The sequence below is a fragment of the Nonomuraea sp. PA05 genome (assembly GCF_008086045.1).
Classification (GTDB): domain Bacteria; phylum Actinomycetota; class Actinomycetes; order Streptosporangiales; family Streptosporangiaceae; genus Nonomuraea; species Nonomuraea monospora.
This window is the reverse complement of record NZ_VSEY01000021.1, coordinates 168,588-223,215: the sequence shown is the minus strand read 5'-3', so window position 1 is coordinate 223,215 and position 54,628 is coordinate 168,588. Positions and strand designations below refer to the sequence as shown.

60 protein-coding genes, 1 tRNA gene and 1 pseudogene (2 of these 62 only partly in view) are annotated in these 54,628 nt (G+C 69.9%); 32 read left to right on the top strand and 30 right to left on the bottom strand.

Annotated elements, in window-relative coordinates; translation table 11 throughout:
- The 6 genes from FXF51_RS31415 to FXF51_RS31390 all read left to right on the top strand — a co-directional run.
- Positions 1-15, top strand: the end of a protein-coding gene (locus tag FXF51_RS31415) for a sensor histidine kinase (RefSeq protein ID WP_148438295.1). 1,206 nt of this gene lie to the left of the window's left edge; only the last 15 of its 1,221 coding nucleotides appear in the window; the start codon falls outside the window, past its left edge; it ends in the stop codon at positions 13-15.
- 75 nt (positions 16-90) lie between these two features.
- Positions 91-732 carry a response regulator gene (locus tag FXF51_RS31410; protein WP_148438294.1) on the top strand — a complete coding sequence of 214 codons (642 nt, stop codon included), beginning with the start codon at positions 91-93 and terminating at the stop codon, positions 730-732.
- 974 nt (positions 733-1,706) lie between these two features.
- On the top strand, positions 1,707-1,985 hold the full coding sequence (locus FXF51_RS31405; RefSeq protein ID WP_222871543.1) for a hypothetical protein: 279 nt from the start codon (positions 1,707-1,709) through the stop codon (positions 1,983-1,985).
- A 5-nt stretch (positions 1,986-1,990) separates the two neighbouring features.
- On the top strand, positions 1,991-2,716 hold the full coding sequence (locus FXF51_RS31400) for a prolipoprotein diacylglyceryl transferase (RefSeq protein WP_148438293.1): 726 nt from the start codon (positions 1,991-1,993) through the stop codon (positions 2,714-2,716).
- Between the two features lies 1 nt (position 2,717).
- Positions 2,718-4,235, top strand: coding sequence for a radical SAM protein (locus FXF51_RS31395; RefSeq protein ID WP_148438292.1), 1,518 nt, complete (start codon positions 2,718-2,720; stop codon positions 4,233-4,235).
- 103 nt (positions 4,236-4,338) lie between these two features.
- Complete coding sequence (locus tag FXF51_RS31390; protein ID WP_148438291.1) at positions 4,339-4,581, top strand: hypothetical protein; 243 nt, start codon at positions 4,339-4,341, stop codon at positions 4,579-4,581.
- Between the two features lie 28 nt (positions 4,582-4,609).
- Here the strand turns inward: FXF51_RS31390 and FXF51_RS63855 are convergent, their stop codons facing one another.
- From FXF51_RS63855 to FXF51_RS31370, 4 genes are all read right to left on the bottom strand, one after another.
- Complete coding sequence (locus tag FXF51_RS63855; protein ID WP_262379961.1) at positions 4,610-4,846, bottom strand: hypothetical protein; 237 nt, start codon at positions 4,844-4,846, stop codon at positions 4,610-4,612.
- 78 nt (positions 4,847-4,924) lie between these two features.
- Positions 4,925-5,383 (bottom strand): MaoC family dehydratase, encoded by a 459-nt coding sequence (locus FXF51_RS31380; protein ID WP_148438290.1) that lies wholly within the window; start codon positions 5,381-5,383, stop codon positions 4,925-4,927.
- Positions 5,384-5,394: 11 nt separating this feature from the next.
- A complete protein-coding gene (locus tag FXF51_RS31375) occupies positions 5,395-6,555 on the bottom strand; it encodes a TolB family protein (protein ID WP_148438289.1) in 1,161 nt (386 codons plus the stop codon).
- The gene (locus FXF51_RS31370; RefSeq protein ID WP_316247651.1) at positions 6,552-7,034 is read right to left on the bottom strand and encodes a SigE family RNA polymerase sigma factor; all 483 of its coding nucleotides are present in this window, start codon (positions 7,032-7,034) and stop codon (positions 6,552-6,554) included. Before FXF51_RS31370 ends, FXF51_RS31375 begins: the two co-directional genes overlap by 4 nt.
- A 235-nt stretch (positions 7,035-7,269) precedes the next feature.
- Here FXF51_RS31370 and FXF51_RS31365 point away from each other — a divergent pair, with 235 nt between their 5' ends.
- Positions 7,270-8,451 (top strand): ATP-binding protein, encoded by a 1,182-nt coding sequence (locus FXF51_RS31365; RefSeq protein ID WP_148438287.1) that lies wholly within the window; start codon positions 7,270-7,272, stop codon positions 8,449-8,451.
- 103 nt (positions 8,452-8,554) lie between these two features.
- Here the strand turns inward: FXF51_RS31365 and FXF51_RS31360 are convergent, their stop codons facing one another.
- On the bottom strand, positions 8,555-9,349 hold the full coding sequence (locus tag FXF51_RS31360; RefSeq protein WP_262379959.1) for a MauE/DoxX family redox-associated membrane protein: 795 nt from the start codon (positions 9,347-9,349) through the stop codon (positions 8,555-8,557).
- A gap of 5 nt (positions 9,350-9,354) precedes the next feature.
- On the bottom strand, positions 9,355-10,296 hold the full coding sequence (locus tag FXF51_RS31355) for a hypothetical protein (RefSeq protein WP_148438286.1): 942 nt from the start codon (positions 10,294-10,296) through the stop codon (positions 9,355-9,357).
- Between the two features lie 218 nt (positions 10,297-10,514).
- Between FXF51_RS31355 and FXF51_RS31350 the strand changes: the two genes are divergently transcribed.
- A complete protein-coding gene (locus FXF51_RS31350; protein ID WP_148438285.1) occupies positions 10,515-11,012 on the top strand; it encodes a SigE family RNA polymerase sigma factor in 498 nt (165 codons plus the stop codon).
- Here FXF51_RS31350 and FXF51_RS31345 read toward each other — a convergent pair.
- Positions 10,981-11,484: a MarR family winged helix-turn-helix transcriptional regulator gene (locus tag FXF51_RS31345; RefSeq protein ID WP_262379964.1), complete on the bottom strand. Its 504-nt coding sequence runs from the start codon at positions 11,482-11,484 to the stop codon at positions 10,981-10,983. The genes FXF51_RS31350 and FXF51_RS31345 overlap by 32 nt on opposite strands.
- A gap of 108 nt (positions 11,485-11,592) precedes the next feature.
- Here FXF51_RS31345 and FXF51_RS31340 point away from each other — a divergent pair, with 108 nt between their 5' ends.
- Both FXF51_RS31340 and FXF51_RS31335 read left to right on the top strand, forming a co-directional pair.
- On the top strand, positions 11,593-12,156 hold the full coding sequence (locus FXF51_RS31340) for a YceI family protein (protein WP_148438283.1): 564 nt from the start codon (positions 11,593-11,595) through the stop codon (positions 12,154-12,156).
- Between the two features lie 178 nt (positions 12,157-12,334).
- Positions 12,335-12,424: transfer RNA gene (locus FXF51_RS31335), tRNA-Ser, on the top strand.
- Positions 12,425-12,652: 228 nt separating this feature from the next.
- On the opposite strand, the pseudogene FXF51_RS31330 reads toward FXF51_RS31335, so the two are convergent.
- The 3 genes and pseudogenes from FXF51_RS31330 to FXF51_RS31325 all read right to left on the bottom strand — a co-directional run.
- Positions 12,653-13,132, bottom strand: a pseudogene (locus FXF51_RS31330) (dihydrofolate reductase family protein); the annotation flags it as partial.
- 143 nt (positions 13,133-13,275) lie between these two features.
- Positions 13,276-13,407, bottom strand: a complete 132-nt coding sequence (locus tag FXF51_RS62850) for a hypothetical protein (protein WP_262379957.1) — start codon at positions 13,405-13,407, stop codon at positions 13,276-13,278.
- Between the two features lie 196 nt (positions 13,408-13,603).
- Positions 13,604-14,014, bottom strand: coding sequence for a hypothetical protein (locus FXF51_RS31325; protein ID WP_148438282.1), 411 nt, complete (start codon positions 14,012-14,014; stop codon positions 13,604-13,606).
- Positions 14,015-14,141: 127 nt separating this feature from the next.
- On the opposite strand from FXF51_RS31325, the gene FXF51_RS31320 reads away from it, so the two are divergent.
- Positions 14,142-14,603 carry a DUF6650 family protein gene (locus tag FXF51_RS31320; protein WP_148438281.1) on the top strand — a complete coding sequence of 154 codons (462 nt, stop codon included), beginning with the start codon at positions 14,142-14,144 and terminating at the stop codon, positions 14,601-14,603.
- Positions 14,604-14,722: 119 nt separating this feature from the next.
- On the opposite strand, the gene FXF51_RS31315 is transcribed toward FXF51_RS31320, so the two are convergent.
- Positions 14,723-15,232 (bottom strand): hypothetical protein, encoded by a 510-nt coding sequence (locus tag FXF51_RS31315; RefSeq protein ID WP_148438280.1) that lies wholly within the window; start codon positions 15,230-15,232, stop codon positions 14,723-14,725.
- A 158-nt stretch (positions 15,233-15,390) separates the two neighbouring features.
- On the opposite strand from FXF51_RS31315, the gene FXF51_RS31310 reads away from it, so the two are divergent.
- The 3 genes from FXF51_RS31310 to FXF51_RS31300 all read left to right on the top strand — a co-directional run bounded on the left by FXF51_RS31310 (position 15,391) and on the right by FXF51_RS31300 (position 18,488).
- Complete coding sequence (locus FXF51_RS31310; RefSeq protein WP_148438279.1) at positions 15,391-16,398, top strand: aldo/keto reductase; 1,008 nt, start codon at positions 15,391-15,393, stop codon at positions 16,396-16,398.
- Positions 16,399-16,467: 69 nt separating this feature from the next.
- The gene (locus FXF51_RS31305; protein WP_148438278.1) at positions 16,468-17,115 is read left to right on the top strand and encodes a DUF1275 family protein; all 648 of its coding nucleotides are present in this window, start codon (positions 16,468-16,470) and stop codon (positions 17,113-17,115) included.
- 218 nt (positions 17,116-17,333) lie between these two features.
- Complete coding sequence (locus FXF51_RS31300; RefSeq protein ID WP_148438277.1) at positions 17,334-18,488, top strand: hypothetical protein; 1,155 nt, start codon at positions 17,334-17,336, stop codon at positions 18,486-18,488.
- Positions 18,489-18,563: 75 nt separating this feature from the next.
- Here the strand turns inward: FXF51_RS31300 and FXF51_RS31295 are convergent, their stop codons facing one another.
- Positions 18,564-18,938 (bottom strand): VOC family protein, encoded by a 375-nt coding sequence (locus tag FXF51_RS31295; RefSeq protein ID WP_148438276.1) that lies wholly within the window; start codon positions 18,936-18,938, stop codon positions 18,564-18,566.
- A 2-nt stretch (positions 18,939-18,940) separates the two neighbouring features.
- Positions 18,941-19,318: a VOC family protein gene (locus FXF51_RS31290; RefSeq protein ID WP_148438275.1), complete on the bottom strand. Its 378-nt coding sequence runs from the start codon at positions 19,316-19,318 to the stop codon at positions 18,941-18,943.
- 92 nt (positions 19,319-19,410) lie between these two features.
- Here FXF51_RS31290 and FXF51_RS31285 point away from each other — a divergent pair, with 92 nt between their 5' ends.
- Complete coding sequence (locus FXF51_RS31285) at positions 19,411-20,199, top strand: neutral zinc metallopeptidase (protein ID WP_187414667.1); 789 nt, start codon at positions 19,411-19,413, stop codon at positions 20,197-20,199.
- Between the two features lie 47 nt (positions 20,200-20,246).
- On the opposite strand, the gene FXF51_RS31280 is transcribed toward FXF51_RS31285, so the two are convergent.
- The gene (locus FXF51_RS31280) at positions 20,247-21,377 is read right to left on the bottom strand and encodes a S1 family peptidase (RefSeq protein ID WP_148438273.1); all 1,131 of its coding nucleotides are present in this window, start codon (positions 21,375-21,377) and stop codon (positions 20,247-20,249) included.
- Between the two features lie 150 nt (positions 21,378-21,527).
- On the opposite strand from FXF51_RS31280, the gene FXF51_RS31275 reads away from it, so the two are divergent.
- Positions 21,528-22,019 (top strand): hypothetical protein, encoded by a 492-nt coding sequence (locus tag FXF51_RS31275; RefSeq protein ID WP_148438272.1) that lies wholly within the window; start codon positions 21,528-21,530, stop codon positions 22,017-22,019.
- On the opposite strand, the gene FXF51_RS62845 is transcribed toward FXF51_RS31275, so the two are convergent.
- The 3 genes from FXF51_RS62845 to FXF51_RS31260 form a co-directional block, all read right to left on the bottom strand.
- Positions 22,013-23,332 carry an MFS transporter gene (locus FXF51_RS62845; protein ID WP_262379956.1) on the bottom strand — a complete coding sequence of 440 codons (1,320 nt, stop codon included), beginning with the start codon at positions 23,330-23,332 and terminating at the stop codon, positions 22,013-22,015. The genes FXF51_RS31275 and FXF51_RS62845 overlap by 7 nt on opposite strands.
- A 118-nt stretch (positions 23,333-23,450) precedes the next feature.
- Complete coding sequence (locus FXF51_RS31265; protein ID WP_222871542.1) at positions 23,451-23,903, bottom strand: MarR family winged helix-turn-helix transcriptional regulator; 453 nt, start codon at positions 23,901-23,903, stop codon at positions 23,451-23,453.
- Positions 23,900-24,256 carry a winged helix-turn-helix transcriptional regulator gene (locus FXF51_RS31260; protein ID WP_148438271.1) on the bottom strand — a complete coding sequence of 119 codons (357 nt, stop codon included), beginning with the start codon at positions 24,254-24,256 and terminating at the stop codon, positions 23,900-23,902. The genes FXF51_RS31265 and FXF51_RS31260 overlap by 4 nt, the downstream gene beginning before the upstream one ends.
- 92 nt (positions 24,257-24,348) lie before the next feature.
- Between FXF51_RS31260 and FXF51_RS31255 the strand changes: the two genes are divergently transcribed.
- Both FXF51_RS31255 and FXF51_RS31250 read left to right on the top strand, forming a co-directional pair.
- Positions 24,349-24,927, top strand: coding sequence for an NADPH-dependent FMN reductase (locus FXF51_RS31255; protein ID WP_148438270.1), 579 nt, complete (start codon positions 24,349-24,351; stop codon positions 24,925-24,927).
- A gap of 96 nt (positions 24,928-25,023) precedes the next feature.
- Positions 25,024-26,307 carry a TIGR04013 family B12-binding domain/radical SAM domain-containing protein gene (locus FXF51_RS31250; RefSeq protein ID WP_262379955.1) on the top strand — a complete coding sequence of 428 codons (1,284 nt, stop codon included), beginning with the start codon at positions 25,024-25,026 and terminating at the stop codon, positions 26,305-26,307.
- A gap of 16 nt (positions 26,308-26,323) precedes the next feature.
- On the opposite strand, the gene FXF51_RS31245 is transcribed toward FXF51_RS31250, so the two are convergent.
- Both FXF51_RS31245 and FXF51_RS31240 read right to left on the bottom strand, forming a co-directional pair.
- Positions 26,324-26,572: a hypothetical protein gene (locus tag FXF51_RS31245; protein WP_148438269.1), complete on the bottom strand. Its 249-nt coding sequence runs from the start codon at positions 26,570-26,572 to the stop codon at positions 26,324-26,326.
- 40 nt (positions 26,573-26,612) lie between these two features.
- Entirely contained in the window at positions 26,613-27,122 is a 510-nt protein-coding gene (locus tag FXF51_RS31240; RefSeq protein WP_148438268.1) for a VOC family protein, read from the bottom strand.
- Between the two features lie 158 nt (positions 27,123-27,280).
- Here FXF51_RS31240 and FXF51_RS31235 point away from each other — a divergent pair, with 158 nt between their 5' ends.
- The 6 genes from FXF51_RS31235 to FXF51_RS31210 all read left to right on the top strand — a co-directional run bounded on the left by FXF51_RS31235 (position 27,281) and on the right by FXF51_RS31210 (position 33,742).
- Positions 27,281-27,469: a hypothetical protein gene (locus FXF51_RS31235; RefSeq protein ID WP_148438267.1), complete on the top strand. Its 189-nt coding sequence runs from the start codon at positions 27,281-27,283 to the stop codon at positions 27,467-27,469.
- 43 nt (positions 27,470-27,512) lie between these two features.
- On the top strand, positions 27,513-28,658 hold the full coding sequence (xylA, locus tag FXF51_RS31230; protein WP_148438266.1) for a xylose isomerase: 1,146 nt from the start codon (positions 27,513-27,515) through the stop codon (positions 28,656-28,658).
- Entirely contained in the window at positions 28,655-30,088 is a 1,434-nt protein-coding gene (locus tag FXF51_RS31225; protein WP_148438265.1) for a xylulokinase, read from the top strand. The genes xylA and FXF51_RS31225 overlap by 4 nt, the downstream gene beginning before the upstream one ends.
- 140 nt (positions 30,089-30,228) lie before the next feature.
- Positions 30,229-30,912: a DUF998 domain-containing protein gene (locus tag FXF51_RS31220; RefSeq protein ID WP_148438264.1), complete on the top strand. Its 684-nt coding sequence runs from the start codon at positions 30,229-30,231 to the stop codon at positions 30,910-30,912.
- Between the two features lie 56 nt (positions 30,913-30,968).
- Positions 30,969-33,371: a nitrate- and nitrite sensing domain-containing protein gene (locus FXF51_RS31215; protein ID WP_148438263.1), complete on the top strand. Its 2,403-nt coding sequence runs from the start codon at positions 30,969-30,971 to the stop codon at positions 33,369-33,371.
- Positions 33,368-33,742, top strand: a complete 375-nt coding sequence (locus tag FXF51_RS31210; RefSeq protein WP_148438262.1) for a DUF742 domain-containing protein — start codon at positions 33,368-33,370, stop codon at positions 33,740-33,742. The genes FXF51_RS31215 and FXF51_RS31210 overlap by 4 nt, the downstream gene beginning before the upstream one ends.
- Positions 33,743-33,752: 10 nt before the next feature.
- Here FXF51_RS31210 and FXF51_RS31205 read toward each other — a convergent pair whose 3' ends face one another.
- The 6 genes from FXF51_RS31205 to FXF51_RS31180 form a co-directional block, all read right to left on the bottom strand.
- Positions 33,753-34,325, bottom strand: coding sequence for a GTP-binding protein (locus FXF51_RS31205; RefSeq protein WP_148438261.1), 573 nt, complete (start codon positions 34,323-34,325; stop codon positions 33,753-33,755).
- The gene (locus FXF51_RS31200) at positions 34,306-34,668 is read right to left on the bottom strand and encodes a DUF742 domain-containing protein (RefSeq protein ID WP_148438260.1); all 363 of its coding nucleotides are present in this window, start codon (positions 34,666-34,668) and stop codon (positions 34,306-34,308) included. The genes FXF51_RS31205 and FXF51_RS31200 overlap by 20 nt, the downstream gene beginning before the upstream one ends.
- On the bottom strand, positions 34,665-35,072 hold the full coding sequence (locus tag FXF51_RS31195; protein WP_148438259.1) for a roadblock/LC7 domain-containing protein: 408 nt from the start codon (positions 35,070-35,072) through the stop codon (positions 34,665-34,667). Before FXF51_RS31195 ends, FXF51_RS31200 begins: the two co-directional genes overlap by 4 nt.
- Positions 35,069-37,192 carry a nitrate- and nitrite sensing domain-containing protein gene (locus FXF51_RS31190; protein ID WP_187414666.1) on the bottom strand — a complete coding sequence of 708 codons (2,124 nt, stop codon included), beginning with the start codon at positions 37,190-37,192 and terminating at the stop codon, positions 35,069-35,071. Before FXF51_RS31190 ends, FXF51_RS31195 begins: the two co-directional genes overlap by 4 nt.
- A gap of 164 nt (positions 37,193-37,356) precedes the next feature.
- Complete coding sequence (locus tag FXF51_RS31185; RefSeq protein WP_148438257.1) at positions 37,357-38,241, bottom strand: PrsW family intramembrane metalloprotease; 885 nt, start codon at positions 38,239-38,241, stop codon at positions 37,357-37,359.
- On the bottom strand, positions 38,238-39,752 hold the full coding sequence (locus FXF51_RS31180; protein ID WP_262379954.1) for an FAD-dependent oxidoreductase: 1,515 nt from the start codon (positions 39,750-39,752) through the stop codon (positions 38,238-38,240). The genes FXF51_RS31185 and FXF51_RS31180 overlap by 4 nt, the downstream gene beginning before the upstream one ends.
- 261 nt (positions 39,753-40,013) lie before the next feature.
- Here FXF51_RS31180 and FXF51_RS31175 point away from each other — a divergent pair, with 261 nt between their 5' ends.
- Complete coding sequence (locus tag FXF51_RS31175) at positions 40,014-40,685, top strand: hypothetical protein (RefSeq protein WP_148438256.1); 672 nt, start codon at positions 40,014-40,016, stop codon at positions 40,683-40,685.
- A gap of 68 nt (positions 40,686-40,753) precedes the next feature.
- Here FXF51_RS31175 and FXF51_RS31170 read toward each other — a convergent pair whose 3' ends face one another.
- Positions 40,754-42,790, bottom strand: coding sequence for a glycosyltransferase (locus FXF51_RS31170; RefSeq protein ID WP_148438255.1), 2,037 nt, complete (start codon positions 42,788-42,790; stop codon positions 40,754-40,756).
- 55 nt (positions 42,791-42,845) lie between these two features.
- Positions 42,846-43,976, bottom strand: a complete 1,131-nt coding sequence (gene wecB, locus FXF51_RS31165; protein WP_148438254.1) for a non-hydrolyzing UDP-N-acetylglucosamine 2-epimerase — start codon at positions 43,974-43,976, stop codon at positions 42,846-42,848.
- Positions 43,977-44,164: 188 nt separating this feature from the next.
- Between wecB and FXF51_RS31160 the strand changes: the two genes are divergently transcribed.
- The 5 genes from FXF51_RS31160 (at position 44,165) to FXF51_RS31140 (ending at position 50,795) form a co-directional block, all read left to right on the top strand.
- Complete coding sequence (locus tag FXF51_RS31160; protein WP_262379963.1) at positions 44,165-45,715, top strand: glycosyltransferase family 4 protein; 1,551 nt, start codon at positions 44,165-44,167, stop codon at positions 45,713-45,715.
- Positions 45,716-45,848: 133 nt separating this feature from the next.
- Positions 45,849-47,096 (top strand): nucleotide sugar dehydrogenase, encoded by a 1,248-nt coding sequence (locus FXF51_RS31155; RefSeq protein ID WP_262379953.1) that lies wholly within the window; start codon positions 45,849-45,851, stop codon positions 47,094-47,096.
- 19 nt (positions 47,097-47,115) lie between these two features.
- Entirely contained in the window at positions 47,116-48,204 is a 1,089-nt protein-coding gene (locus FXF51_RS31150; protein WP_148438251.1) for a glycosyltransferase, read from the top strand.
- A gap of 28 nt (positions 48,205-48,232) precedes the next feature.
- Positions 48,233-50,053: a DUF4434 domain-containing protein gene (locus tag FXF51_RS31145; RefSeq protein WP_148438250.1), complete on the top strand. Its 1,821-nt coding sequence runs from the start codon at positions 48,233-48,235 to the stop codon at positions 50,051-50,053.
- A 76-nt stretch (positions 50,054-50,129) separates the two neighbouring features.
- Positions 50,130-50,795, top strand: coding sequence for an NUDIX hydrolase (locus FXF51_RS31140; RefSeq protein WP_148438249.1), 666 nt, complete (start codon positions 50,130-50,132; stop codon positions 50,793-50,795).
- 86 nt (positions 50,796-50,881) lie between these two features.
- On the opposite strand, the gene FXF51_RS31135 is transcribed toward FXF51_RS31140, so the two are convergent.
- The 3 genes from FXF51_RS31135 to FXF51_RS31130 form a co-directional block, all read right to left on the bottom strand.
- The gene (locus tag FXF51_RS31135) at positions 50,882-52,228 is read right to left on the bottom strand and encodes a serine hydrolase domain-containing protein (protein WP_148438248.1); all 1,347 of its coding nucleotides are present in this window, start codon (positions 52,226-52,228) and stop codon (positions 50,882-50,884) included.
- 79 nt (positions 52,229-52,307) lie between these two features.
- Positions 52,308-52,481 (bottom strand): hypothetical protein, encoded by a 174-nt coding sequence (locus tag FXF51_RS61065; RefSeq protein ID WP_187414665.1) that lies wholly within the window; start codon positions 52,479-52,481, stop codon positions 52,308-52,310.
- 141 nt (positions 52,482-52,622) lie between these two features.
- Positions 52,623-53,366: an SDR family oxidoreductase gene (locus FXF51_RS31130; RefSeq protein WP_148438247.1), complete on the bottom strand. Its 744-nt coding sequence runs from the start codon at positions 53,364-53,366 to the stop codon at positions 52,623-52,625.
- A gap of 136 nt (positions 53,367-53,502) precedes the next feature.
- Between FXF51_RS31130 and FXF51_RS31125 the strand changes: the two genes are divergently transcribed.
- Positions 53,503-54,429: a LysR family transcriptional regulator gene (locus FXF51_RS31125; protein WP_262379952.1), complete on the top strand. Its 927-nt coding sequence runs from the start codon at positions 53,503-53,505 to the stop codon at positions 54,427-54,429.
- Positions 54,430-54,537: 108 nt separating this feature from the next.
- On the top strand, positions 54,538-54,628 hold the beginning of the coding sequence (locus FXF51_RS31120) for a hypothetical protein (protein ID WP_148438246.1). The gene runs 125 nt beyond the window's last position; the window shows 91 of its 216 coding nt (coding positions 1-91); the start codon lies at positions 54,538-54,540; its stop codon lies beyond the right edge, outside the window.

Here is a 54,628-nt window from a genome sequence, read left to right as displayed (position 1 = left end):
GGGGGCGGCGGCTGATGGTGGTGAAAGTCCGGGGGATTCGATTGGGCTGGTGCGTGGCAGGCAGGTTGAGCGGATGGGTGGAGGTGGCTGGTGACCGTCAGGGTGCTGGTGGCGGACGATCATGCGGCGGTCCGGGTCGGGATCGTGCTGATTCTGGGTGGGGCGGATGACATCGAGGTCGTAGGGGAGGCCGGGGACGGGGAGCAGGCCGTGGCCATGGCTCGGGAGTTGCGGCCCGATGTGGTGTTGATGGATGTGCGGATGCCCCGGCTGGATGGGATTTCCGCTACTCGGGAGCTGGCCGGGGTCTGCGATGTGCTGATTCTTACGACGTTCGATGTGGATGAGTATGTGTTCGGGGCTCTGCGGGCGGGGGCGGCTGGGTTCTTGCTCAAGAACGCTGAGGCTGAGGCGTTGATCGAGGCGGTGCGGGTGGTGGCTCGGGGAGATGGGCTCATCGCGCCGGGGGTTACCCGGAGATTGATCGCTGAGTTCGCTGAGCAGGCGCCGGTTCGGCGGGAGGTGGATGAGGACGCGGGTGGGGTGGCTGGGCTGACGCCTCGGGAGAAGGAGGTTCTGGCTTGTATTGGGCGGGGGTTGTCCAACGCTGAGATCGCCAGGGAGCTGGACATGGCGGAGGCTACGACCAAGACACATGTCAGTCGGGTGTTGAACAAGCTGGGGCTGAAGAGTCGGGTGCAGGCGGCGATCTACTACTCGGAGGGGTTGTAGGGGCGAGAGGGAGTGGGCTGGGGTTGGTCGGGCTTCCGCCTGAGGGCGGCTTGGGAGGGTGTTGATGCGATGGCAATCGTGGGTGCCTAGTCTGATCATGACTAGAGGGGTAGACCAAGCCAATGAGTGCAACGCCACCACCTCCGCCGTCCGAGGAGCCTGACAACGGGTCAGGGGCTGGGGCGGTGCCAGAAGGAGAACCGGAGTTTCTGCCGCCGCCTGGGAGTGGGCGGGCAGAGGGCATGCCGCCTGCGGGTGAGGGGTCTGTAGGGGCAGCGTCTGTGGGCGGGAAGTCCATGGGCGCGGTGTCTGAGGGGAGGGGGACGGGGGGTCTGCCGCCTGCGGGTGGGAGGCCGGAGATTGTGCCGCCTGTGAGTGGAGAGTCGATTGGTGCGCCGCCTCCGAGTGGGGAGCCGGTGAAGATGCCGCCTCCGGCTGGTGTGCCGGGGCCTATGTCGACGGCGGGCCGTGGCGGAGGGGCTGGCTCGGGGGTGCAAGGACCTGGGCAGGGGCAGGCTGGCCGGCCGTTGTTCTTGCCGCCGGATGGTGGGGGCGGGTCTTCCCAGGGTGGTGCTCCGGCTTACGGTGGCGCTCCGGCTCAGGGAGGATCGGCTCAGGGTGGTTCCGCTCCAAGCGGCTCGCACCAGGGCGATCCAGGGCTGGGTGGTCCGGGGCAGGGCGCCGCAGGGCAGAGCGGTCCACCGCAGGGCGGTTCAGGGAAGAGCGGTCCGGGGCAGGGTGGACCGGTGCCGGGGCAGCAGGCGTCGTACGGAGGTCAGCCCTACGGCCAGCACCCGCCCCAAACAGCCATCCCGCCCCACACAGCCATCCCGCCCCACACAGCCATCCCGCCCCACACAGCCACTCCGCCCCACACAGCCACCCCGCCCTACGGCCCGCCACCGCCCCCCCAACCGGGCGGCTATCCACCACCCCCACCCCCGAACACCAACTCCACAGGCATGCTCGTCGGCATGCTGTTCGCCGGCCTGGCCATCTACAGCCTCCTCAACGCCATAATCGGCTTCTTCATCTTCTTCGCCGCCATGGGCGCCAGCGGCAGCCCCACCCCCTATCTGGCAGCAGGCGCAGCACTCCTGGCGCTGGTAGGGCTGGGCGCGGGCATCGGGTTGTGCTTCGTGCGCAAGCCGTGGAGCAGAGGCCTCGGCCTGGGGCTGATGATCGGCTGGGCGCTGTGGTCGATCCTCTCGGCCGGGATCTGCACCGGCATCAACCCGAGCCTGTACGGCTGACCGCCATGCCCCTTCACGAGATCTTCGTAGGCCTGGGCGTGGCGGTGGCGGCCGTCGTCTTCGTCCGGGAGGCGCGCAGGCGCGGCGCGCTGAACGAGCAGTCGCTGTTCGCGGTCGCCGGCGCGCTGGTGGGCGGCGCGATCGGGATGCGGCTGGCGGGCTGGATGGAGACGCTGCAACTGGACAGCCTGTGGTTGTACGGGTCGCGGAGCATCCTGGGCGGCCTGACGGGCGCGTACGTCGGGGTGCTGGTGGCGAAGCGGATCATCGGTTTCAGGGAGCGGACGGGGGATTTGTTCGCGCCGGCGGTGGCGCTCGGCATGGCGGTGGGCCGGATCGGCTGCCATTTGACGGAGGCGCCGGGCAGGCCGACGGACCTGCCGTGGGGTGTGCACGCCCCCGCGACGACCCCGGAGTGTCCCGGCTGTCTCGCGGGCCAGGCGATGCACCCGTCGTTCATCTACGAGATCATCTTCCAGCTCGCCGCGTTCACCGCGCTCGTCTGGGCGCGCGACCGGCTCACCAGGCCGGGCGAGCTGTTCACGCTGTACGTCGCCGCGTACGCGATCTTCCGTTTCCTCGTCGAGTTCACCAGGGCCAACGAGACGATCTGGCTGGACCTGACCAGGCCGCAGTGGTTCCTGCTCCCGGGCATGCTGCTGCTCGCCGTCAGACTCGGGTACGGCTGGCGGCGCGGATACTATGCCCCCTGTTCAAGCGGAAGGTCATGACATGAGCGCAGGGATGGGGCTGCGAGGCGATCGCATCCTCAGGTACGTCAACGCGTTCTGCCCGAAGTGCCACGGCCGTGACCTCGACAGGGTCGAGCGGCTCAGCGGTTATCTGGCCGAACGCGACGGCCGGGTGTGGCTGGAGCGCGGGTGCCGCGAACACGGGCTGGTCCGCACGCTGTACGACGAGGATCCGGAGATCCTGAGCTACCTGGAGGAGTGGACGGCCCCCACGAAGCAGCACGTCCCCGACGTGGCCGGCAACTTCGACCCGATCCCCGCCGCCTACCTGCGTGGCCTGCCCGAGCTGCAGACCCAGCACACCTGCATCCTGCTTGAGGACATCGCGGAGACCTGCAACCTGCGCTGCCCCACCTGCTTCGCCGACAGCTCGCCCGACCTGTCCGGCGTCGTCCCGGTTGCCGACGTCCTGGCCAACGTCGACCAGCGCCTGGAGCGGGAGAACGGCAAGCTCGACGTCCTCATGCTGAGCGGCGGCGAGCCCACCCTGCACCCCGAGCTGAAGACCCTGCTCGCCGAGCTGAGCGCCCGCCCGATCACCCGCATCCTGATCAACACGAACGGCGTCCTGCTCGCCAAGGACGACTCCCTGCTCGACCTGATCACCGAGCACCGCGAGCGGGTCGAGGTCTACCTGCAGTACGACGGCACGTCGGCCGAGGCGTCCCGGCACCATCGGGGCGGCGACCTGACGAGGATCAAGGCCGAGGCCATCGAGCGCCTGTCCGCACGCGAGATCTTCACCACGCTCGTCATGACCGCCGCTCTCGGTGTGAACGACGGCGAGATCGGCGACGTCGTACGCCTCGCGCTCGACACCCCGTACGTCGGGGGCGTGTCCCTGCAACCCCAGTTCGGCTCCGGCAGGTCGGCCGCCATCGACCCGGTCGACCGCCTCACCCACACGGGCGTGCTCAAGCGCCTCGGCCCGCAGACCGATGGCCTGGTGACCTGGCGCGACCTGACGGCCCTGCCCTGCTCGCACCCCCACTGCTGCTCGGTCGGCTACCTCATCCGCGACGACGCCCGGCAGTGGCGCTCGCTGACCGCGCTGATCGGCCACGACCGGCTGAAGGCGAACCTGGGTCTGGTCTCCAACCGCATCGCCGACACCGAGCTGCCGAAGGAGCTGCGCCTGGCCGTGCAGGAGTCGCTGCTCGGGCTGCTCTCCGAGCAGTCGTCGCTGTCGCATCCGCAGGTCGGCGACCTGTGGCGGACGATCTGCGAGAACTGCGACCTCGGCGTGTCCACCCTGCTCGCCCTCGCGTCGTCGGCGTTGCCGGGCCGGCGCAGGAAGCTGCGCAGGATGCTGGGGGAGCGGGTGGTGCGGCTGACGGTGAAGCCGTTCATGGACATCTCGACCATGATCGAGGAGCGGCTCACGCAGTGTTGCGTGCATGTGGGCACCCGCGCCGAGCAGGATCAGTGCGCGCCGTTCTGCGCGGTGCAGGCCTGGCCGCAGCTCTCCCGGCAGCGGCTGTCGGCGGTGGCCAGGTGAAAGACGGTGGGTAGGTGAAGACGGTGGCCAGGTGAGGGACGGCGTCCAGATGAATGATGGTGGCCAGGTGAAAGACGGCGGCCAGACAAAAGATGGTGGCCAGGTGAAGGACGCCAAGGAGCCGTACGACCCGTTGCGGTTGTGCGTGTACGCGACGGTCGCGTTGCTGGCGTGGCTGCTCGGCCCGTGGGCGGTGCTGGGGTTCGCGGCGCTCGGCTTCGCGGGCTACTGGAAGGCGCGGCGAGCCGGGCTGACCCGGAGCAAGTGCTTCCTCCGGGACACCCGGCTCGTGCTGGCCTACCTCGGCCTGCTCGCCCTGGTGGCGGTGGCAGCGATCATCATCTGATCGCTGCCACGTTCAGCACCGTGTACTTCTAGTTCCTGGAGCTCGGCCCACAGGTCGGCGTCGCCGTAGCGGTCGTGCTCGCCGCGTTCCGGGACGGCGGCGACCAGGTCCTCCCGGTGCCGGCGGCGCCACGACCTGATGTGCAACCGCACCATGGTCGTGCGGACGTACCCCTCGGGTTGCGCACGCGGGGCCAGGCGCCGCCCAGGCGGGCCGGCGCCTCCTGGACGAGGTCGGTCGCGTCGTCGGCGTTGCCGGTGAGCACGTAGCCGTACCGGAGCAGCGCGTCGCCCCGGGTCCGGACGAACCCAGGGATCGCGTCACACGGGTTTCTGTTGCACGCCTATTCGGCGGGGACGTACAGGCTGAGGGTCTCGGCGACGCAGGCCGGCCGCTTCTCGCCCTCGATCTCGATCGTCATCTTCAGCTTGGACAGGTGGCCGGCCGGGGTGCCCTTGACGTCGGTGAGCTCGCCCACGGCCCTGATCCGCGCGCCGACCGGCACCGGACGGGGGAAACGCACCTTGTCGAGGCCGAAGTTCACGCCCATCGCGATGCCCTCCACCTTGACCAGGGAGAACATGAAGGACGGCAACAACGACAACGTCAGGTACCCGTGGGCGATCGTGCCGCCGAACGGCCCCTCCTTGGCGCGCTCCACGTCCACGTGGATCCACTGATGGTCGTCGGTGGCCTCGGCGAAGGTGTTGACCTGCTCCTGGGTGACGGTGCGCCACTCGGTCGGGCCGAACTTCTCGCCGACGGCCGCCTTGAGTTCCTGTACGTTCGCGAAGGTCCGCATGGCCCCGAACGCTATTGGGCCGACGGGACGGCTGCCAAGTTCAGTACTTCGTAAGTGCCAGGCTCGCCCTCCCAGTAGAGGGCCGTGCTGGGTTCCGCTGTCATGCCCGTGCTCATCCAGGCCGCCGTTCGCGGGATCGTCGCCGTCAGTCCGGTCTCGACGTCGTACACACCGTCCCTGAGCACCACGAACCGGTTGAGTATCGGAGCCATGGATCGCACTTCCGGCTGGCCGAAACCCTCGAGCCCCGACCGGACCTCGCCGCCGTCGATCCGCTGCACGAAACCGCCCTTGGTGTCGCGCCCGAAGCACCAGTGCGGGCCGCAGCGCAGGCCCTTCGCCTGGCCGGGCACGGTGACCTGGATCCTCGTGTCCAGGGCGAGGTCCACCACCTCGCTCTGGTTGCGATCGCCGGTGTCGGTGCCGGCGGGCACGTCGCTCGCCCACGGCCAGCGCAGCAGGTGCAGGCCGTTGCCCGACGGAATGCGCTCGGGAATGCCGCCGGTCAACGGGGCGTGCCACACGTCACCTGACCGCTCCGACCAGATGACCTGGTCGCCGTTGACCGAGAGCGCGTCCACGTCGGCCCGGGCGCCGGACAGGCCTGTCACCGGGGTCGGCTCGCCGCCCGCCAGCGGGACCATCCAGATCTCGGTGGAGGTCCTGCCGCCGGTGTACCAGACCAGGTAGGCGCCGTCGGCGGCCGCGAGCGGCACCATGTGCCGCTGCGACGTGGGCAGCTCCGCGACCACGCGGGTCTTCCCGGTCGTGACGTCGTACACCTCGAACGTGGGGTTCCCCACCGGCGTGGCCAGCAGTAGGACCTCCGTCGCGCTCAATGCGGTGAGCGGGAGGTAGACGGCGCCGAGCGCGTTCCTGGTGGGCACCTTGAAGACCGCGCGCGGCCAGACCCGCTCGACCGGCTGCGATCTCGGCCCGGGCGTCTCGGTGGAAGTCGTGGCCGCGTCGCCCTGGCCCTCGCCGGACAGGACGACGCCTCTGATCCCCACGCTCAGCACCACCACGGCGGCGGCCGCCGCCAGCACGCGCAGCCGCCGCCGGGTCCTGCGCCGCCTGCGCGACGCCACCCCCGCCAGCAGGCCGCCGCCGTCGTCGGGAGCGTGCTCACCCGCCGTCCGCAGCGCGCCGATCAGCTCGTCCTCGCTCCTCATGGCCGCTCCCCCTTCCGTACCGACTCGCGGATAGATGGCTTGACGCGCAGCGCGTTGAGGGCGTGGAACGCCTGGCTGCGCACGGTTCCCCGGGAGATGCCGAGGAGTTCGGCGATCTCCTTGTCGGACAGGTCCTCGTAGTAGCGCAGCACGAGGACGACCCGCTGCCTGCGCGGCAGCGTGGCCAGTTCCCGCCACAGCTCGCCGTAGGAGTGCTCGTCGGTGTACGAGCCCTCGGGCAGGTCGTCGGTCAGGTGCTCCCTGCGCCGCCCGCGCCACCAGCTGATGTGCTGCCTGGCCATGGTGGTGCGGACGTAGGCCTCCGGGTTGTCCTTGTTGCGGACCCGTTTCCAGGTGTCGCTCAGCTTGAGCAACGCCTCCTGGACCAGGTCGGCCCCGTCGTCGGCGTTGCCGGTGAGCACGTAGCCGTACCGGAGCAGGGCCGGGCCCCGTGCCCGGACGAATTCCTCGAAGTCCACATCTCCTGGACGCATCATCGGCATCGGCCTGTTGCAAAGATCTTTACTCGAAACCATCGCATGAGTGTTCGAGTCCGCGCTACAGTTCTAGGTACCGCAATCGAACAGAGGTTCGGCCTGGTGGAAGGGGGTGTGTCCGATGACGGTGCTCGCGCCCGCCCCTGCTCGGACACGCCGTAGCACTTTCTTCCCAAATCTAAGACGGCCGCTATATCCGGCAATAAAGTCCGAGAGCGTGGACCCTGTGCGAAACCCCTACGCTCCAGGCGCCGGGCAGCGCCCGCCGGAGCTCGCCGGGCGCGATCGCGAGCTGCAGCAGTTCGAGGTCGTGCTGGAGCGGGTGGCCCGCGGCCGTCCCGAGCGCAGCATGGTCGTGACCGGCCTGCGGGGAGTGGGCAAGACCGTCCTGCTCAACACGTTCAAATCCATGGCCATGCAGCGGCTGTGGGGCACGGGCAAGATCGAGGCCCGGCCCGACCAGTCGATCAGGCGGCCGGTGGCCGCCGCCCTGCACATGGCCATCCGTGAGCTGGCGCCGCGGCACCGCGCGCCCGAGCGCATCGAGGAGTTCCTCGGCGTGCTCAAGGCGTTCGCGATGCGCGATCCGGCCGCGGCCAAGGGCACCTCCCACTGGTCGCCTGGGATCGAGGTGCCCGCCAGCCGCGGGCGCGCCGACTCGGGCGACCTGGAGATCGACCTCACCGAGCTGTTCGTCGACGCCGCGAGCGTGGCCACCGACCTGGCGGTGGGCATCGCCCTGTTCATCGACGAGATGCAGGACGTGCAGGCCGCCGACGTCTCCGCGCTCTGCGCCGCCTGCCACGAGCTGTCGCAGAGCGGCGGCCCGCTGATCGTGGTGGGCGCCGGGCTGCCGCACCTGCCGAGCGTCCTGTCGGCCAGCAAGAGCTACTCCGAGCGGCTCTTCCGCTACGCGCGCATCGACAAGCTCGACCGGGAGGCGGCCGATCTCGCGCTGATCCTGCCGGCGCGCGAGGAGGAGGTCGAGTTCACGCAGGACGCGCTCGACGCGCTCTACGAGGCGGCCGACGGCTACCCGTACTTCGTGCAGGCCTACGGCAAGGTGGCCTGGGATCTCGCCCCGCGCAGCCCGATCACCCTCGACGACGTGAAGGTATCCGCGCCGGAGGCCGAGGAGGAGCTGGCGGTCGGGTTCTTCGGCAGCCGCTACGAGCGGGCCACCCCGGCCGAGCGCGACTACATGCACGCCATGGCGCAGATCGGTGACGAGCCGGTGCCGACCGCGGAGGTGGCCGACGCCCTCGGGCGCAAGCCGTCCAGCCTCTCGCCCGCCCGTGACAGCCTCATCAAGAAAGGGCTCATCTACAGCGCCGAGCGCGGCCTGATCGCGTTCACGGTGCCGCACTTCGGGAGATTCCTGCGCGCTCAGCCCATCTGAGCGACGCCCCTAGACCTCTATTGGGCTGTCTAGTGGGGAAGCTAGACAGCCCAATAGAGCTATATCCGCACGCGTATAGAGCGTTGTATAAGGCTCTATAGCGTCAGGCCGATACGGGCGTATATTCCGGCAGAGACCCGCTGTCCTCCTGCGCCCCCACCACCGCCATCCGCACCGCCGGGCGCCGCCCGGCCAGGTAGACGGCGAAGACCACGTCGTCGCCGTCGTGGCCGCGGAAGGCGAAGAAGCGCCAGCACAGCTCCCGCCACGTGTCGTACGGCTCCGCCGAGGTCAGCTCGCCCCGGTGCGCCCGCCAGGTGCCGCTCGACCTGAGCCGCGACAGCGTCACCGACTCGGCGGGGCCACGGCGCTGCTCGCAGGGGGCGCGGTACCGTACGCGGTCGATCAGCTCTTCGATCTCCGGCGACAGCAGCAGGAGCACCGCCGCGCCGGCCGCCAGCAGCCACGACGGCGAGATCGCCGCCGCCCAGCCCGGCACCGGCGCCCACACCGACACCGCCGCCATCCCGGTCAGCACCACCGTCCTGGCCACCGAGCGCAGCCCCACCGGCGCCGAGCTCACCTCGCCGAAGCAGCCGCATCCAGCGTCGGGCCGCCGCCTGCGCAGCTCCAGCAGCACGTACGTGGACAGCGCGAAGAACGCGACCGTTCCCCACCGGAACAGCGGATGCGTCGTGAGCAGCAGCCCCGCGGCCAGCGTCAGCTCACCGGCCGCGCACACCAGCAGCGCCGGGGCCTGGACGCGCTCGGGCACCAGCACCGCCGGCCCCAGCCGCGACAACCCGCCGGGCTCGCCCTTCGTCGCGACGGTGAACACCTTGGCCGCCGTGCCCAGGGCGAGCATCACGACCAGGAGCGGGAGCTGCGATTCCAGCACGCGCGTCACCCCCATCCGATCTGCGCGTTGAAGCATCCCTTGACCAGTTCGCCGCCCAGCTCCACGTAGGAGGACGGCGACAGCTCCGCGATCCGCCCGCGCGGCGAGGTGTCGCACTCCACGCAACGATCGCAGAAGCGTCCCGCCATGCACCCGCACGCCACCACGGGCACGTTCGAGGAACGGTTCGAGCACACGTTCCTGACCTGCAGCAACGACCCCACGGAGAGGTACGGCAGGCCCGCGCACGACACGCCCGCCTGGGCGCAGCCGGTGTCGGCACGTTCCAGCATCGGGTATGCCGCGCCCCGCTCCTCCTCGTCGAAGGTGTCCGACCAGGTGGCCGTCCCGGAGATGCGCGTCTGTTTGTACGCGGGCGGAGGCGGCGGCACGGACCGCGCCGGGTACGGCGGCTGCGAGGTCGCGGGCAGCAGGGCGAGGCTCGCCCCGTCACGCCGGACGCCGATGGCGTCGAAGAGGTAGCCGGGCTCGAACTTGGGATGGCGCACCTGCAGCCGTCCCGACGAGCGGTAGGGGATGACGACCGTGCGGTGGCCGCGGTGCGGGCCGCAGTCGAGCTCGACCGTCAGATCCCTGCGGCCCTCGATGGACAGGATCGTGCCCGTGATGCGGGTGGTGTCGGCCCAGATCCGCTCGATCACGCGGCCGTCGCGCAGCGCGCGCATCAGCACCATGGAGCCCACGGGCAGGTCGGCGGGCGCGACGTCGGCGCCGTGCCAGGCGGTGGCCCACGGGGCGATCACCAGCCGTTCCTGGGTGCCTGAAGGGGTCTCGATGGTGATCAGATGCGGGCTGACGTCCAGCACCTCGCCCACGACGGCGCGCAGCGGCTCGCCGTCCACCGGGTCGGGGCCGGGAACGCGGCTCTCGCGGCCGAGCGCGGCCGCGGCGAGCACCCGGCGGCGCTCAACGCTCGGATACCCCATCCGCCCCTCCCTCGCTCGGCTACTAGATTCACATGACTTGGGGGCGGCTCACACCGTAGGGGGCCAGAACGGAGCAAAATACGCATCCCCGGGGAAGTGCCTTCACCTACGGCGGCGTACAAACCACCACCGACCTTGACGGACCTTTATCTTCGGCGGGCCGAAACCTGAATTGAGGTTCCGGCCTAATAGGGCATCAGGCTGCGATTCTGGCCACGATGCAGACCACCGGCTGGGAAGACGAGTTCCGCGAGTACGTCACGGCACGCGGTCCCGCGCTGCTGCGTACGGCCCATCAGCTCACCGGGCATCCGCTGGACGCCGAGGATTTGTTGCAGAGCGCGCTGACCAAGACCTACCAGGCCTGGGAGCGCATCGAGGACCGCAGGGCCCTGGACGGCTACGTGCGGCGGGCCATGGTGAACATCAACATCTCGCAGTGGCGGCGGCGCAAGCTGGAGGAGTACCCGTCGGACGAGCTGCCCGAGCAGGTGAGCTGCGAGCCGGCGGGGTCGTCCGAGGTGCACGAGGCGCTCGAACAGGCGCTGCGGGAGCTCCCGGAGCGCATGCGGGCCGCGATCGTGCTGCGCTACTACGAGGACATGACCGAGCCGGAGATCGCCAAGACGCTCGGGATCAGCGTCGGCACCGTCAAGAGCACGGTGTCGCGGGCGATGGCCAAGCTCAGGACCGCGCTGGAGCTTCCCGCTCCGTAGGGCAGGTGCTCTCCGCTGCGCCGGCCGTGGCGCAGGGGCGCACCACGTCGCGGATCTTGCGCAGGCTCTTGAGGAACGTCTCCAGCTCGCCGGAGCCCAGCAGGCCGGTGAAGCACTCCTCGATGTCGCGCAGGTGGTCGGGCAGAACCGATTCCAGCCGCTCCCGGCCCGCGTCGGTGAGGGCGGCGTAGGAGGCCCGGCGGTCGCTGGCGCACGCCTCGCGCCTGACCAGCCCCTCCCGTTCGAGCCTGTCCACGACCCGCGTCACGCCGCTGGTGGACAGCTCGGTCTGAGCCGCGAGGTCGCTCATCCGCAGCCGCTGCTGCGGGGAACGTGCCAACCGGATGACGGTCTCGAAGTCGATCTCCGACAACCCCGCCGCGCTCAGGACCGGCTGGAACCGGTTCATCAACCCGGAGTGGACCTCGGTCAGCAGTCCGATGGCCGTCAGCCGGGAGTCGTCGAAGTTCATCACGCTCATAGCTTATCCGACGATAGTTGACGTGCGGAATATTCCTCATGTAGAAAGTTGTTGCCGCAGACATCCGCACAACAGCTACCTACCTTCTAGGAGAACCCCATGACCACCCGCACCTGGGAGTCCCTGACCATCCCGGCCGCCGGCGCCTACAACCTCGACGCCGCCCACACCACCATCGGCTTCGTCGTCAAGCACATGATGGTCAGCAAGGTCCGCGGCCACTTCGGCACCTTCAACGGCTCGGTCACGGTCGCGGACAACCCGCTCGAGTCCGCCGCCGAGCTCACGATCCAGGCCGAGAGCATCTCCACCGGCGCCCCGGACCGCGACGGCCACCTGCGCAGCGACGACTTCCTGGCCGTCGAGAAGTTCCCGCAGATCACCTTCAGGAGCACCCGCGTGACCGGGCACTCCGGCGACGAGTTCACCGTCGTCGGTGACCTGACCATCCGCGACGTCACCCGCGAGGTCGAGCTCACCGTCGAGTACGGCGGCGCCGGCACGAACCCGTGGGGCCAGGCCGTGTGGGGCTTCTCGATCAGCACCGAGTTCGACCGCGAGGACTTCGGCCTGACCTGGAACCAGGCGCTGGAGACCGGTGGCGTGCTGGTCGGCAAGAAGGTCAAGATCGAGATCGAGGGCGAGGCCAACCCGGCTGCCTGACCCTGTGTGCGTTCGGGGGAGTTATCCACAGGCTTGAAGCCCGCTCCAGCTCTGGGCGGGCTTCTTCCACAGGGGGTTACCCACAGGCTGTTGATAACTCTTGGTGAAGGCCACCGGGGGAATCGCTTTGCCGCCTCGGCGGAAGGCCGGTACGCTGTGCTGAGCCGCGGTGGCTCCTGGAGGATTCGCCTAGTCAGGTCTATGGCGCCGCACTGCTAATGCGGTTTGGGTTTACCGCCCATCCGGGGTTCAAATCCCCGATCCTCCGCGCGAGAGAGGCCCTCTCCCCCTGGTCGGGGAGAGGGCCTCTTTGATCTCTGAGGGACGGCCCGTGTGTCTGTCGTCCGGGGTCGCGCCTATGCCGATCATCCACAGGCCGGCCGGCGCTCGTGGTGCGCGGCCGGTCGCTGGGCCAGCGGGGCCGGTGGTACCGCAGATACACGATCCCGTTGCTGGAGGCGGTGCTGGAGACCAGGTCGAGCTGGTAGTCCTTGGGGACGCCGTCGAACAGGCGGGTGCCCTCGCCCGCGACGTAGGGGAACACGCTCAGCCGGAGCTCGTCGATCAGGTCGAGCCGCATGAGCGACCGCCAGAGGCTGACGCCGCCCCAGACGATGATGTGGCCGTTGCCGCCCACCCTGAGCTTGTCGATCTCTTCTGTCGTGTCACCGGCGGCGATGGTGGTGCGGGCCCAGTCGGCCGTCTTCAGGGTCCGGGACAAGACGACCTTGCGTCCGGTGTTCAGGATGTCGGCGAACGGGTGGTCGGTGGAAGTCGTCATGCCCTCGGCGATGCCCTCGTAGGCGGTGCGGCCCATGAGGTGGGCGTGCGCGCTGCGGAGGAAGTCGAGGTGTGCCTCGTCGGCGGGATCACGGTTCTCGGGCTGGTCGAAGCAGAACTTCCAGAAGGCGGTGCCCTCGTCGGCGAGGAGGCCGTCGAGGGAGTAGTTGAACACTGTCGCTATCAGCTTCCGCATGATCGGAACTCCGTCGCATTGGGTCGCCTGGGGGCCGTTCGGCCTGTCGCTGATGCTGTAGACGGCACTGCCGACCGGAAGTCATTGGTGCACATGGGACCGTGCCGCGCCGCCGCAGCCCTGCGATCGTCCTTCTCTGCGGGTCAGTGGCGTCCCCAGCGGGCGAGAGCGCGAATGACGGCGGGGATGTCCTCTCTGCGCGCACGCAGGAGTGCGACGAGGCCGAGCACCAGCCAGGGGAGAACCGTGATCAGGACGGCAAGGGGTAACGACACGACAGAGCCACCTCTCGGAGGTCGGTGTCTGTCGCTGGAGCCTGCAACGCATCATGCGCGGCGACCGCGCACCCACAAAACAGATTCCAGCGTCCAGAACGCTGCCTTGAGAATCACATGTCGTGTTGTTTCCCGTCAACCACATGAGTCGGCGGCTGATCGCCGTCCGCCGCGTGCATGTCTGCGGCTTCGATGGTCAAGGCAGCTCGCCGACTGGTGCGACGGTGTGCGTTCCGTCGCCCGTACACGTCCACACAACTAGTTCGCCTTCCAGCCGGACGCGCAGGCCGCGATCGTGCGTGGTGCAGACGGGCCAGGCCTTCCAGATCAGCTCCATGATCACTTCTTGGGTGGCGTCGGCCACGCGCGCGAGCGCCCCCTGGGCGTCGGCGCCCGCGGTGGGTGGGATGCCGTTGCCGTGGTAGGCGCCCTGGAACTCCACCCAGGCGTGGCCGCTGCCGTCCCAGTCAGGTGTGGTCAGGCGTAGCGCGCCCGGGATTCCCGAGGTGCGGACGTCGCGCTGCACGACTTCGAGCGCGTGCTCCAGCGCCGCCCACCTTCTTCGTTCGAGGGCGGCCACCTGCTCGGCTTGCTCTTCGGAATGCACGCCGCAGTGTCGCCCACCCCACGAGCCCGTGCAACGGGCCGGGACAAGTTGTGGAGACTCTGCTCGCTCACAGTAGCGTGCGCACTACGCTCGGATGATGGGTCGTATACCGTTCGAAGTCATAGGCGTGGGCACGCCGCTCTTCGGTGTTCAGTGGCGCAAGACGAGTGCGGAGCGCAGGGCCGCTCATGAGGTGATGGACTTCATCGAAGAGCGCAAGCTGCTCTTCGTGGATCGGCATGTCGACGATGTGGAGCACTGTGTTCGCTCGGCCCTGGAAATTTGGGCCTTCATCGCCGAACAACTTGAACAGCATGATGTCGGGCGGGAGCTTTCCGTCACGTTGAAGTCCATGCGGGCCGCCTGCCGTCGGTTCGTGGAGGCGGCCGGGCCGCAAGGTGAGAACTTCGGCTCTCAGACGAGTGTCGCGGGGGCCAGGCGGCTTGGGCTGGCGCTTGGTGACCTGCGTTCCCAAATGGGTTTCTACGTGGCCGCGATGGCTGCTCAGTACCTGATCGAGGTAGATGACGATCTTTCTGTCATTCTTCCGCCGCGTCCCCATGGCCAGGATGAGGACGAGAACGTCTGACACTGGCGGGGGTGGTCGCTTCCCCTGACGCCTTTGCGGGCTGGAGGCACCGCAAGCCGTGATGCATGCGGGGCGGTCGGCTGCTGGGATCGTGTGCGTTGTTGAGGTCCTGCCGTCCGTCACAGCGGTCTTCTGGCGGGATCGGCCAGCAGTATCACCCGGTCTGCCTCGACGTCGAACGCAAGGTCCGGATGGCCAGGGGAGTGCTCCGCGCTCATCGATACGGACTTTCCCAGGTGCCGTCCGATCGCCCGTAAGACGTCGACGAGGAGATTCAAGCGTTCCTGTCCTTGCAGCTCCCTGAGATCGACGTCGAAGTCGATGGATTCGGGTTGATACATCCTGAAAATCAACAAAACTTCGGGGATCGGTCGGACGTGCAGCTCCGGGGTGACGGCCAGCTCGGGTACGCCTCCGCCGTCGGCGCTCACGACCATGGCGGCGGCCGACACCAGCTCCGCGGGCTCGCCGCCGACCGAATAGGCATGAGGCCACCTTCGTGCCCGGACGAGATCCAGCAGGGCCTGCCAGTCCTCGACCGTCGTCTCTTCCACGACCACGTCGGGCAATGCTCCGTTGAGCTCGGGATCGAAGAGATCCTTCACCTCGTCCCACAACAGGTCCGGCACGATGTCCGTCCTACTCGCAGAGCCCGCTGCTGTCCATCGTTCTCCGGCGCCTCGTCCACGTCGTCGCCTGGGCGGTCGAATCGCCCTTGACCTGGAGCGCGCTCAAGCTCCTACCGTCAACACCAGCACCCGTCGCCATCGACGACAGGAGAAGTCACGTGAAGACCGTGCAGCTTGGCCGTACCGGCGAACAGATCAGCCAGCTCGCCCTCGGATGCATGATCATGGGCACAGTCACGCCGGAGGACGAGGCGGTGACGATCCTGGACCGGTACGCGGAGGCGGGCGGCAACTTCCTGGACACCGCCGACTGCTACTGCTGGTGGGAGAACCAGGGCAGTCACGGCGGCGAGAGCGAGGAGCTGATCGGCCGCTGGCTGGCGAGGACCGGCCGGCGCGAGGACGTGTTCCTGGCCACGAAGGGCAGCGCCGTCGTGAAGGACCTGGACCTGGTCTGGGACGACGGCCGGCCGGACTGGGACGCCGCCTACCGGAACTTCGTCGGCGCCGGGGCGAAGACGTTGCGCGACGCGATCGACGGCAGCCTGCGCCGGCTCGGCACCGACCACGTCGACCTGTACTACGTGCACGTCGACGACCGGAGCACGCCCCTGGAGGAGACGCTGGAGGCGCTCGCCGGGATCGTGCAGGCGGGCAAGGCCCGGTACATCGGCTGGTCGAACGTGCGGACCTGGCGACTGGAGCGGATCCGGCAGTTGTGCGCGCAGCACGGCTGGCCGGCGCCGGTCGCGTTGCAGCAGCAGCACTCGTACCTGCGGCGGCGTGCCGGGTTGCGGCATGTGTCCATCGTGGACGACGAGCAGCTCGACTATCTGCAGACGCATGACGATCTGACGCTCGTGGCGTACTCCCCGATTCTCAAGGGCATCTACGACGACCCGGGCAAGCGCAGGAATCACGGGGTGATGAGCGCGTACGACGGGCCCGATGCCGAGGCGCGGGCCGCTGCGGTCGTCGAGGTGGCGGCGGAGGTGGGGGTGACTCCGAACGCGTTGGTGCTGGCGTGGTTGATGCAGCAGTCCTCGCCGACGGTGGTGCCGTTGATCGGGCCGCGGACGCTTCAGCAGTATGAGGCGGCGTTGCCGGCGCTCGACGTCAAGCTCACGGGTGAACAGCTCAACCGGCTCGACAGCGCGGGCGCCTGACTCGGGACGGGGCTCGCGGTGGTCTCGCGCCGGGGTGTCGCTGAGAGTGATCGCTATAGTGCGTAGAGCATGGGTATGGCGCGGTTGTCGATGCTTGGCCTGGCGTTCGCGGCAGGCGCTGCCGACGCGCTGAGCTTTCTGGCGCTCGGCGAGGTGTTCACCGCGAACATGACGGGCAACGTCGTTCTCCTCGGCCTGGCCCTGGGCTCCGGGCGGACAGCGCACGTGGTCGGGTCGGGGGTCGCGTTCGCGGGCTTCTGCGCCGGGCTCGCCGGGGGGTTCGCCGTGGTCGGGCGGACCGCCGGCGATGCGCTGCGGCGCCCGATCGCCGTGCTGGTCGTGGAGGTGGTGCTGCTGGCAGGGCTCGCCGTCGGATGGCTGGCGCAGGCGCCGCGGGTCGCGCTCATCGCGGCGTCGGCGGTGGCGATGGGGCTGCAGAGCGCGGTCACTCGCTGGGCGGGAGGTTCCGGGCTTTCCACGACGTACGTGACCGGTACGGTGACCGGTCTGGCCGGGCAGGTGGTCGGGTCGTGGGGCAGGTGGCGGGCGGGCGGTGGCGTGGGGCGGCCGGTCGGGGTGGTGCTGATGCTTGCGGCGGGTGCCGGGGTCGCGGCTCTGGCCCTGCGGTTGTACGAGCCCGCTGCGCCGTTGATCGCGCCGGTCGCCGTGGCGGTGGCGGCGGGCGGGTGGGGGTGGTCCGCGCGGCGGTCGAGGTGAGCGCGGGAGTCAGGCGAGCGATACGTACCCCCGAGGGCGAGCAGGGCCAGGGTCGTGAGGCTCAGAGCCCTGTAGAGGTGAGTTCGTGTGACACCCATGTGCATGATGATCGCAGCGAAACGCCGCAAGAGGGAGGCGGAAGCGGGCACTCGCGAGCGAGCCGGGGGCGGCGCTAGCGTGGAGCCGGTGGATCACTTGCGACGACCGGGGGGTGGCGCATGCAGCCTGCCGCGGAGCCGCCGGCCGGGCTGCCGGAGGACTTGCTGGAGCGGCTCATCGAGGCGGACGAGCGGGTGCCGGATGGCGGGGGGAAGCCCGCGGATCACGACCTCTCGGACGTGGTGGCGGAGATCCACAGGAGGGAGATCCTTCAGCGGATGAACCGGCTGTTCCGCCTTCCGGGGTACGTCGCGGGCAGCAAGGTCTCCACAGCTCTCTCACTGGTGATCACGAGCTCCTGGCCCTATTTCCTCAACCTGATCCTCTGGCCGCTGCCATGGGACATCGCCTACCGACACCTGCCCGGCAATCTCTTCGCGCTGGGCGCGATGGTCGTCTGCATGACCATGCTGTCGGTCGTCTGGCTGTCGTACGGGACGGCGCTGAAGGTCGGGAACGTCATGTCCGACCTGGTGGTCTCGGCCGAGGAGCGGGCCCGGCTACGGGCGTGGCTGTTCAGCGGGTCCAGTCTGTGGAAGCAGATGACGGTCGCCGTGCCGGCCGCCGCGATCGGCGTGGTGCTGGCCCTGATCGCGCTGGGGGACGAGGGCGGGTCGTGGGGCTCGCGGATGCTGCTGTTCCTCATGGGGGGCTGGCTGGGGTTCCTGGCCGGCGACATCCTGTACTGGCTGCTGGCGGCGGCCCTGATCCCCGGCCGGTTACGGCGGTGCGGGAGGTTGCGCATGGTGTGGATCGACCCGGCGAGCACCCCGGCGATCAGGAACCTGTGCCGCTTCTACGCGTTCGTCGCCTCCGGGCTGGCGGTCACCGTACTGGTCTTCGAGGTGCTCGCCGCGGTGTACGCGCGATGGCAGCAGTCGGAGGTGGCCGCGAACGTCGTCATCGCCTTACCCGTGTTGTCGGTGGTCGTCGCGCTGTACGTGGGCGTGTGGCCGTTCATGGTCATCGCCCGCCTGGTACGTGACCACCTCGACCACCTCCTCGACCCCGTACGCGCCCAGATGAGGCGACCTCCGGCGGCCCTGCTGACCGCCCCCGGCTTCGACGACGTGGTGAAGGTGTACCAGTACTTCACCACCCTGCGGACGCTGCCGTTCAGGACCTCCGCCCTGCTCCAGTACGTCGCGGGCATCGCGGCCTCGCTCGTCGTCTTCTTCGTCCAGCGGTACCTGACCGCGTCCAGTGGTACCTGACCGCGTCCAGTGGTACCTGACCGCGTCCAGTGGTACTTGACCGCGTTCAGTGGTACTTGACCGCGGGATGAGCGGTTACTCCTGGAGCACCGCGAGCACGTTCCCCGAGGGGTCGGTGAACCAGGCGATCGGCGGCCCGCCCGTGCCCCTGGCGATGCCGTGCTCGTCCTGCTCGACTCCGTCGTAGCGCTCGAAGCGAACCCCGCGCGCCGTCAGCTCCTCCACCGTCTTGTCGATGTCCTCGACGGGAAAGTTGAGCACGGTGAAGGTGGCCGGCACGTGAGCGGGCCCCTTCGGGTAGACGAGGACGTCCGCTCCACCGCCGAGGTGCAGCGTCAGCATCCCGTGCTCCTCCGAGACGCGGACGCCGAGCGTCCGGCCGTAGAACCGTTTCGCGGCCTCGACGTCGCTGACCGAGAATCCGCTGTACGCCTTGCTGGTGCCGAGCATCGTCACATCCCCTGCCGGTGTTCCTCGCTGAGCTGGATGATCTGTACGTAGTTGCCGTCCGGGTCGATCGCGGTGGCGAACAGGCTGCCGTCGCGGTCCTCCAGTTCGGCCAGCCATTGCGTGCCGGCCCGCTCCATCCGGGCGGCGACGTCGCGGGCGTCCTCGACGTCGAAGTTCAGGATGACCCGTCCGGGCTCCGGGTTCTTGTCCGAGACGTCCGCCCGCGTGTCGACGAACAGGTAGAACTCGCCGAACTTGAGCAGCCGGTACCCGTTGACGTCGCTGGTCTCGCTGGGGTCGAGCGCGGCGGTGTACCAGGCGCTCAGCCGGTCCGGGTCGGTGGTGGACAGCAGCAGGCTGCCGAGAACGGGTCGCTTCATCGAGAGTTCCTTTCTCTTCTTCTCGATGTGCGGACCGGTCCGCGCGGGAAAACTCATCGGAAGGCGGAAAAGATCATGTAATGTCGCGTGCCATGCGTGCGCACTTCTTGATCGTGCCGTTGACCGCGTGCGTGCTGGCGAGCACCGCGCTGAGCGGCGCCGCGAGCGCCGCGAGCGCCGCGCCGGCGGTCCCGGCGGTGCTGGCGAAGAACCCGTTGTACAAGGCGGGGAAGTTCGCGCTGAAGACCTGTGAGGAGCCGCCCACGGCCGCCGACGTCGAGGTTCTGCGCCTCTATGTCGAGGAGGTCTCCATCTGCCTGGACAAGGCGTGGGGGCCGCTGGTCAAGAAGGCGGGGCTGCCGTACGGCAAGCCCAAGGTGAAGGTGTCGCACGGCGAGAAGGTCAAGACCTCCTGCGGCACGTACGTGCCCGACGTGACGGACAGCGTCTACTGCGCGAAGACCAGGACCGTGCACATCATGGTCAGCGACTACGGGCTGACCGGGGAGATCGACAGGCCGATGTGGCTGGACGCGCTCTCCGCCGGTTGGGCCCTGCACGTGCAGAACGTCGCGGGAGTCACCGGCGCCGTGGCGAAGGCCGTGAAGAAGGCGTCCAAGCGGGACCTGCTCGCCATGCGCGCGAAGCACACGTTGCAGACGCTCTGCCTGACAGGGGCCTTCACCGGCAGCGTCTGGGATTCGCTCGGTCATTCGAAGAGGAGCGGGCACGAGTCGTACATCGACCGGGACGCCCGTTACGGCGACGTCCCCGGTTTCGGCACGGCGGCGAACCGCGCGTACTGGACGCGCCGGGGGTTCGAGGCCGAGTCGCCGTCGGCCTGCAACACCTTCACGGCCCCGGCCGTCAGAGTGAAGTAGCGCGGCGCGCCCGGGGAAGGACGCGCCGCGCGGTCTAACAGCCGGTGCTAGCCGGTGGTGAGGGTGAGGCCGTACGCGCCCAAGGCCTCGTTGACGGGCTGGTGGTACGTCGTGCCGCCGACGGAGCAGTTGCCCGAGCCGCCCGACGTCATGCCCTGAGCCTGGCTGCCCGAGATGAACGAGCCGCCGGAGTCGCCGGGCTGGGCGCACGCGCTGGTGCGGGTCAGGCCGGTGACGGTGCCCTGGGCGTAACGGACGGTGGCGTTGTGCTGCTGGATGGTGCCGCAGCGCCAGCCGGTGGTCGAGCCGGAGCGGCAGATGGAGGCGCCGACAGAGGCCTGGGTGGAGCCTCGGACGATGACGTTCGCGCCGCCGGAGCCGCGGACGTACGGCGTCGGGGTGTTACCGGGAGCGGCCACCCAGGCGTAGTCGTTGCCCGGGAAGGACGAGCCCTGGAAGGTGCCGGTCGGGTTGGTCGTCCTGGAGCCGGCCCGGCCGCAGTGCCCGGCGGTGACGAAGCCGGGGGTGGTGCCGCGGGTGACGGAGAAGCCGATGCTGCAGCGGCTGGAGCCGATGTAGTAGGCGGCGCCGCCGACGATGTTGATGAACGTCGTCGGCTGCTCGGCCGTCGCCGACACGACGACCGCGCTCCTGTCCACGCCCGCCGCCGCGACGAGGGCCTCGGCGGCCTGGACGGTGGGTGCCTGGACGGAGACGGTGTTGGTCCTGACGTCGACGAACCACAGCGACGCCTTGGACGTGGCCCGCCTGGGGGCCGCGTCGAGCTGCTGCATGACGCCGTTGAGCTGGGCCAGCGAACGCTGGACCACGACGGGCTGAGCGCCCTGCGCCTCGATGGACGGTGCGGCCGCCGGGTCCGTGGTGGCGACCATGAGCTTGGAGGCGTCGTCGTTCAGCCAGGCTCCGCCGAACGAGTCACCCAGTGCGGGGGTGAGGCTCGCCTCTGCGGCGGCGGCGCGCTCCTCGTTGGCCAGCCGAGTGATGACCTGCGCCTCGGAGAGACCCAGGTCGCGCTCGAGCGCGTCGATCATGGAGGGTGGTGCGGTGGGGGGAGCGGCGGCTTGTGGCGCCGTGTCAGCTGCTGCTGGGCTGAGGGGGGTGGCCAGGCAGACGGCGAGGATGGCGCCGCCTACCAGCGCACAGCGTTTACTCAACATGTGCACTCCTCGGGTGGGGGTGCTGTCAAGCTAACGGTTGCTTCGACGCCTGCTTAGATACCAAACAGGCACTATTTCGGTGTTATAGACCCTTTACGGTCCTCGACCCCAATATGAAATTTTCAGCCTTTAAGGCGGAGGCTCTGATGGGTGGGTAAGGTGCCGTGGCTGGAGGTGTTCTCTGTGCGTAATGGTGTTCGTCATCTGCTCGGCGCCGGCGCAGGACTGCTGGCCACAGCGCTCATCGCGGCGGGCCTTCTCTACTTCGCGAGCGGCCGGGCGCTGGCCGCCTGGATGGCCGCCGCCGCGCTCGGCGCCACGATGGTGCTGGTCGGCGCGCTGTCCGGGTCGCGGATCTCGCCGGTCGCCTCGCTGGTGCCCGGCCTGGTGCTGGCCGCCGTGGCGGGGCTGGCGTACGTGCCGGCGGTGTCCGTCGCGGGCCTGCTGCCCGTCGAGTACGCCGAGCCGTACGCGAGGCTGGCCGGGACATGGGCGCTGCCCGTGGCCTGCGTGCTGCTGGCCGCCTCGGTGTTCCCCGCGCGCTGGCGGGCCCGGGCCGTGCGGCCCGAGCCGCCGGCGGAGCCCGAGGAGGAGGTCCCCGAGCCGCCGCCGTTGCCCAAGCGGATCCCCTCGCGCTACTGAGTGAGCAGGGCGATGACCAGGTACGGCAGCGCCAGCAGGGCGAATGTCAGCCCGTGTGACGCCTGCGCCGACACCGTTCCGTACGCGGTGTAGACGCCGAGCGTCACCACGTTCGTCCCCAGGCCGGCCACCGAGGTCACCGTGGCACGCGCCTTGCCGGTGATGCGCTCCTGCAGTCGCACGTCGGCCAGCACCTGGGCGAGCTGGAACGCGCCGACGGCCAGGGCGATCGCCACGAAGCCCGCCGGGTGCCCGCTGAGCGCGCCCCCGGCCATGGCCAGCGCGGCCAGCCCGAGCAGCATGGCGTATCGGTGGGGTCGTAGCCGCTCGGCCGGGCCGGGCAAGTCACTGGCCATCCTCGGCGAGCCACCGGCCGACCGCTGCGCATCGGCGATGGGCGGGTGCTGGGCGCTGGCCGGCGGGTGTGGGTCGGCGATGGGCGGGTGCGGGGCGCTGGTCGGCGGGTGTGGGTCGGCGGCCGGCCCTCGCACGTCGCTCGTCGGCCGGGCCAGCAGGCTGTCGGCCGCTCCCGCGAGCAGTCCGCCGGCCGTGGCGCCCACCCAGATCAGGAGGATCAGCAGCGGGATCGTCGCCTTGGCCACGCCCGTCTCCTCACCCAGGAACGGCACGTACTCCTCCAGAGCACCCCAGATCGCCGTCACGAACGCGACCAGCAGCACCGCCCGCAGCACCCCGGGATCCGCCCTGGTCAGGCGGATGCCTTCACGCAGAGTCGCCAGGTATCCCGGCTCCCCGCCGCCGCTGGGCGCGCGGTGCTCGGGCAGGGTCAGCGCCGTGACCGCGCACAGGACGCAGGCCAGCACACTGGCCACCGCCACGGCCGGATAGCCACCCGCCGCGAACACGGGCGAGGCAAGGCCGATCGCCGCCGCGCTGCCGGCCAGTCCGAGGGCGGTGGCGCGGCCCATGACGTGCGCGTACCGGCCGGACCGGCCGCGCCGCTCGAGTTCCTCGTACGCGAGCGCCTCGTAAGCCCCGGACACCAGCGCCTCACCGGCGCCCCACAACACGAACCCGGCCGCGAACACCCAGAAGGACGGGAACGACACCCACAGGGCGAAGCCCGCGCCGCTCAGCAGCGGGCCGAGGAACAGCAGCAGCCGCCGGGAGACGGCGTCGGCCAGGGCGCCCGAGGGCACCTCCAGCACCATGCCCGTCACCGACCAGATGACGAACAGGGAGGAGACCTCGGCGACGGAGATCCCGGTGTCGGTGAACAGCAGGGCGTACACCGGGTAGATCAGGATGAATTCGCTGAGGAACGCGTAGACGTACAGCGAGATGACAAGCATGAGACCTTCCAGAGGGACGAGTGGGGGCGCTCCGAGTGCTCGTCGTCTCGGAGGCCCGCGTCCACCTCTGGTGTCCGGGGCGGTTATGGATCAATGTCGCCAGGTCATATGACCGAGTCTAGGGGTTGACGTCCCCGATGCGCTCGCGAAAATCGCGGCGCTCCAGCGCTCGCAGCGTGGCCGTCATGAGCTGCTCCAGCGGGACGGGCAGCTCGGCGTCCAGCTCGCGTACGGCCCGCTCCGTGGCCGCCCCTTCGGCCTCGATGAGGGGCAGCGCGGCGCGGGCCCGGTCGGTGAGGTGCACGATGCGGTGGCGGGCGTCGGCGCCCCTCTCCAGGGTGGCGAAGCCGCTGCGCCGCATCTGGACCACCGTCTGGCTGGCCGCCGAGTGGGTGACGCCGATCTCCCTGGCGAGGTCGCGGATGGACAGCGGGCCCTTGGCCACCAGCGTGCGGACGACGGGCGAGTAGCGGGGACGGTAGTCAGGCAGGCCGTGCTCGGCGTAGAGGCCGGCGATGGCGCCGTCCATCAGCTCGTGGACGTGGCGCATCAGTGTGCCCAGGGCGATCACGACACCAAAGTAACAGTGCTGTCGGACTCCTCCTCCCCGGGCAGGGGGATCCACTTGTGGGACCACTTCACCAGCTCGTCCAGCACGGGGCGCAGTTCCTGGCCCATCTCGGTCAGGTGGTACTCCACCCGCACCGGTGAGGTGGCCAGCACCCGCCGCTCGACGAGGCCGGCGCTCTCCAGCTCGCGCAGCCGCCTGGCCAGCATCGTGTCGTTGATGCCGGGGATGGCGGCCTTGACGTCGGCGTACCGGTGGGCGCCCTTGAAGATCATGTGGATCACGGCGCCGGACCAGCGGGCGCCGATCAGCTCTAAGGCGATGTGGAAGCGGGTGCAGACCTGGTCGAGGCTCATGCCTCGCATCCTAGCGTTTGCTAAGGAATCTGGAGTTACTCAATAATGTTTAGTAGCCGCAGCCACCTCACCTCACTTCGCTAGGAGCCGTCATGGACAAGCCCGTCCTGCAGATCATCGTCGCGAGCACCCGCCCCGGCCGCGCCGGTCGCGCGGTCGCCGACTGGGTGCGCGCCAAGGCCGAGTCCTCGGGGCTGTTCGAGGTGGAGCTGGTGGACCTGGCCGAGGTGCGGCTGCCGTTCCTGGACGAGCCCCACCACCCCAGGCTCAAGCAGTACGTGAACGCCCACACCAAGGAGTGGAGCGCCATCGTGGACCGGGCCGACGCGTACGTGTTCGTGACGCCCGAGTACAACCACAGCTTCCCCGGGGTGCTGAAGAACGCGCTGGACTACCTGCACCACGAGTGGCAGCACAAGCCGGCGGCGTTCGTCAGCTACGGCGGGGTCTCCGGCGGGACCAGGGCCGTGGCCGCTCTGCGGCACGTGGTCAGCACGTTGAAGATGGTTCCTGTGATGGAGGGCGTGATCATCCCGTTCGTGCCGCAGTTCCGGGACGAGGACGGCGACCTGCGGCCCAACGAGGTCATGGACGGGAGCGCGGACGCCATGCTCGCCGAACTGGCCAGGTACAGCGGCGTGCTCGGCGCGATGCGTGAGTCCGTGGCCTGAGCCGCGCCGCGTAGGGCGGTGGCCTGAGCCGCGCCGCATGGGGCGGTGGCCTGAGCCGTGCTGCGGCGGTCGGTGGGCTGGGTTACGCTGCGGGGCGTGGCGCTGGCAGTGTGTGTGGTGGTCCGATACCGCAAGGCGGTGACGTACGGCGTGCACGCGCTGCTCGCCGCCCTCGACAGCGCGGAGGTCGAGCACGAGCTACGGCTCGGCACCACCCCCGAGGAGACCGCCGAGCACATCCTGGCCGCCGACGCCGACCGGGTGCTCGTGCTCTGGTCGTTCTACTCGCCGGACGCCGAGGCCATGGCCGCCGAGCTGGCCGAGGTCAGGGCCCGCAGCGGCGGCAGGGGGCTGCACATCGCGGGCGGCGTGCACGCCACCGCCGAGCCCCAGCAGGTCATCGACGCGGGGTGGGACCTGGCGGGCATCGGAGAGGGCGAGTCGACGATCATCTCGCTCGTCCGGGCGCTCCAGGAGGACGCGCCGCTCACCTCCGTCCCCGGCCTGGCGGTCAAGGACGCGGACGGCGTCGCCCTGCGCACCAGGCCGGCGCCGCAGCTCCCGCTCGACGCCTTCCCGTCGTTCGCCGGCAGGAGCGGTCCGATCGAGATCACCCGGGGCTGCCGCTACACGTGCCGCTTCTGCCAGACACCGTTCATGTTCGGCGGCCAGTTCCGGCACCGGTCGGTGGGCAGCGTGCGCGAGCACGTGCGCGGCATGGTCGAGCGGGGGCTGCGCGACGTGCGGTTCATCACGCCGACCTCGCTGTCGTACGGCTCCCCCGGGCCCGACCCCGACCTCGGGGCGGTGGAGGAGCTGCTGGCCGGGGTCAAGGAGGAGCTGCCGCCGCACGGGCGGGTCTTCTTCGGCAGCTTCCCCTCCGAGGTGCGGCCCGAGCACGTCACACCTGAGGCGATGCGGCTGCTCAAGCGGTACGTCGCCAACGACAACCTGATCATCGGGGCGCAGTCGGGGTCCGATCGGGTGCTGGCCGCGTCGGGGCGCGGGCACGACACCTCGCCCGTACGCGACGCCGTCAGGATCGCCGTCGAGCACGGCTTCCGGCCGAACGTGGACTTCATCTTCGGCATGCCGGGGGAGACGGAGTCGGACCAGGCGCAGTCGTTGCGGCTCGCGGGAGACCTGGCCGATCTCGGTGCGCGGATCCACACCCACACGTTCATGCCGCTGCCCGGGACGCCGTGGCGGGACGCGGAGCCGGCGTTCATCCCGCTGGCGACCATGAGCGAGCTCGATCGGCTGGCGCAGCGCGGCGACGCCTACGGGCACTGGCGCAGGCAGGCCGAGCACGCCGTACGGCTGGCCGAGACCGCCAAGGCCTACCCGCGCAGAGCCCGCCGCCGCCGCGCCACCGACTGACCCCGGTAGCGGCGAGTCAGGTGGGCCGGGGCCCGTCGTCCTCGTCGTCCAGCATGCGCAGCGCCCGCTCGAAGGCATCGCTCACCGGCCGGAGCGCGTGCGAGAACGCGTTGACGAGCGGGCCGAAGATCTCGCCCACCTCGGACATGAGGTCGGGACTCTTGTTCTCGGGAGGCGCCCACCGCATGGCGTCGGCGCTCAGCGTCTCCCACTCGTCGACGACTCCGTCGATGGCATCGAGCACATGATCAGGATCGCTTGGCATGACCGTTTCTCCGTGAAAGGGCCGTTATGCCCACGGTACGTCATGCCGGGATCGACACGCCCACGCCGCCACGGGTCTGTGCGCCGTACCGCTGCTTGTCGGCGTTCAGGTCGAGAGGACGGATGTGGGCACGCGCGGACAGGATCTCCTCGGTCAGCAGCGCGGCCGGCACCAGCCACGACACCTCGAACTCCAGCCCGTCGGGGTCCTTGGCGTACAGCGCCTTGGTGGTGCTGTGGTCGGAGGAGCCGACCAGCGCGCCGAGTTCGGCGAGCTTGGCCTGCACGCGCTCCAGCTCCTCCAGCGTGTCGACCTCCCACGCCAAGTGGTACAGGCCGACGGAGGTGCGGCCGGCCGGGGAGGGGGCGGCCTGCTCGCCGATCTGGAAGAGGCCGAGGTCGTGGTCGTTGGAGGAGCCGGGGGCCTGGAGGAAGGCGGCGCCGCGCATGCCCATGACGACCTCGAAGCCGAGCGCCTCCTGGTAGAAGGCGACGCTGCGCTCCACGTCGCGGACGTACAGGACCGCGTGATTGAGCCGTTGCACCGGCATGATGTGCCCCTTTCCCCGGAGTTCTCCTCCAAAATAGTTGAACGCGCATCTACCTGGCGATGGGCGGATCGGGACGGACCGACACGCGGGCTGGAGTAGCGCGCGAACTGTCGGGGCGAGGCCGTAGCGTTCTCCGGGTACCCGACCGAGGAGAGGCGATGCACGACACTGACGATGCACTGTTCAGGGTGGTTCACGGGGTCGCGGGGCGGTTCGCCGGGCAGCCCGTCCCCGTGGTGATGGAGGCCTTGCTGCGTCACCTGCCCCAGACTTCGGGTGTCGAGGCAGCGGACATCAGGAAGATCGCTGAGGAGATCAGCGTGGGGCGCGATCCCTCGGGCTTGTAGCAACCGCTTGTGAACAACTGATCGCCAGGGGAGCATCGGACTCATGTACGAGCCAACCCCTGACGATCGATTCACGTTCGGTCTGTGGACGGTCGGCTGGCAGGCGCGCGACCCGTTCGGGGACGCCGCCCGTGCGCCCCTCGACCCGGTCGAGAGCGTGCATCGGCTTGCCGAGCTGGGGGCCTACGGCGTCACCTTCCACGACGACGACCTGCTCGCCGTCGAACCCGATCGCGAGCGGGCGGTCGCGTCCTTCCGGAAAGCGCTTGCGGAGACCGGGCTGAAGGTGCCCATGGCCACCACCAACCTGTTCACTCACCCCGTCTTCCGAGACGGCGCCTTCACCAGCAACGACCGTGACGTGCGCCGATACGCCCTGCGCAAGGTCATGCGCAACCTCGACCTGGCCGCCTCGCTGGGCGCCGCCACCTACGTGTGCTGGGGCGGCCGCGAGGGGGCCGAGTCCGACGCGGCCAAGGACGTGCGCGCCGCGCTCGGCCGCTACAAGGAGGCCATCGACCTGCTCTGCGGCTACGTCCGCGAGCGCGGTTACGACCTGCGCTTCGCCATCGAGCCCAAGCCGAACGAGCCCCGCGGCGACATCCTGCTCCCCACGATCGGCCACGCCCTGGCCTTCATCGGCGAGCTGGAGCACCCCGAGATGGTCGGCCTCAACCCCGAGGTGGGCCACGAGCAGATGGCCGGGCTGAACTTCGTGCACGGCATCGCCCAGGCCCTGTGGCACGGCAAGCTCTTCCACATCGACCTCAACGGCCAGCACGGCCCCCGCTTCGACCAGGATCTGATCTTCGGTCACGGCGACGTGATGAGCGCGTTCTTCCTGGTGGACCTGCTGGAGCACGGCGGTTACGACGGGCCGCGCCACTTCGACTACAAGCCTTTGCGTACCGAGGACGCCGCGGACGTGTGGGTCTCGGCCGCCGCCAACATGCGCACGTACCTGATCCTGCGTGAGAAGGCCAGGAGCTTCCGCGCCGACCCGGAGGTGCGCGAGGCGATGCGGGCCTCCCGAGTCGAGGAGCTGGGCCTGCCGACGCTGAACCGCGGCGAGACGCTGGCCGATCTCGCGGCCGACGACTTCGATCCCGACGCAGCGGCGGCACGCGGATACCATTTCTCCCATCTGAACCAGCTTGCGCTGGAGCACTTGTTAGGAGTTCGTGGGTGACGCTGGTCGCTGGGGTCGATTCCTCCACGCAGAGTTGCAAGGTCGTCATTCGAGACGCGGAGACGGGAGAGCTGGTACGGCAGGGCCGTGCCGCGCATCCGGCGGGCACCGAGGTGCACCCCTCCCACTGGTGGACCGCGTTGCTGCGGGCCGTCGAGGAGGCCGGTGGGCTGGACGGGGTGGCCGCCATCAGTGTGGGCGGGCAGCAGCACGGCATGGTCTGCCTCGACGAGTCAGGAAATGTCGTACGCGATGCCCTGCTGTGGAACGACACCCGCTCCGCGCAGGCCGCCCTCGACCTGATCGCCGAGCTGGGCGGCCCCCAGGCGTGGGCCGATGGGGTGGGCTCGGTGCCGGTGGCCTCGTTCACGGTGACCAAGCTGCGCTGGCTGGCCGAGCACGAGCCGGACAACGCCCGCCGCACCGCGGCCGTCTGCCTGCCGCACGACTGGCTCACCTGGCGCCTGTCGGGCGCGCTCGCCTCCGGCGTGCCGTTCTCCGCCGCCGCCTGGGCGGACGCGCCGCTGCCGCCGCTGTCCCACCTGGTCACCGATCGGGGTGACGCCTCGGGCACCGGCTACTGGTCGCCCGCGACGGGCGCCTACCGTACGGACCTGCTCAAGGCCGCCTTCGGCGCGGTCCCGCTGCTGCCCAAGGTGCTCGGCCCGGCCGACGAGGCGGGCGCGGCCGTCGCCGGAGGCGCGGGCCCGATCCTGATCGCCCCGGGCACCGGCGACAACATGGCCGCCGCGCTGGGCGTCGGCGCCCGGCCGGGTGACGTGGTGGTGTCGCTGGGCACGTCCGGCACCGTGTTCGCGGTCGCGGAGACGCCCAGCGCCGACGCCACGGGCGCGGTCGCCGGGTTCGCCGACGCCACGGGCCGGTTCCTGCCGCTGGTGTGCACGCTCAACGCCGCCCGCGTCCTGGACGCCGCCGCCCGCATCGCCGGCGTCTCCCTGGACGAGCTGGGCTCGCTCGCGCTCCAGGCGCCCGCGGGGGCCGACGGCCTCACCCTCGTCCCCTACCTGGAGGGCGAGCGCACGCCCAACCGCCCCACCGCCACCGGCTCCGTCCACGGGCTCACCCTGGCCACCTCGACCCCCGCCCACCTGGCGCGGGCCGCCGTCGAAGGCATGCTCTGCGGGCTGGCCGACGCGCTCGACGCGCTGGCGCTGCGGCCGGAGCGGGTGCTGCTGATCGGCGGGGCCGCCCGTTCGGAGGCGGTGCGCCGGATCGCGCCGACGATCTTCGGGGTTCCGATCACGGTGCCGCCGCCCGCCGAGTACGTCGCCGACGGCGCCGCCCACCAGGCCGCCACGCTCGTGACGTCGCCTGACTGGCAGGCCGGGGACACGGCCGTGTACGAGGGGGAGGCCATTCCGGCGATCCGCGAGCGGTACGCCCGCGCCACGACGCACATCCTGGACTGACACCGCCCCGACGCCCGGCCGTGCGCGATACGGCCGTGCGCCCCCGTGGGGTCCGGCCGCGGACGACTCAGGGACGGGTCAGGGTCGGCTCGGGGATGGGACCGGATGCCAGGAAAAGGGCAGGCCGGGAGAGTAAGGGCATGACCGCAGTGAAGAGGCTCTCCCCCTGGATCGCCTGCGCTTCGATCCTGTTCTCGGTGGTCGCGGTGGTGGCGGGCCAGTTCGGCCCCGACCCCTACCTCGACCCCATGAACATCACCATCAGCGAGTACGCCGTGTCCGACCGCGGGGGCGTCACGGAGGTCGCGATGGCGGTGCTCGGGATCGGATCCCTGGTGCTGCTCATGGGGCTGCGGTCGGCGGGAGCGCCCGTGAAGGGGGCTCCGCAGTGGTTGCTGACGGTGTGGTCGGGCGCGCTGGTGGTGGCCGCGCTGGTCCCGACCACACCCATCGGCCAGGACCTCGATCTGGCGGCTCAGATTCACCGGTACGTCTCGATCGCCGCGTTCGTCAGTCTTCCTGCCGCCGGTGCGCTGCTGGTGCCCAGGCTGGCCTCAGACGCCTCCTGGAAGCCTGTGGCGAGGGTGGTGGAGTGGGTGGCCCTGGCGGGGGGTTTCGGGCTGCTGGCGATCACGTACGTGGCCATGCCCGGCGAGCGGGTGATGATCGGGCTCGTGGAGCGGTTGCTGCTGGGGGCCGAGGTGGCGTTGCTGGCGGTGCTGGCGGGATGGCTCGTTCGGCTCACGTGGCAGCGAAGCGCCGCACGAGCCGCCATGGCCGCAAATTTCCCGACATATCACAGATTTATCGCTAGTCGATCTTAAAAGCATCTGTTTCGGTGCTATTCTCTCCCGCGATCTTCTATCCGGGAGCAGGTGTCATGGCATCGGGCAGATCCATCAGATTCAAGATCTCGACGCTGCTCGTCATCCCCTTGATCTCCCTGATCGCGCTCTGGGGCTTCGCCGCGAGCACCACGTCGGGAGAGGCTCTCAACCTGCTCAAGGTCGAGACCATCTGGACAGATGTGATCAACAACACCGACGGCCTCGTCGGTAACCTCCAGACCGAGCGCCTGGCCTCCGCCGAGCGCCTGGCCGGTTCGGCGAGCGACCCGGACGCGCTGGCCAAGGCCCGGTCCAAGGTGGACAACAACAACAAGACCCTGCGCCAGCGGGCGGCGGGCGACGACGTGCAGTCGGCGCTCACGGAGGACATGAAGACCCAGCTCCAGACGGTCTTCCAGGCGATCGACCGGCTGCCCGACATCCGGCGCAAGGTGGACGACCGGCGGCTCACGCCCGGCGGCCTCGTCGAGGAGTACGCGAAGATCTCCGACGAGGTGCACCTGCTGTACTCCCGGCTGACGGTGAGCACCGACCTGGAGCTGGCGCTCCAGGCGCAGGGCCTGATCTCCGCCGACGAGGTGCGCGAGCTGCTGGCCCGCGAGCACGCCCTGATCATCGCCGCGAACGGCCAGGCGAGCATGCACGACGTGCACCTGCTGGCCGGCATCGACGGCACCCGCAAGCACCTGTTCCCCAAGGCCCTGGCCAACCTCGACACCGACCTGCGCGCCCCGTTCGAGAAGCTGTACTACTCGCCCCGGTACGTCACCATGGAGAACCTCCTGGAGGGCTACATCGGCGGCGAGTCGCTGGACCTGGACCTCTGGCAGGGCATCTCGGACCAGGTGCAGAAGGAGTACCGCGAGGCCATCTGGCGCACCGGTGACAAGCTGCTGGCCAGGATGGAGCCCGCGGGCGTGGCCATCGTGGTGCGGGCCGGGGTCGCCGGCGCGCTCGGCCTGATCGCGGTCATCGCCTCGATCGTCATCTCCATCAGGATCGCCCGCCGCCTCACCAGGGAGCTGGGCGCGCTCCGCCGCACCGCGCTGGACCTGGCCGAGATCAGGCTGCCGGACGTGGTCGCCAAGCTGCGCAAGGGCGAGCCCGTGGACATCGCCACCGAGGCCCCGCCCATCACGGTCAGCCAGAAGTCGACCAGCGAGGTCCGCGACCTGGCGACGGCGTTCGACAGCGTGCAGTCCACGGCCGTGGACGCCGCCGTGGAGCAGGCCAAGCTGCGCGAGGGCGTCTCCGAGGCGCTGCGGAACCTGGCCAGGCGCAGCCAGTCGCTGTTGCAGCGCCAGCTCAGGCTGCTGGACGAGATGCAGCGCCAGACCGAGGAGCCCGAGGCGCTGGAGCGCCTGTTCAAGCTCGACCACCTGACCACCCGCATGCGCCGCCACGCGGAGGGGCTGGTGCTGCTCTCCGGTGGCGCGGCGGGCCGCAGGTGGCGCGGCGTCATCCCGATGGAGGACGTGCTCAGCGGCGCCGCCGCCCAGGTCGAGGAGTACACGCGGGTCCGCGTCTACCCGATGCCCGAGGCCGGCGTCTCCGGCTCGGCGGTGGCCGACCTGATGCACCTGTTCGCCGAGCTGATCGAGAACGCCACCACCTTCTCCTCGCCCAGCAACGAGGTCTCCGTGCACGGCGAGATGGTCGGCAGGGGCTTCGCGGTCGAGATCGAGGACCGGGGCCTGGGCATGGACGAGGCCACGCGCAGGGTCATCAACGAGCGGCTGGCCAGCCCGCCGGAGTTCGACGCGTCGCAGACGGAGCGGCTCGGGTTCGCGGTGGTCGGCATGCTGGCCGCCAGGCACGGCATCAAGGTGACGCTCAAGCCGTCGCCGTACGGCGGCACCACGGCCATCGTGCTGGTGCCCGCCACGCTGGTGGAGCCGCTGGCGATGCCGGTGCAGCCGGTGGAGTTCGAGTCGGTGTCGGTGTCGGTGGTGCGGTCGGACGAGGACACCACGGGGCCGGGTGAGCTGCCGCGGCGCGTACGTACCAGCAGGAGGAACACGAACGGCGCCGCGACGTCACCGGCGGAGCTGCCGCAGCAGGCGCCGCCGAGGGACGACGCCCCGCCGCAGCAGCTGCCGCGCCACGAGCGCCCGACGGCCCTGCCGCAGCGGGACCGCCCTGTGGGGCTGCCACAGCGCGAACGGTCCTCACAGCGGGAGCAGCCGACGGGGTTCCCTCAGCGGGAACAGCCGACCGGGCTGCCCCAGCGGGAGCGGCAGACAGGGCTGCCGACGGGGCTGCCGCAGCGGGAGCGGCAGACGGGGCTGCCGCAGCGGCGCATGCAGGAGCCGCCCGCCGCGCCACCGGCCGAGGAGCGTTCACCTGAGGAGACCAGGGCGCTGCTCTCCTCGCTCCAGTCCGGCTGGCAGCGTGGACGGCAGGAAAGCGACCAGGATGGGGGATCTCAATCGTGAGCCGCGAGCACGAGTGGGTTGACGAGGAGGCCGGGCCGGTCGTGCGGCCCTACGCGGTCGCGCGCGGGCGCACGAAGTCCGCCTCCTCGGAGGTCGACCTGCTGGCGATCGTCGTCTCGACGGGGCTGCCGGCCCCGTCCAAGGCAGAGCTGGGCGCCCAGCACCGGCGCCTGCTCGCCTGCGTGGCAGGCAAGAGCAGGCCCGTCGTGGAGGTCGCCTCCGACCTGGGCCTGCCCGTCGGTGTCGCCCGGGTGCTGCTGGGGGATCTGCTGGAGCACGGCCTGGTGACCGTGCGGCCGCCGCGTGACAAGGCCGCCACCCCGACGGAGAGCCTGCTCCGCGAGGTGATCAACGGTCTCAGGGCGCTGTGATCGGCCGTGCTCAGTTGGCCGAGGTGAGCGTCCGCAGCGAGTGCTCCACCAGCGTGATCATGACCTCCTTGGCCGAGGTCCTGCGGCGCACGTCGCAGAGCATGACCGGGACGTCGTCGTCGAGGTCGAGCGCGATGCGCACGTCGTCCACGCTGTGCCTGTCGGCGCCGTCGAAGCAGTTGACGGCCACCACGAACGGCGTGCCGCGCTGCTCGAAGTAGTCGACGGAGGGAAAGCAGTCGGTCAGCCGCCTGGTGTCGGCGATCACGACCGCGCCCAGCGCGCCGTAGGACAGCTCGTCCCACATGAACCAGAACCGCTCCTGGCCGGGCGTCCCGAACAGGTAGACGACCAGCCCCTCGCGGATCGTGATGCGGCCGAAGTCCATCGCCACGGTGGTGGTGGTCTTGGCCTCGACGCCGTCGAGGTCGTCGACGCCGATCCCGCGGTCGGAGAGCACCTCCTCCGTGCGCAGCGGCTTGATCTCGCTGATCGACCCGACCAGGGTGGTCTTGCCGACGCCGAACCCCCCTGCGATCAGGATCTTGAGCGCGACGGGGTCCTCAGAGAGCACGGAGTCCATTGATCACTTCCTTGAGAATGCGCTCATTCGACCGCGCTCCTCCGGCTGAGGGCGACGTCACCGAGATGAGTCCGTGGTCACGCATGTCGCCGAGTAGCACCCGGACGACACCGACGGGCAGGTCGAGCTCGACGGCCAGGTCGGCCAGCGAGATCGGTTCACGTGCCGCCCGCAGGATGAGTTGCTGTTCGGGCCCGAGCTCGCCAGGGGGATCGCCGATGGCGCGCACGGTGGCCACGAGGTCGAACGCGTCTCCTGATGAGCGTGTGCGACCGCGAATGAGAGCATAAGGCCGGACGACCGGTCCCGCCTCCTCATCGAACCACTGCGGGCTATCGCTCATGACGCTCCAGCGCGCGGGTTGGTGGTGATGTGCTGGCCCACCCGCTTGACCAGCATCGCCATCTCGTAGGCGATCTGGCCGACGTCCACGTTCGCGTCGGCGATGACGGCCAGGCAGGTGCCCTGGCCGGCGGCCGTCACGAACAGGAACGCCGACTCCATCTCCACGATGGTCTGGCGCACGTCGCCGCCGCCGAAGTGCCGCCCGGTGCCGCGGGCCAGGCTCTGGAACCCGGCCGCCACGGCCGACAGGTGCTCGGCGTCCTCGCGGGTCAGCGCCTTGGAATGACCCACGGCCAGGCCGTCGGTCGACAGGATGACCGCCTGGCGTACGGCGGCGACCCTCGTGGCGAGGTCGTCCAGCAGCCAGTTCAGCTCACCGGTGTTGGTGCTCGGCGCACTCATGCGTCCCCCTTACTCATGGGCCCCTCCTCGGAGGCTTCTTCTCTGGCGCGTTGCGTTCCCCGCTGGAAGGCGGAGAACAGGTCGCGAACCTCGTCGGGAGAGCGTTCGGCCGGCTGCTCGGGCGCCGGCTCGGGCTCAGTCGGCACGTTGTTGAGCTGGGGCGCCAGATTGGTCTGCCGCACCCGCCTCGGCAGCCCCGCGTGGGTGCCGGAGCTCACGACCGCGAGCGCCTTCTTCCTCGTCCTGTTCGGCAGCGCGGCCTTGCCGTCGCCGCCGGCCGCCTCCAGCGCGGACTGCTCGGTCACCACCGAGCGCGGCACCAGCACGATGACCGTGGTGCCGCCGAACGGCGAGCGGCGCAGCAGCACCTTGATGCCGTGCCGCTGGGCCAGCGTGGCGACCACGAAGAGGCCGAGCTGGTCGCTGTCGGCCAGGTCGAACTCGGGGGGCGCGGCGAGCAGCGCGTTGAACCGCGCGTACTCGGTGGCCGGCAGCCCGAGCCCCTTGTCCTCGATCTCGATGACGTAGCCGTTGCTGACCAGGTCGCCGCGCACCTGGACCACGGTGTCGGGCGGCGAGTAGATGGTGGCGTTCTCGACCAGCTCGGCCAGCAGGTGGGTGACGTCGGCCGCGGCGGTGCCGTCGATGGCTCCCGCGGGCATCGTCTCCACGGAGACCCTGGTGTAGTCCTCGATCTCGGCGACCGCGGCGCGCACGATGTCGATCACGGGCACCGGCTTGCGCCAGGCCCGCCCCGGCGCGGCGCCCGACAGCACGATCAGGCTCTCGGCGTGCCGCCGCATGCGGGTGGTCAGGTGGTCCAGGCGGAAGAGCTCCTCCAGCCTGTCGGGGGCGTGCGTACGGCGCTGCATGCCGTCGAGCAGCGCGAGCTGGCGGTGCAGCAGGCCCTGCTTGCGCCGGGCGAGGTTGAGGAAGACCTGGCCGACGCCGCGCCGCAGCGCTGCCTGGCCGACGGCCGCCGTCACGGCGGTGCGCTGCACGTACCCGAAGGCCCTGGCCACGTCGGTGATCTCAGCGGAACCGCTCACCTTGATCGACTTGGCCTCCTTCCGCACGTCGACGTCCTCGCCCCTGCGCAGCCGCGCCACGATGTCGGGCAGCCGCTCGCGCGACAGCTCGACCGCGGCGGTGCGCAGCCCTGCCAGCTCTCCGGCCAGCCGGCGACCGAAGCGTACAGAGATGATGATCGACGCGAGCACGGCGATCAAGCCGAGACCGCCCGCGATGGCGATCTCCACGACGGTGCCGGTCGCGGCCTGCGACGTTCGGGCGGCCAGGGTGTCGGAGGAGGTCTTGCCGAGGTCGTCGAGGCGGGCGGTGAGCTTGTCGACCGCGCGGTGCCAGCCGTCCTCGTCGGGGGGAGGCGCGCCGGTCTTGATGACGCGCGACTCCATGGTGGCGAAGGTGAGGAACGGCTCGGTGGCGAAGATCTGCTCGTACGGCCTGCGCAGCGTCACTTCGAGCCCGGCCAGGCCGCGCGAGTGCAGGAACTTCCTGGAGGCCGCGTACTCGGTGAAGGCGGCCGTCTCCTGCGGGGTGAGCCGCCTGTCGGCCAGCGCGCCGATGGCCAGCGCGTGCTCCCTGGCGATGTACTCCCTGGCCATGCCCATGGCCTGCAGCGACGACGCCTGCTGGAAGATCTCCAGGTCGGAGACGGAGATGAGGTGGTCGTAGAGCTGGAAGATGGCGTCGAGCACGCGGTTGTACTCGGTCAGGCCGACCAGGCGGGAGCTGATCCCGTTGTCGATGTCCGACCGGATCAGGGCGAGCCTGTCGAGTGCCATGTTGAGGTTGTCGAGCGAGCGGCTGAGGTCGTCGCCGACCGCGCCGCCGGCGTCCGTGACGGCCTGCCTGAAGTCGGCGACGGCCTTGTCGGTGCGGGCGCGCTGGCCGCCGAGCACCTCGGTGAGCTTACGCGTGGTGAGCGCCTCCGCGGAGCGCACGCGTTCGGCCTGAAGCTGTAATCCCAGGTCGGTGGAGGTGACGCCGATCGTGTCGTAGAGCGTGTTCGCGCGGAGCAGTGACTGCGCGTCGCCCATGGTGAGGTTGAGGACGAAACCCCAGAGCGCGCTCAGAGACAGGAGGGGTAGCAGCAGCAATAAAAAGATCTTGAACCGAATTGACCGGTTTCGCGAGCCCATGTCCCAACCTCGAGTCGGGGGCATTTCCACACCTTGTGTAAATACACCTCCGGAAGATCGCACAGGAGACTAGCACCGATTATGCTTCCGGCGCAGTGGGAGGAACACGTTCATTACCGTGATTATTGGGACAAGATCCCCCGATCGCGACGATCCGTAACCACGGTGGTCCACAACCACCCGATCGCGACCAGCGAGATCACGATGAGCCCCGTCCAGTTCAGCACCGTGTACACGTGCACCTGCCAGTCCGTCACGTGCGGCACCCGGCCGATGCGCAGCAGCTCGAACTGCCACGGCCGCCCGGTCAGCACCAGCGTGAGCGCGATCGCGATGGCGCTCATCGAGTCCCACAACGCGTGCAGCAGCGAGACGCCCAGATAGGTCAGCAGGACAGGCCCCGTCAGCCTGCCGCCCGCGCGGAACAGCGCCCCGCCCGTGATCGCTGTCCACAGGCCGTGCCCGACAGGGGTCAGGATGCCGCGCAGCACCTCGGTCTCCACGAGCTGCGTCAGCGACAGGCCGTCGGCGGTGAACAGGGCGTTGAAGGCGTACCCCGCGCTCTCGAAGGCGGCGAAGCCGAAGCCCACGGTTGCGCCCAGCACCACGCCGTCCCTGGTCACACGCCTGGCCACGTGCCGGGTGACGAAGATCAGGGCCGCCAGCTTGACGCCCTCCTCGATCAGGCCGACCAGCACGTACACCAGGACCGACGGCCGCAGCAGCCAGCTCTCCAGCAGCGACGCGCCGAGCACGCCCAGCACGCCGCCCACCACGAAGGCCACGAACAACCGCTCGACCGTCACCTCGGCCGAGCGCCCACGCCCGTACGCCCACACCACGAACGTCACCGGCACCAGGAAGCTGCCGAACAGCACCACGGTCGGCACCAGGTTGGAGTTGCCCGTCCAGGCGGTCACCACGACGGTGGCCAGCCACAGCACCAGCCCCGTCAGGAAGATCCGCAGCCACAGTGCCGTCATCGGGGCCGTCATCGGGGCCTTCATCGCGTCAGCTCCTCCACGGCTCGCACAGCAGCCGCCATGGCCGCCTCGCCGCGGGCTGCGGGCACGGCGTCGGAGCCCGCGATCGCGATCCTGCCGAACCGCCCCCGCGCCGCGTCCGAAGGGAAGGGCCCGTCCGGGTAGAACGCGTGCCACGGCCGGCAGTACTCGGGCGCCAGCGCGTGACCCCACCGGTGCACCGTGATCTCCGCGATGCCGCCGCCCGGATCGAAGCCGACCGGCCCGAGCAGCCGGGCGAGCTGGTCGCGGACGGTGTGCTCCAGCGTGCTGTACGGCGTCATGAGCAGCTCCCGCCGGCCCGCCGCCGACCCCGCGCCCGGCCCCAGCTCCGACCGGCACGGCGTGGCCAGCAGCCGCACGGTGTCCGGAGGCGTGAACGCCGAAGCGCACCAGTAGGCGCCCGTCCACCGCACCCGCCGCACGCCCAGCCGCCGCCACGCGCCCGCGTCACGCAGCCGCACGGCCGCCTCCAGCAGCGGCACCCGCGTCGCCTGCCGCAGCGCCCGCCGCCGCTCCGCCGGCAGCTCGGGCACCAGGTACGGCACCACGGCGCTCCAGCACGCCAGGATCACCGCACCCGCGGCCACGGTGAGCACCCGGTGCCCGTCGAAGTAGCCCACGGTCGCGAACCCGGCGCCGTCCCGCACGGACACCACCGGGCTGGACGTCCGCACCCGCACCCGCCCGTCCAGCGCCGGCACGGCGGCGGCGGGCGCGGCCCCGTGCCAGCGGCCGCGCACGGTCGGCGAGTTGAACCTGGACGGCTGCTCGCCGAGCTTCAGCCCGGCGAACCCCGGATACCCGGTGCCCCAGGCGTCGATCGCGCCGAACGCCCGCGTGTCGTACCCCCACTCGGCGCTCGGCATGGTCCGGCAGAACCGCTCCACGTCGGGATGCGCCCCGCACACCTCCCGCAGGAACCCCGAGTACGTCAGCCCCGCCAGCCGCTCCTGCTTGCCCTCGGCCGGGACGCCGGGGAACCAGTCGGGCGGGTCGTCGTGCAGCAGGCGCAGCTCCCGCCTGGCCCGCTCGGCGATCGGCAGCCGCTCGATCCAGCCGGGGGAGCCGGTCGCGACCAGGGTGTCGGATCCGAAGCTCTCCGCGTCGCACATCACCGCGTCGAAGCCGGCGGTCCCCGGCTCGCGCTCGTCGAGATGGTCGTGGTTGTCCAGCAGCAGGACGCTCGCCCCCGGGCGGTGGCGCAGCCACTCGGCCGCCGCGCCGCGCCCGCCGCGCCCCGCGCCGACCACGACGAGGTCGTAGCTCTCGCCCGTCGGCACGGGCGGGCCCGCGTGCTCCCAGAAACGGCCGTCCCGCAGCGCGTGCGCGACGCTGAGCGCCTCACTGGTGTCCCCGCGCACCGTGAAGGGCCGTGAGTCGCTGACAGGCTTGTGGGCCGCGCTGCCGGCCACGCAGCTCACGGCGATGCCGTCGAAGAAGTCCCTGCGGGTGATGGGCACGTCCATCCCGAGCGCGCGCGGAGAGAAGCTCATGCCGCGATCATCAGCAGCCGGGAGAAAAGCCGCATCAGGACGCGCAGGGCCTCGGGAAACATTTTGCCCGCCCTATTACCGCGCGGCCGATATGGCGGTCGGTGTGACGCTCGCCCGCATCGGCCCAGGTAGTGACATGGCGGCGAAGCGGGAATCGCTCGTGAAGCCGCTTATTCCCGCGAATAGCGACGTTACTCGGTTGCGCACTCCCCGCTTGCTCTAGCGTTTTGTGCAACGTCCATGCAGTGAAAAGGAGCGGCCATGCATAAAGCCATTCCGAGTATATTTCTGAGCACTCTGGTCATCGCCGGATGCTCCTCCGCGGAGGAGCCCAAGGCGCCCGCCGCCTCGGCGCCGCCGCAGGCGTCCGCCGAGAGCGCCAAGCTGCGCGCCGCGCTGCTGCCGGTGCCCAAGGGCATGAGCGTCTCGTACGGGCCGGAGATCGGCGCGTTCGGCGCGCTCAAGTCCACCCAACAGGGGATGGAGGCGGTCCGCAAGGCCAGGGCGCAGCACCCTGAATGCGCGGGGGCGGCCCAGCTCGACGCCGCCAAACCGGAGGTGGCCAAGTCGCCCGCCGCGGTGGTCGCCTTCTCGGCGGCCCGCGGCTCGATCACCCAGGCGGTGGTCTCGCTGCCGTCGGCGGCCTTCCCCGAGCCGCTGCCCAAGCAGTGCGCCGACTACACGGCCGACGTCGGCGGGACGAAGGTCACGTACAAGACCAAGACGCTGGACATGCCCGCCAAGGGCGACCAGTCGCGGGCCTACCTGACGACGGCGGCGGGCGACAAGAACAACGCGCAGATCGGCTCGGTCATGATCAGGCGAGGGAATGTGATCATGAGCATGCTGGTGGTCGGGCAGCGGGTCAAGCCGCAGGGTCTGTACGAGCTGGCGAACCTGGCCGACCAGAACCTCGCCCGCGTGAAGGCGTAGCCCCGCACCGGCGCGCATCGGCAGGCCCGGTGTCCAGGTCACCGGCACCGGGATCCGGCCGAGCAGAGTCAGATGAGGACGTGCGCGTCCGGCCGGCCGACGAACGAGAACTGGGCGTTCCTGGTCAGCTTGATGTGGTCCGCCTGCCAGGTGTGCATGGCGGTGTCGGCGCTGCGCCAGTAGACGAAGTTGAACCGGTCGGCGGAGTAGATCTTGACGCCGTCCTCCTTCAGCCGCCGCACGAGGTGGGTGTCCTCGCCGCGGGTGATGTCGGCGAACGGGTAGGCGCGGAACAGGTCCGCCTTGCCGAGGAACGTGCCGCCCTGCACCAGCCACGAGTAGCGGTGCTCCAGGCCGGGCAGCCGGAGCATGGTGGTGTTGCTGCCCTCGAAGTAGGCGTAGTGCGCGCCCTTGCCGGTCAGTTCCGCGTCCGAGAAGTCGAAGGAGCGCACCAGGTCCGACAGGTAGTGCTCGCCGTACAGGTTGTCGTCGTCCATCTTGGCGATCAGCTCGCCCTCGGCGGCGGCGATGCCCAGGTTCATGCACGCGCCGAGCGACAGCGAGGCGTCGGCGGGCAGGACGGTGACGTCCGTGATGCCCGCCATGCGGGCCTTGTCAGCCACCACGACGGGGTCGATGTCCAGCCCGTGCAGCACCATGACGAGCTGCAGCGGCCGGTGGAGCTGCTTGGCCACCGAGGAGATCGCGTGCTCGATCTGGGAGGCGCGGTTGGTGGGCAGCACGACGGTGATCGAGCGCGACCGGGGCGTCACGTGGTGGCCGAGGTCCTGGAGGATCTGGTCCACGCGGTGCGAGAACAGGTGCTTGTCGAAGACCTCGCGCATCGCCAGGTGTCCCATCCTGGCCCGCAGCTCGGGGCTGTTGATCAGGTGCAGCACCTGGTTGTAGGACTCGATCGGCTCGCGCGCGATCGGGATCAGCTCGCCGAACGTCTCCTCGATGGCCCGCGACCACCCCGACACGACGGGGGTCGAGCAGGCGGACAGCTCGAAGACGCGCCGCGCGCACATGGTCGGCGAGTCGAGCACCGAGTTGACGTTCAGGAAGACCTTGTACATCCGGTACGCGGCCAGCATCTGGTCGTAGGGCAGCTCGCCCACGATGTGCGGCCGGTACTTCTCCGGCCAGGCGTACTTCTCGTCCACCTCGCCGTTGCGGGCGAAGATGTGCATCCCCAGCTCGCGGACCGGGTCGAGGACGATCTCCATCTGCTCGCGGCGCTCGGGGTGCTTGTCGCGGAAGTACATGCCGGCGAAGACGACGTCGTGCAGGCGGCCCTTGTTCTGCTGGATCGGGTTGTGTACGCGGGGCTGGGCGGCGAACTGCAGCACGTCCACCCGGTCGTGTCCCAAAATTTCCCGATATTTCGGCAGCATGTCACCGTCGCAGGTGAACACGTAGTCGAACAGCTTGGCCGTGTCGATGAAGAAGTCGAAGTTCGGCGGGTCCTCCTTGTTCCAGAAGACCGTCGGGATGCCCTCGCTCCTGCACCACGCCACCAGGTCGCGCAGCGGGTCCTTCGGAGCGTTCGTGCCGGTCATCTGGTAGCGCCAGCGGCCCTGGTTGCCGTGCCAGGCCGACTCGCAGAACAGCAGGTCGGGCCGCTTCTCGGCGAAGATCTCCGGCCAGTCCTTGAGGCCGAACTCGATCTGGTCCCACTCGTAGCGGAAGGCCATCCTGGAGAAGTCGTCCAGGATCACCGCGACCTTCAGGCCGGGCCGGTTCACCGGGCCGTTCGGCCACTTCACGGCCGGCACCTCGACCTGCGGCGGCCGGTTCTCGGCGGCGGCGGTCGCCAGGCTCACCGGGATGGGCGCCTTGGGCGCCTTCTCCCTGGAGCGCACCGCCTCGACGATCCTGCCCGGGCTCTTCGAGCCCAGGGCCTCGCCCAGCTTGAACGTCCGCTTGGCCTGCGTGGCCTCCAGCTTCCAGTTGGCGTACGCGGCCTTCGCCTCGGCGATCTCCAGCCGCCGGCGCAGCTCCCTGACCTCCGCCTCGTACCGCTCGACGAGCTTGCGCTCCTCGGGCAGCCAGTTGACGGGGCCGAGTCGCTGGTAAGTGGGATGTTCCGGGGTTTCGGCCATGGTGGTACGCCAATCGCTTCAGCAGAGGTAAGTCATAGTACGGCGGATACCGCCATCATTCGGGGCGTTTGCCCTGAGAAGCGGGTGCCAGGTTGTCCCCCTTGAGCCACGCGGCGATCACCGTCGCGATGCGCGGCCCCGACTTGCCGTCCCACAGGACCGGCAGCTCGCCGGCGGGCGTCGCGGCGCCGTCGGCCAGCGCCTTCTCCGCCGCCGCGGGCAGCAGAGCGGGCGTGACCAGGCGGTTCGTGCCGTGCGTGATCGTGATCGGCCGCTCGGTGTTGGGCCTGACGGTCAGGCAGGGGACGCCCAGCATGGTCGTCTCCTCCTGGACGCCGCCCGAGTCCGTGACGACCAGCGCGGCGCCGCGTACGAGTGAGAGGAAGTCCACATAGCCCAGCGGATCGACCACCTTGATCGACTCGCCGTCCACGAGGCCCGCCTCCGCCAGCCGCGCCTTGCCGCGCGGGTGGATCGGCACCACGATCGGGACCTGCCGCGAGACCTCCAGCACCGCGTCCACCAGCTCCCTGGCGGCTTCCGGGGTGTCCACGTTCGCGGGGCGGTGCAGGGTGGCGACCGCGTAGCGCTCCGGCAGGCCGAGCCGCGCCACCACCGGCGCCGGGTCCAGCGTCGGCAGCGCCGAGAACAGGCTGTCGATCATCGGGTTGCCCACCAGGTGCACCTTGGCCGCGGGCACCCCCTCGTTCGCCAGGAACGCCAGCGCCTCCGGCGAGGTGGCGAAGAGCAGGTCGGCCAGCGCGTCCGTGACGACCCGGTTGACCTCTTCCGGCATGCCCCGGTCGAACGAGCGCAGCCCCGCCTCCACGTGCGCCGTCGGCACGCCCAGCTTGGCGCAGACCAGGATCGCGGCCAGCGTGGAGTTGACGTCGCCGTAGACCACGACCAGGTCGGGGTCGTGCTCCTGGACGACCTCCTCCAGGCCGACGAGCAGCGCCGCCGTCTGCTTGGCGTGGCTGCCGGAGCCGACCCCCAGGTTCGCCACCGGCTCGGGCAGGCCGAGGTCGGCGAAGAAGACGTCGGACATCAGCGCGTCATAGTGCTGACCAGTGTGGATGATGCCCTGCCGCACGCCGAGCTCGCCGAGTGCCCGCACCACCGGGGCCGCTTTCACGAAATTGGGACGAGCACCCAATACGTGCAGGACCAGGGGGTTCTCCCTCATTGACCTCGCCTTTCATAGCGGAAGGGAAAAAACGCTGCCTATGGTACGGTCCCACCGTGGCATCCGACGCCAGTCGTCAAGACTCCTCCCGTTCCGCAGACAGGGTTTCCGCGAAGTCCGCCCGTGCCGGCGTCGGTGGGCTTCTCAAGGGATTCGTCCAGCACCCGATCATCGTCTCCCGCGTGGTGATGACGAAGGTCAAGTCAGACCCCGTGCGCGTGGCCCAGGCCGCCGCCGACACCCTCCCGCCCAAGTTGCGGCCCTTCGTCGGCAGCGTCGCCTGGCCGGCCGCCCGCCGGGCCCGGCGCATGGTGCGCAAGTTCGGCATGCGCGTGGTCAAGGGGCCGTGGAACGAGGCCAAGGAGCACTGGGACTCCGGCCGGGTCACCGAGGCCGCCGCCGTGCTGGAGGCCCACACCAAGTACCCGTTCGTCAAGCGCAGGGCCGCCTACTACCGGGGCGAGCTGGCCGCGATCAGCCCGGACCCGATCCCGCCGGGGCCCAAGGTGGCCATACTGAGCCGGGTCCAGAACCGGGTCCTGCACGTGGTCACCAACGCCCTGCCGTACACGCAGGCCGGCTACACCGTGCGCACCCACCGCATCGTCACCTCGCAGAAGGCCGCCGGCATCGACCCGCACGTGGTCACGAGCTGGGGCTGGCCGATGCTGCAGGGGCACGCGGACGCGACGCCGTTCGAGGAGCTCGACGGCATCCCCTACCACCGGCTGCTGCCCGAGCCGCACCGCGAGATGCCGTTCGAGACGCAGGGCCGCATCATCAGGGGCGCCGAGCGGGTCACCAAGCTCGTGGCCGAGCTGCGGCCGCAGGTCCTGCACGCCGCCACCGACCACCGCAACGGCTCCATCGCGCACGCCGTGCGCGACAGGACGGGCACCCCCTTCGTGTACGAGGTGCGCGGCTTCCTGGAGGAGACCTGGGCCTCCCGCGACCCCAAGCGCATCGGCAGTCAGCGGCACGTGCTCCAGCGCGACCGCGAGGCGTTCCTGATGCGCGAGGCCGACGCCGTCGTCACGCTGGCCGAGACGATGGCCGCCGAGATCGTCGAGCGCGGCGTGCCCAGGGAGAAGATCCACCTGGCGCCCAACGCCGTGGACGACTCGCTGCTGACCGCGCACTACGACGGGGCCTCCTTCCGCCGCGAGTACGGCATCGCCGACGACGAGATCGTGGTCGGCTCGGTGTCGAGCATCGTGGCCTACGAGGGCTTCGCCACCCTGCTGCGGGCCGCGGCGCTGCTGCGTGACGAGCGCACCCCCGTCCGCGTGCTCATCGTGGGCGACGGCACCGAGCGGCCCAACCTGCTGGAGCTGGTCGAGGAGCTGGGCCTGAACACCGCGATCCTGCCGGGACGCGTCGGCCCCGACGAGGCGCTGCAGGCGCAGGACGCCATCGACATCTTCGCCTGCCCGCGCGAGGACCTGCGCGTCTGCCGACTTGTTACGCCATTGAAACCCGTCGAGGCGATGGCGCTCGGCAAGCCCGTGGTGCTCAGCGACCTGCCCGCGCTGTCCGAGCTGGTCGGCTCCGACGGCGCGGGGAAGCTCGTGCCCGCGGGCGATCCGGCCGCGCTGGCCAAGGCGATCGCGGGGCTGCGGGAAGACCCGGCCAAGCGCGCCGAGATGGGCGAGGCGGGCCGCGCAGAAGTCGCCGCGAAGCGGACCTGGAGCCGCGTTGCCGAGACTTATCAAGCCCTATACCGCTCGCTTGCCGAATGATGACCATGAATCTTCCTCCCAGTTGTGACGGGTTCGGTCGCATTAGGCGTGAGCTAGGTGGACTTGAGATAACCTTTGCGACCATGAAGTGTTGTTTCCGGCTCCCAAAGGCACAGCTGTGACAGAAATCGACTTGACTGTCATCGGCCTGGGCTACGTCGGCATGCCTCTCGCCAAGGAGGCTGTGGCCGCCGGCCTGCGGGTCGTGGGCCTCGACGTGGACCCCGCCAAGGTCGACGCACTCAGCGCCGGACAGTCCTACATCGATGACCTGACCGACGCCGACCTCGAGCACATGCTGGCCAACGGGTTCAGCGCCACGCTCGACGAGACCGTGCTCGCCAGGAGCAACACGATCGTCATCTGCGTGCCCACGCCGCTGGACGACGACCACCGCCCCGACCTGTCCGCCGTCGAAGGCGCCACCAAGGCCGTCGCGCGCAACCTCAGCAAGGGCACCCTCGTCGTGCTGGAGTCCACCACGTGGCCCGGCACCACCGACGAGCTGGCCAGGCCGCTGCTGGAGACCTCGGGGCTGAAGGCGGGCGAGGACTTCCACCTCGCCTTCTCGCCTGAGCGCATCGACCCGGGCAACCCCAAGTACGGCCTGCGCAACACGCCGAAGGTCGTCGGCGGCTACACGCCGACCTGCCGCGACCGCGCCACGGCCTTCTACGGGCGGTTCATCGAGCAGGTGGTGCCCGTCAGCGGCACCCGCGAGGCCGAGATGGCCAAGCTGCTGGAGAACACCTACCGGCACGTCAACATCGCACTCGTCAACGAGATGGCGATCTTCTGCGACGAGCTCGGCATCGACCTGTGGGAAGCCATCGAGGCGGCGGCCACCAAGCCGTTCGGCTTCCACAAGTTCCTGCCGGGCCCCGGCGTCGGCGGGCACTGCATCCCCGTCGACCCGTCGTACCTGTCGTACACCGTGCGCAAGCTCGGCTACCCGTTCCGGTTCGTCGAGCTGGCACAGGAAATCAACGAGCGGATGCCCTCGTACGTGGTCGCCCGCGTACAGCGGTTGCTCAACAGGCATAAGAAGCCCGTGAACGGCGCCAGAGTCGTTATGCTCGGCGTCACCTACAAACCGGATATCGCCGACGAGCGCGAGACCCCGGCCCTGCCCGTGGCGCGTGCGCTGCTGGAGCTGGGCGCGGAGCTCTCGTTCGCGGACCCGTACGTCAAGGAGTGGGCGGTGGACGGCACCCCGGTGCCGCGTGAGGAAGACCTGGCCGAGGCCGTGATCAACGCGGACGTGACGCTGCTGATGCAGCAGCACGCCGCGTTCGACCTCGACATGGTCGAGGCGAACGCCAAGCTCGTGCTGGACACCCGCGGCGTGCTCGCCGAGGGTGAACGCGTCGAGCGGCTGTAGCGACGGAGGGCTGCGCGCAGTGCACGTGCTCGTCATGACGGTGGTGCATAACCCCGAGGACGCGAGGATCCTGCATAGGCAGATCCGTGCCCTTGTGGATGCCGGTCATGAGGTCACGTACGCCGCCTCGTTCACCGCGCACGGCGTCGTTCCGAGACCTTGGGTCACCGGAGTCGACCTGCCCCGGGCCGCCCAGCGCAAACGGGTGGCCGCGGTGTGGGCCGCCCGGCGGCTGTTCAAGCGCATGCGCAACAAGGTCGACCTCGTCCTCATCCACGACCCCGAGCTGCTCTTCGCGGTGTGGGGCATCCGCAACAGGCCGCCCGTGGTGTGGGACGTCCACGAGGACACCCCCGCCACGCTCTCGCTCAAGCCGTGGCTGCCGTCGCTGCTCCGGCCGCCGGTGCGCTTCCTGGCGCGCATGCTGGAAGGCACCGCCGAGCGGCACATGCACCTGCTGCTGGCCGAGACCGCGTACGCGGGCCGGTTCAAGCACGCGCACCTCATCGTGCCGAACGAGACGTGGGTGCCCGACTCCGTCACCCCGCCGGGCGACGACCGGATCGTCTACCTCGGGTGGCTGTCCAGGGCCCGCGGCGTGTTCGAGGCGGTCGAGGTGGCCAAGCTGCTGCAGCCGTACCGGGTGGTCGTGGAGCTGATCGGGTACGCCGACCCGCAGAGCCGCGCCATGCTCAACGAGGCCGTCACAGAAGGCCTGCTGGAGTGGCGCGACTTCATGCCGAACGACGAGGCGCTCAAGCGGCTCGACGGGGCGCTGGCCGGGCTGTCGCTGCTGCACGACGAGCCGAACTACCGGCACTCCATGCCCACCAAGATCGTGGAGTACATGGCGCACGGCATCCCCGTCATCACGACCCCGTCACCGCGCGCGGTCGAGCTGGTCGAACGGTACGACAGCGGCGTCGTGGTGCCGTGGCAGGACCCGAAGGCCGTCGCGCAGGCCGTGCTGACGCTGCGCGACGACGTACGGGAGCGGCGGGCGCAGGGCGCGCGGGGATACGCGGCGGCCCGCGCGAACCACCACTGGCCCAACTCCGCCAAGCGGTTCGTCGCACAGCTCGAGTCCTGGGCCGGGGTCAAGCCGTAACACTTCGAGGGCGGGTAGGTTCCTGAACGTGCGCTGGCTCTTCCTGGTCGCGGGCGCAGCCATCCTGGCCGTGATCGCCACCGTGATCATCGTGCTGCCGACCGGCGACCCCGACCCCGTGGCGTCCACGACCGCCGCGCCCAAGCCGTCGAACACCGAGCCGACGCCGAAGGTGGATGAGTTCACCGACGACTGTGGAACGTTCGAGACGGAGAAGAAGGCTCCGTACGCCGTCACCGGCTACTGGATCACCCCCAAGTCGAACCCGTGCACCTGGCGCACCCAGCTCCAGGAGATCCACAGCGTCGGCGGCGACACGATCATCAGGATCGGCTACGGCCTGCAGTTCCGCAACGTCAGCGACGCCGGCGAGATCCTGCACGAGGGCGAGGTCGACTCCCTCTACAAGTCGTGCGAAGAGGACGGCCTGAGCTGCCACGACGCCGCCCTCCAGGACCTCCAGGAAGCCAACCCGGAGAACCGCATCGGCCGCGTGTACGTCTACCGCACCGACGAGCTGTTCGGCCAGGACCTGTTCCGCTGCCCCGCCATGGAGCACGCCGTCGAGGCGGGCAAGCGCACCTACTACCGGCTCATCACCCAGCCGGACGGCTCCGACGACGCCACCTGCGACTTCAGCAGCAAGGCCCGCTCCTACGACATGATCCTCGTGGCCGGCTCCAACCAGGACAAGGACAGCCTCACCCAGCTCCTCGACCTGGCCGACCAGTTCGGCATGCGCGTCTTCCCCGCGCTGCCGCTCGCCCCGCGCGACTCCAAGAACAAGATCAGAGCCGAGAAGCGTCACCTCGGCACCCTCACCACCCTGACCCGCCGCATCCTCCAGGACTACGGCGTGCGCTTCGCCGGCCGTGACTCGCTCGGCGGCGTCTACCAGCCGTTCGAGGTCCAGATGTCGGCCACCCTGGCCACCAACCCGACGCTGGAGGTCTACGCCGACCAGCACACCATCGTCAACCAGGAGCTCGGCAAACCCATCCTCATCAGCCCCTACCTGGACGCCCGCAAACGCGTCGCCTTCGGGCAGACGCCCAAGCAGGTGGCCGAGGGGTTCAAGGCCCTGGTGAAGACCGGGGTGGGGATCATCGCGCCGCAGGACAGCCGGGGGACCGGCAAGGTCGGGCTGTTCTGGCCCGACGAACGCGACAGCGAGGTGGACGAGCGGCTGCGGCCGGTGGTGGGCGAGTCCACGTACGACACCGCCTACCACGGGTCGACGCGCGACTATTACCGCGAGATGGCGACGGCTCGTGAGGAGATGATCGACCAGGGGTATCACGTGGAGCTCTGGGCGAACGTGGAGGCGTTCGAGCCTTCGGGGGAGCAGCCGTGTGCGCCGACGGGGACCCGGGGCAAGACGGACAAGAAGCGGCTGGATCAGGCTGTGACCATGGCCGGGCGGTATGTGCAGAAGATCGTCTCCTATATGTGGAGCGATTTCATGACCTGTGGATCGCCGTCGCTTGAGACCGAAATCGGGAAGGACTGGCAGCGGCCCATCGCCGTGGACGCCATCCGGCGGCCCCGTGACGTTCAGGACGGGGTCGAGGTACGCGGCTACAACCTCAAGGACGGCACCGTCACCGTCACGTGGTCCGGGGGGACCAAGGAGATGGTGGTCTCCGCGGTGGGGTGGCTGGATGAGGACCCGATCGAGGACGAGTTGCCGGTGGGGATGGCTACGGCCTGGGTGCCGTTCGACTGGACTCAGGTGCCCGCGGGGGAATGGGTGCAGATCGGGGTGAAGATACCGTCGGGGCAGGGGACCTCGGAGCCGCTGCACGTACGGATCTCCACTCAGGCTGTCGCTACGCCGGCGGGGGGCTGACGAGGCGCGACCCAGCCATCCGCCTCACATTTCGTCCGGTTCGCTGGCTCGTGATCCTCCGTGTAACGTGCCTGCCATGGTCCCGAGCATCCCGGTCAGTGTCGACCTGGTCGTGCTCACCGTACGCAACCAGGCGCTGTGCGCTCTCGTGTGGCGCCGCGACAACCCGCCGTTCCTGCGCCGCTGGTCCCTGCCCGGCGGCTTCATCCAGCTCGACGAGGACCTCCCGGCCGCCGCCCACCGCATCCTCGCCGAACGAGCGGGCCTCCCCGGCGCCCCGGTCCATCTGGAGCAGCTCCAGACGTACGGCTACCCGGACCGCGACCCACGCCAGCGCGTCCTCAGCGTCGCCTACCTCGGCCTGGCCCCCGACCTCCCGGCCTCAGAAAAGGCCCACATGAGCTGGCAACCCATCGACTCACTCGCCGTCATGGCCTTCGACCACCGCCGCATCATGCTGGACGGCATCGAACGCGCCCGCGCGAAACTCGAGTACACCTCCCTGGGCGCCGCCTTCTGCCCCCCGCAGTTCACGGTGGCCGACCTGCGCAGGGTGTACGAAATCGTCTGGGGCCGCCAGCTCGACCCCCGCAACTTCCACCGCAAGGTCACCAAGGCGGAAGGCTTCCTCCTGGAAACAGGCGGCACCACCACCCGAGACGGCGGCCGCCCGGCCAAGCTCTACCGCCGAGGCCCCGCCGAGCTCCTCCACCCCCCGATGCTGCGCAGCCTCAAGGAATAGCGAGCGCGGCACCAGCGCCCCACCCGCCCACGGGCCCTCAACGGCAGGGCTCGCCCTGACCAGCGCGAGCCCGTACCGGCCAGGCATCAACCCGCACTCTTCCCGCCGCAGAACACCTCCTTGGCCAGCCCGTCCACCAACGTCTGGAAGTTGGCCGCAGGCCCCCGAGTGGCCGAGTCCACCCAGGTAACAGCCCCGGTCACCGTCGTCTTGCCATCAGGCGAGCTGTACATCAGCGCCCCGTACCCGTGCGGCGGGCTGCCGTTGTGCCGCAGGACGGTGCAGTTCGGGCCGAGGTTCTGCACGAACACCCCGAGGCCGTACCCCATCGTCGGGTTCGGCGTGCGCATCTCGGCCAGCAGCGCGGCAGGCAGGAGCTTGCCGCTGTTCAGCGCGGAGAAGAACGTGTGAAGGTCCTGGCTGGTCGTGATCAGGTCGCCGGCGCCGGACAACAGGGAGACGTCCTGGCGGCTGATGTCGACGACCTGCTCCTTGCCTGAGGCGTCCTCGTAGCTGTAGTAGCCGTGGGAGTGCGGGCCGGGGAGTTGCGCGCGGTCGCCTGACAGGGAGGTGCCCGTGAGGCCGAGCGGCTTGAAGATGCGGCGGCGCAGTTCCTCGGCGTACGAGCGGCCGGTGACCTTCTCGATCACCAGCGCGGCCAGCGTGTAGTTCGTGTTGGTGTACCTCTGGTCCGTGCCCGGCTCGAACCGGGCCGGCTTGGACAGCGCGAACCGCACCAGTTCCTCCGGCTCGTAGTGGCGGAGCCGGTTGGGCAGCCACTCCTGGCCCGCCGAGGGGATGCCGGGCACCCACGAGCCGTCGGGGTCGAAGTCGCCGGTGTAGTTGAACACGCCGCTGGTGTGCTGGAGCAGCATCCGTACGGTGATCCGGGCGTCGAGCCCGAACTCGGGCAGGAGGCCGGCCACCGAGTCGTCCAGCCCGATCTTGCCCTCGGCGACCAGTTGCAGGGCCACGGTCGCGATCACGGTCTTGGTGTTGCTGCCCGCGTAGAACCGGCCGTTCACCGGTGGCTTGGCGTTCGTGCCCAGCTTGCGCACGCCCGCGCTGCCGACCCACTTGCCCTGCTCGTCGTCGACCTGGAGCTGCACCCCCAGGAAACCGGCGTCGACGAACGCCTGCAGCGCCCGCTGCAACTCCGGGCGCTGCTGCGCGGCGCCGGCCTGGCTCGCGGACGTGTCGCTCGCGGCGGCCTGGGTCGCGAACGTGTTGCTCGCGGCGGCCTGGGATGCGGACGTGCTGTCCGTGGCGGCCTGGGGTGCGGGGGCGCTGTCCGCGGCGGCCACGCCCGCGGTGGCGGCGGCCAGCAGCGAGGCCGTGAGTGCGGTGACGGCCGTTCGTCGGAGAACCCGTCGTGCGATCTTGTCGTGGTTCCTCTTGCGCGGCTCGCCGGCCGCGGTGGCTGAAGTGTTCATGACGAGTACGATCGCCGACCACCCTGACACCGGACCGCCGCCGAACTGACGCGACCGCTGACACGGTGTCGGGCGCCGATCACTGCGTCGAGCCGAGCCGTACGGCGTAGGCCCGCACGCCGGTCGGAGCGTCCCAGGTGGCTCCGACCCCGACCAGTCCCCAGCCGCCGGAGCAGTCCGTGGTGCCGTACAGGAACGCGGTGTCGGTGGTGTCGTTGGAGAAGCGGACGGCCCCGTCGGTCAGCTCCACCATCTGGAACGCCTGCCCGGCAGGGGTGACGTAGGTGTAGCTGCCGGAGGCGGCCTGCGCGGCCGGCGTTACGAAGAGGACGGCGGTGAGATCTGCAGGTCGGCGTGGCTGCTCGGTGATGGGCTCCGACGCCCGCGGCCTTCTCTAGAGCTGGGACCCACCGCCGTCCACGGTGAGCTCGGCCCCGGTCGTGAACGTGGCCTCGAACGCGAGAAAGACGAGCGCCTTGGCCACCTCGTCCACGGTGCCCATCCGCTGCATCGGGTTCTCCGCGGCCATCTGCGCCTTGGTCTGCTCGGCCGCCTCCTTGGGCATCGACTTGTCGAGGATCCCGGAGTCGATCGGCCCCGGGCTGACCGCGTTGACGCGGATCTTGCGGGGCAGCAGCTCGCGGGCCAGGCTGCGGGTCATGGACCGCAGCGCGGCCTTGCTGGCCGCGTACGCGCTGAGCATCGGCAGCCCCAGGACGTTCGCGACGGAGGTGGTGAGGACCACGCCGCCGCCCTCGGCCAGCAGCGGGGCGAGCTTCTGCACGGTGAAGTACGGGCCCTTGGCGTTGATGGTCAGCACCTGGTCGAACAGTTCCTCGCTGGTCGCCTCGAAGGGCGCGAACCCGTTCACCCCCGCGTTGGCGAACACGGCGTGCACGGTGCCGAACTCGGCCTTCACCCGGTCGGCCAGCGCCTCGATGTCCGACAGTGACGCCGCGTCGCTGCGCACGGCGATGGTGTCGCCGCCGAGTTGCTCACGGGCGGCGTCCAAGGTGGCCTGGTCACGTCCGGTGATCAGAACGCGCGCACCTTCGCTCACCAGCAGCCGCGCGGTGGCGAGACCGAAACCGCTGCTGCCGCCGGTGATCACCACGTTCTTGTTCTCGTACTTGCCCATATCGGTGTGCTCCTATCAAGCGATACGGTCGCCGCCTCTGCGGGACACCACCGAGTCAACAACGCTCTGAGCTGCGTGTCCAAGACCTGTTATGCACCTCGACATGCAGAATCCGTATGACGAGTAGAGTAAGAACGTGTCCGAAATCGTGGAGTTTCCCTCGCCGGCCGACTCCGGCGCGGACCTCGATCTGCGGCTGGTCCGATACTTCACGGTCGTCGCCGAGCATCTCAACTTCGCCCGCGCGGCCGCCGCGCTGCATCTCGCGCAGCCTCACCTGAGCCGTCAGATCCAGCGGCTGGAGGACGTGCTCGGGGTCCGCCTGCTCGAACGCACCTCCCAGGGCAGTCGTCTCACCGCGGCCGGCGCGGCGTTCCTGCCGAAGGCGCAGGCACTGCTGCACGCCGCCCACCAGGCGGCTCTCACCGCGCGAGCCGCGGCGCCGCCGCGCACGATCACCATCGGCTACCTTGAGGATCTCGTCATCACCCCGGCGGTACGCGACCTGCGCCGCCGCCACCCCGACGCCCACGTCCGCACCCGCCACCTCGACTGGGACGAGGGCCGTGCCCTGCTCGACGGCCAGGTGGACGTGCTCGTCGCCCGGACGCCGCTGCCCATCCCGGACGACGGCCTGAGCGCGACCGTCCTGTACGACGAGCCCCGGGTCCTGCTCGTGCCCGCCGGCCACCGCCTCGCGGGGAAGGAGTCGGTCAGCCCGGACGACTTCGAGGGCGATCCGCTGGTGGCGTGTGCCGGTGTCGCCCCGTCGTGGGCGCACTTCTGGCGGCTCGAACCCCGGGGCGACGGGCATCCCGCGCCGCTGGCCCTGGTCGTCGAGACGTTCGAGGACAAGCTCGAACTCGTCGCCGAGGGGCGGGCCATCGCCGTCGTGCCGGCCGGCGACCGGCGTGTCACGTTGCGGGACGATCTGGTCACCGTGCCCATCGAGGGCGTCGAGCCTTGCCAGGTGGTGGTCGTGGGGCGCGAGGGTGATCGGGATCCGCTGGTGGCCGGCTTCCGGAAGTCCGCGCAGGAGTTCCTGGTGCGCGGGGCCGGATAGAACGGCGCCATCCAAGTCGCCTTCACCGTCGAATCACGGAGGACGATTCCGCCGATCACGGGAAACGGCATGACTTGCTCCGACATCATCCGCCCGCATGGCCGTCGCATGCCCGCGCTTCTTCTCCTGCTCCTCACCGCCATCGCCGTGACGGCGTTGCTCGCCGCGGTGACCGGAATCGGCCTGCCGCCCCACCGTG

Bases quoted from the DNA above. Each gene is read 5' to 3' on its own strand.
- FXF51_RS31295 (WP_148438276.1), bottom strand. From the start codon at position 18,938: ATGCTCGGCACCAGCAAGGCGTACAGCGGATTCTCGGTCAGCGACGTC.
- wecB (WP_148438254.1), bottom strand. From the start codon at position 43,976: ATGAGGGAGAACCCCCTGGTCCTGCACGTATTGGGTGCTCGTCCCAAT.
- FXF51_RS31305 (WP_148438278.1), top strand. From the start codon at position 16,468: ATGGGTATGGCGCGGTTGTCGATGCTTGGCCTGGCGTTCGCGGCAGGC.
- FXF51_RS31380 (WP_148438290.1), bottom strand. From the start codon at position 5,383: ATGCGGACCTTCGCGAACGTACAGGAACTCAAGGCGGCCGTCGGCGAG.
- FXF51_RS31130 (WP_148438247.1), bottom strand. From the start codon at position 53,366: ATGGGCAAGTACGAGAACAAGAACGTGGTGATCACCGGCGGCAGCAGC.
- FXF51_RS31285 (WP_187414667.1), top strand. From the start codon at position 19,411: ATGCGTGCGCACTTCTTGATCGTGCCGTTGACCGCGTGCGTGCTGGCG.
- FXF51_RS31185 (WP_148438257.1), bottom strand. From the start codon at position 38,241: ATGAAGGCCCCGATGACGGCCCCGATGACGGCACTGTGGCTGCGGATC.
- xylA (WP_148438266.1), top strand. From the start codon at position 27,513: ATGTACGAGCCAACCCCTGACGATCGATTCACGTTCGGTCTGTGGACG.
- FXF51_RS31215 (WP_148438263.1), top strand. From the start codon at position 30,969: ATGGCATCGGGCAGATCCATCAGATTCAAGATCTCGACGCTGCTCGTC.
- FXF51_RS31350 (WP_148438285.1), top strand. From the start codon at position 10,515: ATGCAGACCACCGGCTGGGAAGACGAGTTCCGCGAGTACGTCACGGCA.
- FXF51_RS31195 (WP_148438259.1), bottom strand. From the start codon at position 35,072: ATGAGTGCGCCGAGCACCAACACCGGTGAGCTGAACTGGCTGCTGGAC.
- FXF51_RS31220 (WP_148438264.1), top strand. From the start codon at position 30,229: ATGACCGCAGTGAAGAGGCTCTCCCCCTGGATCGCCTGCGCTTCGATC.
- FXF51_RS31170 (WP_148438255.1), bottom strand. From the start codon at position 42,790: ATGGCCGAAACCCCGGAACATCCCACTTACCAGCGACTCGGCCCCGTC.
- FXF51_RS31140 (WP_148438249.1), top strand. From the start codon at position 50,130: ATGGTCCCGAGCATCCCGGTCAGTGTCGACCTGGTCGTGCTCACCGTA.
- FXF51_RS31355 (WP_148438286.1), bottom strand. From the start codon at position 10,296: ATGGGGTATCCGAGCGTTGAGCGCCGCCGGGTGCTCGCCGCGGCCGCG.
- FXF51_RS31205 (WP_148438261.1), bottom strand. From the start codon at position 34,325: ATGGACTCCGTGCTCTCTGAGGACCCCGTCGCGCTCAAGATCCTGATC.
- FXF51_RS31255 (WP_148438270.1), top strand. From the start codon at position 24,349: ATGGACAAGCCCGTCCTGCAGATCATCGTCGCGAGCACCCGCCCCGGC.
- FXF51_RS31240 (WP_148438268.1), bottom strand. From the start codon at position 27,122: ATGCCGGTGCAACGGCTCAATCACGCGGTCCTGTACGTCCGCGACGTG.
- FXF51_RS31340 (WP_148438283.1), top strand. From the start codon at position 11,593: ATGACCACCCGCACCTGGGAGTCCCTGACCATCCCGGCCGCCGGCGCC.
- FXF51_RS31375 (WP_148438289.1), bottom strand. From the start codon at position 6,555: ATGAGGAGCGAGGACGAGCTGATCGGCGCGCTGCGGACGGCGGGTGAG.
- FXF51_RS31400 (WP_148438293.1), top strand. From the start codon at position 1,991: ATGCCCCTTCACGAGATCTTCGTAGGCCTGGGCGTGGCGGTGGCGGCC.
- FXF51_RS31290 (WP_148438275.1), bottom strand. From the start codon at position 19,318: ATGAAGCGACCCGTTCTCGGCAGCCTGCTGCTGTCCACCACCGACCCG.
- FXF51_RS31160 (WP_262379963.1), top strand. From the start codon at position 44,165: ATGACGAAGGTCAAGTCAGACCCCGTGCGCGTGGCCCAGGCCGCCGCC.
- FXF51_RS31395 (WP_148438292.1), top strand. From the start codon at position 2,718: ATGAGCGCAGGGATGGGGCTGCGAGGCGATCGCATCCTCAGGTACGTC.
- FXF51_RS31200 (WP_148438260.1), bottom strand. From the start codon at position 34,668: ATGAGCGATAGCCCGCAGTGGTTCGATGAGGAGGCGGGACCGGTCGTC.
- FXF51_RS31280 (WP_148438273.1), bottom strand. From the start codon at position 21,377: ATGTTGAGTAAACGCTGTGCGCTGGTAGGCGGCGCCATCCTCGCCGTC.
- FXF51_RS31260 (WP_148438271.1), bottom strand. From the start codon at position 24,256: ATGAGCCTCGACCAGGTCTGCACCCGCTTCCACATCGCCTTAGAGCTG.
- FXF51_RS31180 (WP_262379954.1), bottom strand. From the start codon at position 39,752: ATGAGCTTCTCTCCGCGCGCGCTCGGGATGGACGTGCCCATCACCCGC.
- FXF51_RS31245 (WP_148438269.1), bottom strand. From the start codon at position 26,572: ATGCCAAGCGATCCTGATCATGTGCTCGATGCCATCGACGGAGTCGTC.
- FXF51_RS31135 (WP_148438248.1), bottom strand. From the start codon at position 52,228: ATGAACACTTCAGCCACCGCGGCCGGCGAGCCGCGCAAGAGGAACCAC.
- FXF51_RS31235 (WP_148438267.1), top strand. From the start codon at position 27,281: ATGCACGACACTGACGATGCACTGTTCAGGGTGGTTCACGGGGTCGCG.
- FXF51_RS61065 (WP_187414665.1), bottom strand. From the start codon at position 52,481: ATGGTGGAGCTGACCGACGGGGCCGTCCGCTTCTCCAACGACACCACC.
- FXF51_RS31405 (WP_222871543.1), top strand. From the start codon at position 1,707: ATGCTGTTCGCCGGCCTGGCCATCTACAGCCTCCTCAACGCCATAATC.
- FXF51_RS62845 (WP_262379956.1), bottom strand. From the start codon at position 23,332: ATGCTTGTCATCTCGCTGTACGTCTACGCGTTCCTCAGCGAATTCATC.
- FXF51_RS31300 (WP_148438277.1), top strand. From the start codon at position 17,334: ATGCAGCCTGCCGCGGAGCCGCCGGCCGGGCTGCCGGAGGACTTGCTG.
- FXF51_RS31175 (WP_148438256.1), top strand. From the start codon at position 40,014: ATGCATAAAGCCATTCCGAGTATATTTCTGAGCACTCTGGTCATCGCC.
- FXF51_RS31345 (WP_262379964.1), bottom strand. From the start codon at position 11,484: ATGAACTTCGACGACTCCCGGCTGACGGCCATCGGACTGCTGACCGAG.